Below are 56,926 nucleotides of genomic sequence, written 5' to 3' on the forward strand. Positions count from 1 at the left end.
CAATCCGGGACCTCGACGACCAGCATCTCCTGCTGCTCGGCGGCGCGTGCGGCAGCCGGGTCGGGCTCGGCAAATCCCTCGATGCTGACCAGTTGATCATCCTCGAACCACAGGGTGAGCTGTTTCCTCTCCATCGGGTTGTGTCCGCGGCGGATCGTATAGATGTAATCCCACCGGTTGGTGTGGAACATGTCCGTCAGTAAGGGCGTGCCGAGCACGTAGCGGACCTGCTCGCGATTCATCCCCAGCTCGATCTGGTTGACCATCTGCTCAGTGATGATATTCCCTTGCTGCACCGTCATCTTATAGACGAACGGCAGCTCCGAGAGGACCGAGTCGCTCCTGTAGGGATCATCCTGCTTCTTGTCGCGGGCGCAGCCGGCCGCTGCGAGCACCAACGGCAGAGATACAACCACACTAAGAATGACAAGCCTTCGCATCAATCTGCTATAAAGGGAATATTGAGTCACAGGCAGATGGTACCGCAGATGAACGAAGCGCATCATTCTTCGAGCCACGCGAGCCGCGTCAGGGTCTATGATGGATAAGAGTCAGCCGATCGAGAATCAGCGTCAGATCAAACAGGCGGGGCTGAAGGTTACGGTCCCGCGACTGAAGATCCTGCACATCCTCGAGACCAGCGAGCAGCGTCACCTCAGTGCGGAGGAGGTCTACAAGGAACTGCTTGCGGCAGAAGAGGAGATCGGGCTCGCCACCGTTTATCGGGTGCTAACGCAGTTCGAGAGTGCGGGGCTGGTCATGCGCCATCACTTCGAGGGCGGCCAGTCGGTCTTCGAGCTGAACCGTGGTGGACATCACGACCACCTGGTCTGCGTCAAGTGCGGTGCTGTGATCGAGTTCTATGATGACCTGATCGAGGAGCGTCAGCGCGCTATTGCCCAGGAAAAAGGGTTCAAGATCGTCGATCATGCACTGGTCATCTATGGCGATTGCCTCGAGGGTGAGGCCTGTCCACGGCGGACGAATGCCACCAAGCGGCACGGCTGACCGGAGATCGGGAACCGCCGTAGCCGACGCTTCGATCGAGCACTCGCAGGAGGCGCTCGCGCCAGCTCGTGCGCGGATCGAGATCAGCCTCGCCCATCAGCAGCTGCGGCTGCGCGATGGGGGGCTCCTTCTGGCACAGTTTCCGGTCTCGACCGGCGCGCATGGACCCGGTGAGCGCAACGGTAGCGGTGGGACGCCGCGCGGGCATCATCGTATCCGCGTCAAGGTCGGTGGCGGCTGCCCGACTGGCGCCGTGTTTCGCGGCCGCCGCTGGACCGGCGAGGTCTACTCCGAGCGCCTCGGACGGATGCAGCCCGGGCGTGATTGGATACTGAGCCGCCTCCTGTGGCTGTCCGGACTCGAGCCCGGGCGTAATCGCTATGGCTGCGTCGATACCTTGCGGCGCTACATCTATATCCACGGCTGTCCTGACAGTGAGCCGATGGGCGTTCCGCGTTCGCACGGCTGTGTACGGATGCGCAATGCCGACGTGATGTGGCTCTTCGATCGGGTCCCGGTCGGCTGCCGGGTGATCATCGACTGACAGGTGTCGAATGCTGCAACAGTTCGGCATTCGCGCTGCGGCTGCGTTGTTGGTGATCTGGGGTGCCTGCACCCTGGTGTTCCTGCTGATCCACCTGGTCCCTGGTGATCCGGTCGAGGCGATGCTTGGGGAGACCGCGCGCGCCGCAGATCGCGAGGCGATGCGCGCGGCGCTCGGGCTCGATGCGCCGTTGTGGCGGCAGTATCTCGACTACCTCGATGGCTTGATACGTCTGGATCTGGGTGAGTCGCTGCGTGAGCAGCGACCCGTGACCCGAATCCTGGCTGAACGCCTCCCGGCAACGTTGCTGCTCGCCGTCGCGTCCCTGACCCTGGCGATGCTGATCGCGGTGCCATTGGGCGTCGTCGCGGCTCGCTTTCACGGACAGGCGTTGGACGGCCTCGCGATGGGGTTCTCACTGCTTGGGATCGCGATACCGAACTTCTGGCTTGGCCCGCTGTTGATTCTGGTGTTCTCGCTCTGGTTGGGCTGGACGCCCGTCAGCGGTATGGAGCAGCCGCTGAGCCTGGTCCTGCCAGCTCTGACCCTGGGCACGGGGCTGGCTGCGGTGCTGGCGCGCATGGTTCGCAACGCGGTGCTCGAGGTGTTGGCTGAAGACTACGTGCGCACGGCGCGTGCAAAAGGCCTGTCCGAGCAGGCCGTGCTGCGCCGTCATGCACTGCGCAACGCCTGGTTACCGGTGTTCACTCTACTGGGCCTGCAGCTCGGCGCGTTGCTCGGCGGGGCGGTGATCACCGAGACCGTGTTCGCGTGGCCGGGGATCGGGAGCCTGTTGGTCGAGGCGATTCAGAGTCGCGACTTTCCGTTGGTGCAGGGCAGCGTGCTGCTGATCGCTGCGCTCTATGTGCTGATCAACATGCTGACCGACCTGGCCTACGCCTATGTCGACCCCCGCGTGCGACTGGATTGAATGCTGCCCAAGCTCCTGCCGCTGACGATCCTGCTGCTTTGGCTGATGGCCGCGCTCCTAGGACCACTCCTGCCGCTGGCCCCGAATGCGATCGATCTGCCAAATATCCTCGATGGTCCATCACCGAGCCGGCCGCTTGGGACCGACGATCTCGGTCGGCCCGTGTTGGACAGGCTGATCGTCGGTTCCCGCACCTCGTTCCTGGTCGCGGTCAGTGTGGTCGCCCTCTCGCTCCTGCTCGGCGTCCTGATCGGGGGGGCTGCCGGTCTTGTTGGTGGTTGGCTGGACCTGACCATTGTGCGCATCATCGATATCTTCCTCGCATTCCCGGGCATCCTGCTGGCCATCGCGCTCGCGGGGGTGCTCGGGCCGGGCCTGATGAATCTGGTTGTTGCCTTGGCCGCGGTTAGCTGGGTCGGCTATGCACGGCTGACGCGCGCGCAGGTCCTCTCGTTGCGGTATCGCGATCACGTGCTGGCCGCGCGGGCATTGGCGGTGCCCGGGCATCGCATCCTGATCCGTCATCTGCTGCCACTGGCGTCGGCGCCGCTCATCGTCGAGGCGACCTTTGGGATCGCCTCGGTCGTGGTCGCAGAAGCCGGTCTTTCGTTCCTGGGTCTCGGCGTCCAGCCGCCGGCGGCCTCCTGGGGCAGCATGATTCGCGATGGCGTGGACTACATGCTGGTGTCGCCTCATCTGGTGCTTGCGCCGGGCCTGGCGTTGCTCTGCGTCGTGTTGGCTGTGAATCTCGCTGGTGATCAGCTGCGCGATCGGCTCGACGTGCGCTCCTGTCGCCGTTGATCGAACCTCAGGCGCGCACGCATCGGAGGAGAGCCTTCCAGACAATGGCCTGAGGCTGTGTTACAACCGCGCCGGTCGGCGCCGCTGTGCGTCCAGCCTGAGGGGCAAATTGTGGGCATCAATCGTAATTGGAGTCATCAAGGTCGAGGGGAGCGACCTCTCGGGCCGGTCATGCTCGACCTCATGGGCACCGAGCTGACGGAGGAGGAGCGCGAGCTGTTGCAGCACCCTGCCGTCGGTGGTGTGATCCTGTTTACGCGTAATTTTGCAGAGCCTCGGCAAATGGTTGCGCTGACCGAGTCGATCAGGGCAGCCGATGCGCGAAGCTTGCTGATCGCCGTTGATCAGGAGGGAGGGGCTGTACAGCGTTTTCGCAACGGCCTGACCAGACTGCCCCCAGCGGCCGCCTTCGGGGCGCTTCATGCGCTCGATGCCCGGGCGGCGGCCGAAGCGGCACGCGCACTGGGCTGGCTGATGGCGGCAGAGCTGCGCGCGCTCGGGGTGGACTTCAGCTTTGCACCCGTGCTCGATGTCGACCAAGGGGTGAGTCGGGTCATCGGTGACCGCGCCTTCGCGACGGAGCCCGATGTGGTTGCCGCTCTTGCGGGCGCCTGGCTCGATGGCGTTCGAAGCGCCGGAATGACCGGATGCGGAAAACACTTCCCGGGGCACGGCGGTGTCGTCGCGGACTCGCATCGAGAGCTGCCGGAAGACCCCCGGCCCTTTGCTGCGCTCGAGCGCTTCGATCTGCTTCCGTTCCGGCGTCTTATGGGGGCCGGGCTCGAGGCGGTGATGCCAGCCCATGTGCGCTATCCCGCGATTGCCCCGGAGCCAGCTGGCTTCTCGTCGTTCTGGCTGCGCGACCTGCTGCGGGGCCGACTCCGCTTCGAGGGCGCGATCCTCAGTGATGATCTCAATATGACGGCGGCCGATGCGGCCGGTGCCCCCGCTGAGCGCGCGCTGGCCGCATTACAGGCCGGCTGCGACATGGTGCTGATCTGCAATAATCGGCCCGCCGCTCTGGCCATCTGTGATGCGGTAGCCGATTGGTGCGACCCTGAGACGGACCTGCGCCTCAGTCGGTTACGCGGGCGGCAGGGGGTCGCCCTGACGGATGCGGCCCGCCGTGAGGCGGCAGAAGAATCCCTTGCCGCATTGGCGGGCTATCTCTGAAGCGGCTGTGTCTGCTCCATGCTGGGAGATGGGCATCGAATGGCCGGCCGGGGTGACTCGGTGCAGACGCAGCCGTTGCCAAACTCCGGCTGCGCAACAGCTGTGCTCAAGATGGGGTTTTTCGCTCTGTGGGCCTGAGTGACTCGGCTTTGAGCCACCGCTTCGCCTCTAGCGATTGCGCGGAGCTCGAGGTCCTAAACCCTGCTGTGATGGCTGTCGAGTCTGATCGAGTGCCTCTCGAAGCCTGTCTCGCCCGATCAGCGCAGAGCGCTGCAAGAGTTCGCAAGAGCACCCGACTAACCGGACTGGGTCAGACGACGAAGGCCCGAGGAGACGAAGCATGAACAAGATGACCGACGAAGAATACCGAGCGATTGCGGCGCGCAGCGAGCGCCTGGTGTCCGGTGGCGAGGTTGAGGCTGCACTCGGGCGCATGAGCGAATCGATCGATGCGCTCCTGGGCGGCAAGGACCCGGTCGTGCTGAGCGTGATGACTGGCGGGATCGTCGTGACCGGGTTGTTGCTGCCCCGGTTGGATTTCGCGTTGCGTCTCGACTACGTGCACGCGACCCGCTACCGCGGTGCAACGAGCGGCGGCCAAATCGAATGGCGCCATCGACCCACGGAGGCTGTCCGCGGCGAGCATGTGCTCGTGGTCGATGACATCTTCGACGAAGGCCTGACGATGGAGGCAATCGTGAATGCCTGCTACGAGGACGGGGCCGCGTCGGTCGTCAGTGCCGTGCTGGTCGAGAAGACGCGGCAGCGGCAATGTGACTACCGCCCCGATGTGATTGGCCTCCAGGTGCCGGATCGTTATGTGATGGGATACGGCCTCGACTACAAGAGCTACTTCCGGAACGCTGACGGCATCCTCGCGGCGAGCGATCAAGACGTTTGAGACGAGCGGCGCGTCTGCGCGAACAGCCGCCGAGCCGTGCTCGGATCACCGTATGGCGGTCTTGGCCAAGCAAGCGTTCAGCTCTGCAAAAAGCTAATATAATGAAGGGCTTGTTGACAATCTTCCGGCAATGGGCTACACAAGCATTAGGCGGACGAGGGCGCCATTTAACGCTTCGCTAGGACGCGCCGCCCGATCAAGAAGACGCCCGCGCTCGCCTGGCATGATGCAGTAGCCTGGACAGGCGCGCTTCCGGGCGTTCCCACGAGAACGAGGAGGATTGTTATGCAGACGCTGGACGGCTACCGCAGTAGTCATGCAGAGCTGCGCCAGATGATCGACGATCTGCGCCAGCTTATCGTGCCCGAGCAGCTGAGGATTCGGCCCAATGCGAAGACGGCTTATCAGCTGCTCTGTGATCTGGCGCAAAAGGTCAAGCTTCATCTCGCCGAGGAGGACAAGCAGCTCTACCCAAACCTGCTGATCCATGAAGACCCTAAGGTCAAGTCGATCGCATGGGGCTTCATCAGCGGTGAAAAGCCACTAAGGCGCAGCTTCGACGAATACTACAAGCGCTGGCTGAAGAACTGCGATTTCAACTTCACCGACGAGTTCCTCGAAGAGACGCACGAGATCTTCGATATGCTCAGTTATCGAATCGATCGCGAAGAGCAGGTCCTGTTCCCAAAGCTGCTCGAGATCGGGATCTTTGCCGAGCAACGGTTCTAAGAAGCCCTAACAGAATGCGCTCTACGGCCTAGCAAATAGCAGCTTGTGCAGGCTAGCCAGGCATTTTGCTAGGGCGCCTAAGGCGATTTCTGTCAAAGCTCATACCGCCTTGCTGGTCTTTTCGCTCGCCTTCTTCGTCGCGCCGCCGGTCACATAGCCCGGCTATGCTCCCGGCGACGCTCCTCGAAGGCAAACGAAAATCCTGCGTAATTCGGTACGAGCTTTTCCGGCAATCGCCTAAGCAGTTCGCGCCGCCCAATCCTGGCCCGGTTCGCCGCGTCGCGAGCAACCGGCAAGGCCGGTTGCTAGGCCGGCCGGTGCAGGCATGAGTGTTCAAGCCTCGCTTCGCTCCAGTACAATGCAGTCCTTGCATTCGAGGAGCGGTATCCATGTCAGCGTTGGCCATCATTGGAGGTTCCGGCTTCGGCGCCTTACCGGAGCTCGAGGAGCGTGAGCGTCATCAGGTCGAAACGCGGTACGGCCTGACCTCAGCGCCCTTGATCGAGGGCGTGTTGGCTGGCCTGCCGGTCTGGTTCCTGGCGCGCCATGGGGCTGAGCACCAAGTGCCGCCTCACCGGATCAATTATCGGGCGAATATCCAGGCCCTGGCCGACGCCGGCTGCAGATCGATTGTTGCCCTGGGCGCCGTTGGCGGATTGCACCCTTCCTGCGCACCCGGGACGCTTTGCGTTCCGGACCAACTCGTCGACTACACCTGGGGTCGCGCTCAGACCTTCTTCGATGGCGAGCTCGACGGCGTGGACCATGTCGATTTCTCGTCCCCCTACAGCGAGCCGCTAAGGCAGGAGCTCCTTGCTGCCGCGCGAGCCAATGATCAGCCGCTCCGCGATGGCGGTATCTACGGGGTGACCCAGGGCCCCCGTCTCGAGACGGCCGCCGAGATCCGACGAATGGGTCGTGACGGTTGCGATATCGTTGGTATGACGGCCATGCCCGAGGCGGGGCTCGCCCGTGAACGCGGTATCGCTTACGCCACGCTTGCCTTCGTCGTCAACTGGGGTGCAGGCCTGTCCGAGCAGGCGCTGACGATGCAGGCAATCAACGCGCAGATTGCACGTTGCGCCGAAGACATCCAGCGTCTGCTGCTAGCCGTTGCCCAGAAACGAGCCGAGCGGCGCTAGATTCCGATATTCTCTCTACACCAAGCCCAGCGAAACCAAGCCCAACGAAGAACGACCCGCGGAGAATCGACCATGGCTGACGACCAGGAGCAAACGAACACCAGGATGGGCTTCCTCCCCAAGCTCGTCCTCTGGAGCCTCGTGCTCCTTTTTGGATTTCTTTACCTGGGCTCGCTCGAACGCGAGAGCGGCGACCCCCTGGTGCCCTTCACGATGGGCGGTAATCAGGGGTCCCAGGGGCCTGCAGAAGCATCGGCGCCTGCAGAAGCATCCAGCAGCGCTGGGGCCGCCTCTAGTGCCCAGCCGGGGGAACAGGCTGCAAGCGTCCCGAGTGTCCCGAGCGTCCCGGCGAAGGCGGCAAGTGCTGAGGCTGATACGGCGCAGCAGTCGTCGGCCAAGATCGCCGATGCATCGACAGCTGATGCATCGAAAGCCGATGCATCGATACAGGCCGCTGCACAGTCGTCATCCGGAAGCGCTGTTGGCCAAGAACAAGACAGCGATGTCAGCAAAGAGGAGGCTGAGGCCTTCGCCCAGGCGGTGATGAAGAAGCAGTCTGGCGGCGGGGCGTCGACCCAGACCGCGACCACTTCCGTCGAAGGCGGGGCGCCAGTGGCAGAGGCAGCAGCGGCAGAAGAGGATGCGCCGGCCTCGGCAGACTCCTCCGCAGCGACCGCTCAGGCTTCAGCTGCCAAACAGGCCGCTGACAGCCAGGACTGGGTCACGCAGCGCCGCGCAGAGATGGAAGCCTATTATGCGCAACGACGTCGTCAGGCCGAGGCGTTTGCGCGCGAGCGCTGGCAGGCCATGCAGCGCATGATTCCCGGCGGGGTTCCCGGCGGCGGACCCATGGCCGGACCAGGTATGTTGCCACCGCCGTCGCCTTATGCGGCCCGTCGCCCTTGGTCTGCGCCGGCTATGCCTAGCTACCCGGTTGCTCCAACGGCTGTGCCGGGGACGCGTTAGGTCGGCGTAAGGCGATTGCCGGAAAGGCTCGTACCGAATGACGCTAGATCTTCGTTTGCCTTCGAGGGGCATCGTCGGGTTCTGTTACCGGCGGCGCAACAAAGAAGGCGAGCGAAAAGGCTAGCAACGCCGGTATGAGCGTTGACAGAAATCGCCTCAGCTCAAAGCGGCCTCGAGCCAGGGCGGCTGTTGCCGCCCTGTTTGCCTGTCGCGAATTTACTCCCAGCGAAACAGTCGGGCTGCAATAAGGGTCAAGATTGCGGCGATGGTCAGGAGCAGCGTCAGCTGCGGCAGGACGTCGAGTAGGCCGGCGCCGTCGATCATCACCGCGCGTGCGCCCTGCACCAGATAGCTCAGCGGCATCAGATAGGACATCGCCTGGGCGGCGGCACTGGCTCCCTCCATCGAAAACCAGACGCCCGAGAGTAATAGCATCGGCCAAGACAGCATGTTCAGCAGGCCATCGGCGAGCTCTTCGGTGCGAAGCCGCGATGCGACGATGAGTCCGAGGCTGATCATGCAGAGCGCGCCAGCCGCATAGATCAGTGCCAGCGCGAGGTATGAGCCGCGCATCGGAAAATCGAGCAGTAATGCGGCCCCTGCATAGACGGCCAGGCTGGATGCGGCCACGACGAGCAGCCTGGACAGGATCTGGGCGATCAGGAACTCGAGTGCAGTCAAAGGGGTCGCCTTTAGGCGCCGCAGCACGCCGTTCTTGCGATAGCGCACCACGACCCAGCCGACACCCCAGAGGCTAGAGAACATCAGGTTCATCGCGAGCACGCCCGGTACCGCCCAGTCCGCATAGCTGAGGGCCTCGCCTTTTGCCGTCTTGCGCTCGATGTCGGTGGGCTTGGGCTTGTCTGCAAGCGCCATCGATCCCAGCAGGAGGCGCTCGGCGATCTCGCCGTTCGGCGATTTGGGGTTGACCCAGTAGGTCCCGGCGCTCGGCATTTGCAGCAGCAGGTCCAGCTGGTGGCGCGCGACCTTAGCGATGCCGGCATCCAGGTCGGCCACCGGAATGAGCTGAACAGCCGCAATGCCAACGAGACCGTCGAGGTGCGCTGCCTCTGATGCTGACGCTGAGTCTGGGATGTCGACTAGCCCGATCTTCAAGAGTGGCTGCCCGCCGGAGCCGAAGATGAAGGCGAAGGCGACGATCATCAGCACCGGCATCAGGATGTTCCAGATCAAGCCGGCGGTGTCGCGATAGAATTCCCGGTTCCGTGCGGCGAAGATCGCTGCGATACGCTGCCAACTCAGGGTGGCGCGCGGCGCCCCCGGTGCATGGGCCCCAGGTGCATGGGCCCCAGGTGCATGGTCAGGCGCTTCGGCAGCGGCCCCTCGGGTTCGCATTGTGCGTCAGGCTCGCAGGTGGTGACCGGTGAGTTTCAGGAAGAGGTCCTCGAGGCTTGGCCGGTCGACCCGCAGATCGATCAGGGACGTCCCTTGTCGCTCGAGCTGTTCGAGGGCATTGGCGACATCGTCGACGTAGAGCTCGATCATCGTATCACGACGCTCGGCGTTGTCTGGTAGGGGGTGGTCTTTCGGCCAGGCGTGAACAGGCAGACGCAGTATCGCGGCTGGAAACTCTTCCTGGATCAACGTTCTCGGGTCGCCTTGAGTCAGGATACGGCCCTGATCGACGATCGCGATCTCATCGCAGAGCCGTTCGGCCTCTTCCATATAGTGTGTGGTGAGCAGGATCGTCGTCCCGCGTTCCCGGACCCGGTCGATCAGGGCCCAGAAGTTGCGTCGCGCCTGGGGGTCGAGCCCGGTGGTCGGCTCGTCGAGGAAGACCAACACCGGCTCATTGACCAGCGCGATGGCGAGCAGCAGGCGCTGGCGTTGTCCTCCCGAGAGCTTGCGGGTGTCGCGATTCAGGATCGCGCGAAGATGGCAGAGCTCGATCAGCTCTTCGAGGTCCGCATGGCGCCGATAGAGGCGGGCGAACATCGTCAAGGCCTCGTGTACCCGTTGAAAGTCCTGTAATGCGGTGGCCTGAAACTGGATGCCGACCTGCTCACGGAAATCGCGATCGAGCGGTCGGCCGCGAAACAGGATCTGTCCGGCCGTTGGCGTTTGGATGCCTTCGAGCATCTCCAGTGTGGTGGTCTTGCCTGCGCCGTTGGGGCCGAGCAGGCCGAAGCATTGTCCTGGGCGGACACCGAGGCTGATGCCGTCGACGGCCCTGACGCCCGGGAATTGCTTCTCCAAGCCCTCTGCAGCGAGCAGGAACGGGGCCATTATCCGCTGAGTATAGAGGTGCGGCTAGCGCTGCTTCGGGACTGTCCAGAAATCACTGCCCGATTTCGGAGCCACCAGTCGCGGCAGCATCGGGATGCAGATGATGGACCATTCCTTCGCGGAGCGACCATGGAGGCGGGTGCGCACCGAAGGCGACGAATACCGGTGCGGCGGGGTGACTTGCGCCGCTGCGACGGCTTCTGCCCGTCGCAGCGGCCTGACGACATTTACTTCTTGTCGTTCTCGGTCGTATTGATACCCAGCGGCAGATAGGCAGCGCAAGTACCGAAGTAGGCGGTGCCGAGTAGGATCAGCCCGATCAGTGCCGGCCACCAGGTACCGGTGATGATGGCAAAGAGGACGAGGACGCCTGCCGCAGCGTAGCGGATGTTGCGGTCCTTCTGGCCAACATTCTTGACGAGATTCATGGATGCGCTCCGTAGTGGATTGAGTTGCGATAAGTAGCACTTGCAGTGTAAGCCGATAGCGCAGGATGTGCCACGGCTGTCGGTGCATGGCTGGGGTGGCGGACGGGGATGCTGGCTCAGGCTCTCCCGCATCTGGACCGATGCCGAATGCCATGCCGATGGCGATGCAGTCCTTCCCCATAAAGGCTGACTGCTGACAGCAGAGTATAGGCCGAAGCGCAGTCAGGTGACCTTGCGTTTGGACAATCCGCGAGCCTGTGTTTCTCCGTTAGAGTCGGTATGCTGACAAGCCATTGCTGTCGTCGTAAACCCGCAAGCGCTTGGTCTTGGTCTCATGCACGGATTTCAGCTCTCGCGCGCCTTGTTCTGGGCGGTCATTGCCTTTCTGGCCGTGCTGGCCTTCCGGCCTTGGCTCGAGGTCTGGCTGATCGAGCGCCAGGCTGAGCCAAGGCCGGTGCTCGCGCGGGGGGAACTGGCGGCCGACGAGCGGTCTACGATCGAGATCTTCGAGTCGGTGAGCCCTTCGGTCGTCTACATCACAACGACTGAACAGCTCGTGAACCCTTGGACGCGCAACCTGACCGAGGTGCGGCGGGGGACGGGCTCCGGCTTCGTCTGGGACAATCAGCGACATATCGTTACGAATTGGCACGTTGTCGCTGATGCCAGCGCGGCCTGGGTCCGGCTCGCCGATCAGCGCAGCTACCGCGCTGAGCTCGTTGGCAAGAGCCCGGAGCATGACCTGGCTGTTCTGCGGATCGGGGGGGCTTGGCAACCCCCGAAACCCGTCCCTTTGGGGCGCAGCGCCGATCTGCAGGTCGGGCAGAAGGTGTTTGCGATCGGCAACCCGTTCGGGTTCGATTACAGTCTGACGACGGGGGTCGTCTCGGCGCTGGACCGCACGATCTACAACGAGCGGTCGGGCGAGGTGCGCGGGTTGATTCAGACCGATGCGGCGATCAATCCAGGCAATTCGGGAGGGCCGTTGATCGATAGCGCTGGCCGTTTGATTGGGATCAATACGGCCATCTTCAGCACATCCGGCACCTTCAGTGGGATCGGGTTCGCGGTGCCGGTGGACATCATCAACCGGGTGGTGCCGCAGCTGATCGCGCGCGGTCGCTATGTCCGCCCGCGGATCGGGATCTCAGGTGACGATGCCATCGGTGGTCCGATCCTCAAGCAGCTTGGTGTCGACGAAGGGGTCTTGGTGCTCGGGGTGGGTCCTGGCTCGCCGGCCGAGGCCGCCGGCCTCGTCGGCACCCGGGTCAATGCCGCGGGCGAGGTCATTCCAGGGGACGTCATCCTGAGTGTGGACGACCACCGGGTGGCCGATATGGGCGACCTGATCGACGTGCTGGAGCGCTACCAGATTGGCGATCAGGTCAGGCTGACACTGCTGCGCAACGGCCGCCGTGCTGAAGTTCAGCTCAGTCTTGGCGGCGAAGCGGTGCGGTTGGACTGAGCGTCGCAACCGCGGGCCCATGCCGACCTGGCCGCTGCTGCCCCGATTGGGGCAAGGCTAGAGCGGCAAAGGCGGCGGCAAAGGCGGCCTTATCTAGTCGAGGCCGCAGACACCGGTTGGGCAGCAGCCACCCGTGCCGCAGGCCGGCGCTGGAGCGGCGCCGCTGCCGAGGGCGTTGCTGGAGATCAGGTTGCCCCCGGTGGCCATTCGCGTGACCGGACTAGAGGCCGGGGTGTCACCGCAAGGCATCTGGGCGCGCTCGCAAAGCTCCCCCCAGGTGCTGATGGTCTCGCTCATTCGGTGATTCACCTCGACGACGCGGCCGTTGGCATCGCAGCGATAATCGTAGGTAGGCATCGGTGCTTCTCCTTATATCGATGGTTACTGATATCGGCGCAATTATAGCAACTAAGGTCCCGTCCTCGGGCCACTACCAACCCTGCTCGGCAAGCCAGAGCCGAATGCGCAGGCCGATCCCCGATGTATAGCCAACCGTCCGATGCCGAATCTGGCCGTCGCGATCAACGATGAAGTTGGCCGGAACCGCCCGCACACCCCAACGTCTCGCGATCTTGCCGTTTGGGTCGGCAATGGTGGGGAGGTCGAGCTCACGGTCGGCGAGATAGCTCCTGATCTCGGTTGCGGAGCCGGACTGCATCGCGATCGTGATGACCTCGTGATCGCGGCTCAGCGCGGCGATGCTGCCCTGCTCGAGTCTGCAGACCGGACACCAGGTCGCCCAGAAATGGATCAGTCTGGGCCCGGTGGCCGGCGTGTGCTGAGCGATCGGTTCCTGGGTATCGATCAGCCCAGCGGTGAGCGGCGGTGCGGGGCCCTCGACCAGCGGCCTGGTCCGATACCAGTGCACCGCGGCGAGGATGGCAGCTAGGATCAACAGCTGGAATCCCCACCGTCTGAGCTTGGGAACTACCCTTTTGAGAAACCGAGATGCCATTGCCTATCCTGCCCCCAATCGCGCTTCTGCTCAGCCTTGCACTGCCTGCTCAGGCGGCTGATCCGAGCGCGGGGCTCTTTGATCTCGACGCCCTTGAGGTCAAGATTACCCCGACGCTGCCCTATGTCGAGGTCCCGCATGGCGAGCAGAGCGTCTTGCTGATGCGCCACCAGGACCCGGCGCACACCATCGTCTCGCCTTACCAGAAGACGGCGCGGCCCTGTCCGCCCTACTGTGTTCAGCCGATGCAGATCGCGCCCGGGGTCGAGACCCTGGGCGAGCTCGAGCTGATCACGTATCTGCAGGAAGCGGCGGCAGCGCCGAGCGAGGTCCTCGTGATCGACTCGCGCACCAGCGAGTGGGTACAGCGCGGAACCATACCAGGCTCGGTCAATATCCCCTATACGCGCTTGGACCCGGCCTATGCGAATCCCCAGCAAATCGCCGAGATCCTGCAGTTGGAATTCGGGGCGGTGGCGATCGACGGCCTCTGGGACTTCGCCAATGTCAAGACGCTGGTGTTCTTCTGCAACGGCGCCTGGTGCGGGCAATCGCCAACCAACATCAAGGCGCTGCTCGGCCTCGGCTATCCGGCGCACAAGCTCAAATGGTACCGCGGGGGCTTGCAGGCCTGGGAGCAGCTTGGACTGACCACGGTTGCACCAGTCGATTCCGGTCCCTGATCGGCTATCCAACCCGGATCTGGACCGGTACCCATCGGCCGATCAGCCTTTTCAGCCGTCCTGAACGGTGCCATTCGGCGAGGATGCGATCGATCTCGTGCTTTAGGTGACGATCCTCGCTGCGGAGCACCACCCGCAGCCGGGTGTGGGTGAGCGGTCGGTAGAGAGCGGTAAGCTCGGTTTCTCGCGGATCGGCGGCCAGCCGCCAGGCCGTCGTCGCGTCGTGGATGAAGAGGTCGATCTGGCCTGCTCGCAATGCGGCGAGTCCTTCTTTGGGCCCAGCCAGTGGAACCCGCTCCGCGCGCGCGAACCGCGCCTGAACCAGCCGAGCGCCCAAGCTGCCGCGCTCGTAACCGATCCGAGCGGTGGAAAGCTCGAGATCGAGCAAGCGTGGGAACCGGTTGAGGTCGTCGCTGCGGAGGAGGGCCATTTGGCCAGTCGCGAGCACGGGCGTGCTGGTTGTGAGGCCAAAGGCGTTCAGCTCAGCGGGCGGCAGCCGGGAGAACATCAGATCGATGCGACCGCCGCGAAGGGCGTCGATGAGCCGGCCCTCGGGCAGGCGCTGGAGCCGAAGCTCGCGCTCGAGCGCTGTGGCCAGGGCGCGCGCTAGATCGATCTCCAGGCCCATGAGAACGCCGGCCCGGGTGAAGGCATAGGGGGCGCCGTCGGCGCTGATCCCGATCGCGAGCGTTGCGTGGTGCGGCCTGTTCTCGGCGGCGATACTGGTTGAGGCCAGCATGAGGAGCCCTGAGCACAGTAAGAAGAGCGCTGTGCCCGAAGACCGTGCCAGCCTTGCGGTGACAGGCTCAGTCGCCGGGCAGGATCGGTGTGGTTGCGCCTTGCTCCGGGTCACGCTCGATACTGAACCAGGCCAGCTTATCCCGAAGTCGCACCACTTCACCGACGATGATCAGGGTCGGCGGCTCCGGGGGGTCTGTTTCGACCTCGTCGATGATCGTCGCCAGTGTTCCAGCGTAGACCTTCTGCATGTGGGTGGTCCCCTGTTGCACCAACGCGACCGGCATCTCCGGTGAGACGCCGTGCGTGATGAGCTGCTCGACGATCTTGGGCAAGCCGACCAACCCCATGTAGAACACGACGGTCTGGTTCGGTTGCGCGAGCTGCGGCCAATTCAGATCGATACTGTGATCCTTGAGGTGGCCGGTGACGAAGGTCACAGACTGGGCGTAGTCGCGGTGCGTGAGCGGAATACCGCCATAGCAGGCGCAGCCGTTGGCTGCAGTGATGCCGGGCACGACCTGAAATGGCACGCCCTCTGCGGCCAGGGTGTCGATCTCCTCGCCGCCGCGGCCGAAGATGAATGGATCGCCACCCTTGAGCCGGAGCACCCGGTGCCCCTCTTTGGCGAGCCGTGCAAGCAGGCGGTTGATCTCCTCCTGGCGCATCGTATGCTGATTGCGCTGCTTGCCGACATAGATGTGCTCGGCATCCCGGCGCACCATGTCGATGATCGGCTTGGCCACGAGCCGGTCGTAGACCACGACATCGGCCTGCTGCATTAGCCGCAGTGCGCGGAAGGTCAGCAGGTCCGGATCGCCGGGACCGGCGCCGACGAGGTACACCTCCCCAACGCTCGACTGCGTTCCGGCTGCGAGCTCCTTCTCCATCGCCACATGTGCCTCGGCGAGATGGCCGGAGAAGATTCGCTCGGCGACCCCGCCTTGGAGCACCCGGTCCCAGAAGCGGCGGCGGTCGCGCTGTTGCTCGAAGCGGGCCTTGACCTTATCGCGGTAATCGGCGCAGAGCTCGGCGAGCCGCCCGTAACCGGCCGGCACTAGTGATTCGAGGCGCGCGCGGATCATGCGAGCGAGCACCGGCGAAGCGCTGCCGGTCGAGACCGCGACCACGACCGGCGAGCGGTCGATGATCGAGGGCATGATGAAGCTGCAGTCCTCGGGCTGATCGGCGACGTTGACCGGGATCTGGCGGGCATTGGCCAGCTCGCCGATGTGGCGGTTGACGGCACGGTCATCGGTGGCCGCGATGACCAAGCGCATGCCCTCGAGGTCTCCGTCCTCGAACGGCCGCGCCCGATAGTGGATCTCGGATTCATCGACTCGGGCGCGGAATTCGGCCGTCAGCTCCGGGGCGACGATGGTGATGGCGGCGCCGGCCCGGCGCAGGTTCTCAAGCTTGCGGAGCGCGATCGGGCCGCCCCCGATGACGAGGCAGGGCTTGGCTTTGATATCGAGAAAGATGGGTAGATGTTCCATCGTTGGCGATGTCTCTTCCGACGGGATGCTGTTGAGCAGGATGCCGCGGTCTCGGGCTCGCCCGATCCATATCGGTCGCAGCGCTGTCCATCACGGCGGCCAGCGATCATGCTGGCGACGCTGACGACTGGAATACCGCGGCGATCAGACCAATGATCATACGCCGAGCGCGGCCCGTTTGGTGCTCGGCCGTGTCCCCTCCAGGGGAGACGAAAGCATACTGACATGTTAATATACTGAAATACTTGGTGATTGGGTAGCGTAACCGTGGTCACAGAGATCGATTCCGAAGGCTTACAAGCACGGCTGACGAGCGGCGACGACATCCTGCTGGTGGATGTCCGCACCGCGTCGGAGGTCGCGCAAGGGGCGTTGCCGAACGCCATCCACATACCCATGGCGGTGATTCCGGTGCGGTCGAACGAGCTGCCGCGCGATCGCGATGTCGTGGTCTATTGCCGCAGCGGCGCGCGCTCCTACCACACCTGCCAGTTCCTCGCCCAGCAGGGCTTCGAGAACGCCATCAATCTGCGCGGCGGCATCATCGCCTGGGCGCGGCACGGGTACGAGATCGCGCCGCTTGAGTCCGGCTGAGCACTCGGATCGGCCCCGGTCCCAGCTCGGTTGCTGCTCGTCGATGTTGCCTTTTTGGCCGGTTTCGGCTAAAAATCAGAAGCTTCGTTTGTGCTGAAATACTTAAGCAGAAACGTGGGTCTTAGGTAGAAACAGTTTGCTGATTTGCAAACGTAAATAGAGGTTTAAGCGATGGCAGACTTTGATCAAGAACTCGACGCAAGCGGCCTCAACTGCCCGCTGCCGATCCTGCGTGCGAAGAAGACGCTCAACAGTATGGACGCGGGTCAGGTGCTGCATGTGATTGCGACCGATCCGGGCTCGGTGAAGGATTTCGACGCCTTCTCCAAGCAGACCGGTAACGAGCTGATGGAATCGAAAGAGGACGGCGGTAAGTTCCACTTCATGATCAAGAAGGCCTGATCCGCGCTCGATCTCCTTAAATAACATGAGCAGGGGCTCGGCGAACGGGCTCCAACGGGAGGAAACGATGGACGAAAAGAAACTGGCCATCATCGCCACCAAGGGCTCGCTCGATTGGGCCTACCCACCCTTCATCCTGGCGTCGACCGCTGCTGCGCTCGGCTACGAGTCCCAGATCTTCTTCACCTTCTATGGCCTGCAGTTATTGAAGAAGAAGCTGGACCTCCAGGTCACCCCGCTCGGTAACCCCGGGATGCCGATGCCCATGGGCATGGATAAGTGGTTTCCAGTGCTGGGCATGACCCTGCCGGGCATGCAGGGCATGATGACCGGGATGATGAAGAAGAAGATGAAGGACAAAGGGGTCGCCAGCATCGAAGACCTGCGCGATCTATGCCAAGAGGCTGACGTCAAGCTGATCGCCTGTCAGATGACCGTGGATCTGTTCGATATGGATTCATCCGAGTTCATCGACGGTATCGAATACGCCGGCGCAGCGGCGTTCTTCGAGTTCGCTGGCGAGAGCGATATCTGTCTCTATATCTGATCCGGCATTGTTGGCCTGCTTCCGCCTCGGATTGCCGTCAACGGGGCCTTAGAGGTGAGCAGCAGCGAAGAGAAAGCCGCTCCTCTGGAGCGGCCGTCAACGTCCTACGGCGGCATGGCCGCGCTTTGGAGAACGATAGCGGTGTTGGATGCCTAGGCTGAGGGTGTCCCTGTGTCAGAGTCCGTCGAACGATCGGCTGATCTCCAACCCGATCAGATGGGCATGAGCGTCGTAATCACCGTCGATAGCGTCGGTGCCATTGATCTCGCCGCCGAGGGTATAGGGCGTCCTGCTCCGATAGTCGCGCTCCTCGAATAACACATACATATAGCCAGCCTCTACCTGCCAGCCGTTGCCGAGGTCGTGGCCCACGCCGACACCGAATAGATGGCGATCACTGTCGGGGACCCTGGCGCTGAAGTGCCCGTCGCCTTGTGGCGTCTCGTCATACGAATAACCGAATCGGAGTTGGGTCCGGTCTTGCAGCTGGTATGTCAGGCCTAGCCGATAGGCATTCGCATCGTCCCACTCGTTTCGGTCCCGAAGGATCGTTGATCCGTCCAGGTCGCCTATCACCTTGATCTCGTCGAAGCTGCTCCATCCGTTGCGCGTCCAGTCGAACTCGACAGCGAGCGCCGGTGTGAACTCGTAGCGGACGCCGAGCTGCAGACGCCAGGGGATCTCCAGATCGAGCTCCGCGGTCTGGCTCGGTGGCAAGACGCCGGCTATGACCATGGTCGGTTCGAGCGCGCTATAGGTCCCGTCGACTCGGGCGGTCGCGCTGGAGTGAAGGTTGATTCCGGCGCTGAACGGTCCGGTCACGTAGAGCGCGCCCAGGTTGAAGCCCCAGCCGGTGCCGTCGCCCTCGAGTGCGGTGATCGATGAGTCCAGCTCGGCCGACTTGACCCAGTAGATGTCCGCACCGGCAGAGACCGCAAGCGCATCGGAGACCGCGTAGGTGACCGTCGGCGTGAAAGCCAGGATCTCGAGGTTGCTCCGTGTTGGTTCCGGGCCCGGCAGTGCGGCGCTGCCTGCAAGTGCTGGAAAGGTGCCAGTGCTCCAGCGGGTCTCCAGGCCGAAAGGGGCGTTGATGCTGAGCCCGGCCCACCAGCGCTCGTCCAGCCGGATTGCGGCCTGGATCATCGGTGCCGCGAGCCAATCGGCCCCCTCGCTGTCATGGCTGCCGCTCGCGGTCTCGACCGAGAAGCTCGGTCCGATCAGCAGGCTGCCGATGCTCAGCCAGCTGCCTTGATGGAAGGCCATGGCGGCCGGATTGTACGGAACGGCACCTCGGTCGCGTGGGTTGGCGACCAGAGCATTCGCCATTCCAACGCCTGCCGTCGAGATCTCGGGGACCGCGAAGCCCGATCCAAACGCCTGCGGGGCAATGCAAAGACTCATGATCAGCCCTGCGACCCTTGGGTGCGACCGGGCGGCTTGGTGATTCTCGAACATGCAGTGACCTCCTCAGGCCCCGGTGAGCGCTTTATTGCGTTTCTCTTACCGATCTGGATGCTGTGGTGAATCTACACCAGGGTGTTGTAGAAAGCCAGCCCTGTTGCGATTTCGTTCTTTATGCGGAGCAGACCGGCCCCATCATTCCGCTAGGCGGGCGACAAATCACGCCGCTTACCCTGTTGAGCCAGGCTGGATTAGAAGGGCTTATGCTATAAATCAGTAGGGTGGGCTCGGCATTGAGGAGACCATGGCAGACCGCAGACTGCAGGTGTTTCACACCGTTGCCCGGCTGATGAGCTTTACGAAAGCGGCTGAAGCGCTGCATATGACGCAGCCGGCGGTGACCTTTCAGGTCCGACAGCTGGAAGAGCAGTTCAACACGCGGCTGTTCGATCGGGGGCGCAACCGCATCAGCTTGACCGATGCCGGTAAGCGGGTATTCGAATATGCGGATCGTATCTTCGCGCTCTACGCCGAGATGGAGCAGGGCGTGCGCGAGCTCACCGGCGACATCAGCGGCTCGTTGACGATCGGTGCCAGTACGACGATCGCCGAGTACATGCTTCCGACCCTGCTCGGCGACTTCAAGAAGCGCTATCCCGAGATCGCGATCCACCTGAAGGTCTCCAATAGTGAGGGTATCGTCTCCCTGGTCGAGCGCAACGCGATCGATCTCGGCGTGGTCGAGTCGCCGGTGTCCAACCGCAACCTCGTGGTCGAGACCTGCAAGCAGGACGAACTGGTCGCGATCGTGCCGCCGGCCCACGACCTGGCGCCCCTGGGGCCCGTCGCCTGTCGGCGCGTGCTCGACTACCCCTTCATCTGTCGCGAGGAAGGGTCGGGGACGCGCGAGGTCATCAATGATTATCTCGACGGGATGTTCGGCGGGGCGGGTGTGCTCAAGGTGGCGATGGAGCTGGGCAGCCCGGAGGCCGTTAAGGGTGCTGTCGAGGCTGGCATGGGGGTGTCGATCGTCTCCAAGGCAACGGTTCAGAAGGAGCTCAAGCTCGGGACCCTCGTCGCATTGAGGCTCGAGCCGCCGCTGTTCCGGCCGTTCTCGTTCGTCCATCAAAAGCAGAAGTTCAAGATCCGTGTGATGGAGGAGCTGCTTGAATTCGCTAGGACCTACTGCAAGGGCCGTATGCTCAAATAGAACGCCGGGCCGCATTGACCGGAGATGGCCGCAATGATCCCGATGGAGCGCGCCTCGCCGGAAGAGCGCCGGTTGCTGAAGCTCTTCCGCGCACTGGAGCCGCAGGATCGGGCGACGCTGCTCGCCTTCGCGCAATTCCTGATGGCTGGCGGTGCAGCGAACGACACGCGACCGTCGAACCAGAAGGACGAGACTGATGCGCTGGCGCAGCAGCCTCGTCCCGAGCCGCGGCCTCAGGACGAGAGCGTTATCGCTGCGATCAAACGACTGCGGCGCGTCTACCCAATGCTCGACCCGGGGGAGATGCTGCACGAGACCTCGTCGCTGATGGCAGCGCATGTGCTGCAGGGACGCGATGCCGGGGCGGTGATCGATGAGCTGGAGTACCTGTTCAGCGCCCACTACGAGGCCCTCTCCAAATCAGACGCCCAAGAGCCGTGAGGCATGAGGCCTTACAATCGGACGTGCGCTGGCGCCTCGACTCCCCCCATCCGCGGCTGACCTATCTCGACCAAAGCAATCGATGCAGGCCCTGAACCGCTGGCTTCAACGCTACTTCTCCGACCCGCAGATCATCTTCCTGGTCTCAGCGCTGCTGATCCTGTTCGCGGTGCTGTTGTTCCTGGGTCGGATGCTGACCCCAGTGCTGGCGAGCATCGTGATCGCCTATCTATTGGAGGGTGTGGTCGGCATGCTGATCCGCCACGGCTGGCCGCGCTGGCTCTCGGTGCTGGTGGTGTTCGTGCTGTTCATGCTGTTCGTCCTGTCGATGCTGTTCGGCGTCCTGCCGGCGGTCTCGCGCCAGATCAGTGATCTGGTGCAGCAACTGCCGGGCATGCTCGCGCATGGCCAGCAGTTGTTGATGCAGCTGCCGGAGCGCTACCCGGACCTGCTGACCGAGGCTCAGATCGCCGAGCTGATCGACAGCCTGCGCCGCGAGCTCGCCGGGCTGGGCCAGCAGCTGCTCTCGCAATCGGTCTCGTCGGTGGTCAGCGTGATCACGCTGCTCATCTACCTGATCCTGATGCCGCTGCTGGTGTTTTTCTTCCTCAAGGACAAGGACCTGATCCTGAGCTGGTTTCACCGTTGGCTGCCGCGCCATCGCGCCATCGCCGGCAATGTCTGGCACAAGGTGGACCAGCAGTTTTCCAACTATGTCCGGGGCAAGGTCTGGGAGATCCTGATCGTCTGGGCGGTGAGCTTCGCGACCTTTAGCCTGTTCGGGCTCAACTACGCGATGCTGCTCTCGGTGCTGGTCGGCCTGTCGGTGATCATCCCGTACATCGGCGCCTTGGTGGTGACCGTGCCGGTGATGCTGATCGCCTGGTTCCAGTGGGGTTGGGGGCCGGAGTTCGTCTGGCTGACGGTGGCCTACTTCGTGATCCAAGCCCTCGATGGCAATGTCCTGGTGCCCTTGTTGTTCTCGGAGGTCGTGGATCTACACCCGGTTGCGATCATCGTCGCGATTCTGGTGTTCGGCGGCATTTGGGGCTTCTGGGGGGTGTTCTTCGCGATCCCGCTTGCGACCATGGTGCAGGCGATCCTCGCGGCTTTCCCGCAGCATGGCGAGCCTTCGCCGGAGCGGGCGGGGTCATCGGGCGATGATCCGCACGCGCCTGACTGAGCAGCGCTCGATGCTCTGCGAACGCGATCCTCTTTGACGCGCACGGCAGGTCCGTGCTCGAGGCTCAGCGCCGGCTCGTTCGGGTGGCGTCTCAGTCGAGCGTCCACTCGTGGACTGGCTTGCCGGTCGCCTGCCAGGCCAGGTAGGCCTCGGTGAGCGCGGCCATGTCGGCCCCGTGACGGGCGATCCAGGCCCGCTGCCAGGCGGCGCCGGTGCGGCGGGTGCGGGCGCGCGCCTCGATGACCCCGAGCCAGTCATCGATCTCGTCGGCGTCGATCCCGAGGGCGGCGAGCCCGGCGCGCGCTTTGGGCAGCACCCGGTCGAGGATCAGTTGGTCGATGGGCAGCGGTTGTGCCACGTCGTACCAAGGGATCTCGGCGCTCAGGCCATGATGAGCGGCGAGGTAGAAATTGATCCGGGCCTGGTTGAACGGGACCCTGAGCTCCGGCGGCTCTGGTTCGGTGGCGAGTGCGTGCACAGCGCCGAAATAGAGCGCGGCGTTGGCGATGTTGTCGATCGACGAGGGGCCGGCCGCGGTGACGCGATGCTCCATGCGCAGATGCGGCCGCAGCGACGCAGTGGTGCCGCTAGGACGGTTGCCAGGCGAGCCTTCGGCAAGGCTGCCTGGCACCTCGCGATCGAACCCAATCAACGGACGGTTCCAGCGCCAGATCGTGCCGTTGTGCAGGCGCAGATGGGCGAGTGCCTCGATCGGCTCGTCCATCAAGTGGGGAAGCAGTACCGGATAGCGTTCGATGTTCGACCGAAAGCACTCCATCACCGACTGCTTCGCATAGCGGATACCGAACCCGACCCGCTCGCGCAGCGGGCTGTCGCCGACCGAGACCGCTTGCTCGAACAACGGTATCCGGCTTTCGAGCCAGAGCTCGCGGCCGAACAGATAGGGCGAGTTGGCGCCGATCGCGACCGTGATCGGCGCCAGCAGCTTGGAGGCGTTGAACACGCGTGCGGATTCGGCGGCGCTGATCTTCAGATGGATCTGGAACGAGGTGGCTGCCGACTCGAGCATCACGTCCGGCTGCTCGATGTTCACCGGGCGCTCGCCCTCGATCTCGAGCTGGATGGGCCTGCCGTCGCGCAGGCGCAGGATCTGCTCGTTCAGGGCCTGATAGCGCGGGCGCGGCGTCATCTGTGCGGCGACCAGGTGATCCGGGCGCACCGTTGGCAGGATGCCGATGGTGCCGACCTGGGCGTCGAGCGTTGCGGCGGCACGGCGGCAGCGCGTGAGTGTGCAGACCAGCTCATCGTGCAGGCGCTGCAGCGCGGTGCCGGCGAGCGGCTCCGGTGTGCTGTTGATCTCGAGATTGAAGCGGGCCAGCTCCGGGACGACCAGCGGGTGGTCGACGCGCTCGAGAAAGGGCTCGATCAGCGGGGCAGGCGCCTGATGGCGCCGGTCGACCAGCCAGGCCTCGAGCTCGAAGCCGCCCGAATGGACGTCGTCCTCGAAGCACCCTTCGTCGAACCAGCTCGCGAGCAGTCGGGTTTCGGCCTCGAGCCGGGCCTCGAACTCGCGAAAGTCGGCCGCTGTGAAGGTCTTGTCGCCGATATCCTGGCCCATCGGGTTTGCTGCCTCCAGTCCGGCGCGTGGGGGATAGCGTCCAGATTGGTCGCCGATCTACCGCTTCCTTAACATCGTATCGAGCCCCTGTAAACGCTCCGGCGTGCCGATGTCAAGCCAATGCCCGCGATGATGGAGTCCGCCGCAGCGTCCTGCGGCGATGGCGGCTCGCAGCAATGGGGCCAACGGGAAGGCCCCGGGCGCGCAAGCGCCAAAGAGCGCCGGCCGATAGACCCCGATCCCGGCAAAGGTCAGCCGAGGGCTGCCTGCATCGGTGACGCGGCCGTCCTGCAACGCGAAATCCCCGTCCGGGTGATGGCTCGGGTTGTCGACCAGGACGATCTGAGCCAGGTCCGTAGGTGTGATGCGAAGCGCGCGATAGTCGAGATCGCACCAGATATCGCCATTGACCACCAGGAACGGCCCGTCACCGAGCAGCGGCAGGGCGTGATGGATGCCGCCGCCGGTCTCCAGTGCTCGGCCTTCGCCTTCCGGGGAATACCGGATCGCGACGCCGAGCGCGCGGCCATCGCCGAGCGCCTGCTCGATCTGGCCACCGAGATGGGCATGGTTGATCACCAGCTCGCTGAACCCAGCCGCGCGCAGGCGCTCGATCTGGTGGATGATCAGCGGCTTGCCGCCGGCCTCGAGCAGCGGTTTCGGGCGCTGGTCGGTCAGCGGGCGCATGCGCTCGCCACGGCCGGCGGCGAGGATCATCGCCTTCATCGTTTGCTCCTCGGCGTTGGCGCCCGGGCTTCGAGCAGGGAGGAGAGCACCAGGCTGGCGAGCACAAAGGCCAAGAACAGGAAGAAGCCCAGCTGCAGCTGGGTGCCGTTCGTGCTGAGCAGGGTGACGCGCTCCCCGGCCGCCCCGCCGAGCTCGGCCAGCTGACTTGCGATCAGCCCATCGAAGCCGATGTAGGCCATGAAGATCGCCACGACCAGCACATCGGCCATCGACCACTTACCCGAGCGCAGGGCGAAGAAGCGCACCCAGCCGTGCCCTCTGGCGTTGCCGAAATCGCCGTAGTACGCGACGCCCGCTAGGACCTTCGCGGCCGGGAAGATCAGGCTGAACAGGACGACCAGCACCGCGACCAGGAGCATATCGGCCGCCCCGGTCGCAGCCAGCACCTGCACGACATCGAGGATGCTCTTGCTCTGGAAATAGAGCACCTGATCGGTGAAGGTGACCGGCTCGCCGAGCAGGGTCAGGCTGAGCTGATCGATCCGAGCCTCGATCTCGATCATCGGCGTCATCACCCCGGCGCCGAGCAGCAGCAGGGTCGCGCCGGTCAGTAGGGCGAGTGTCTCCGGGGCCATGGCGAGCGGATGCGGCTCCGGGTCGGCGGCGGCCTGGACGGCGCTCCGGGCAACCGTCTGGGTATCGGTTTGGGCGCCGGTCTGGATGCCGGTCTGGATGCCGGTCTGGGCGCCCGTCTGGGCATTGGATGCCGAGCGCCAGGCCGGCAGGTTGATCAGGAACAACAGCGCGCTGCAGCTGAGCGTCACGAGGGCGGCGATCTGCGCCTGTCGCCGACGGTCATCGGCCTTGCTCGCGAGCTCGCCGGCACAGGCCTCGGCCTGCGGACAGCCGTGCGCTTCCACGATCTGCTCGATCGGGGTGCGATCGATGCGGGAGAAGGTCGCGCCAGCGGCCTGCTCGAGCGCCTGCGTCAGGCTGCGCTGGATCTCGGCGCGCGTCTGCGGGCGGTCGAGCTCGTCGAGCACCGCGTCGGCATAGAGCGGGACGCGCGCGCGCAGACGGTCGAAGTCGACGAGCCAGTCCTGTACGCCCTGGCGCAGGCTGCCCTGGAGTCGGTCAAGCCAGCCCGAGCCTTCGGCGTTGCGGCGGCGCAGGACCTGCTCGATCTCCTGCAGCAGCCGATCCAGCACGATCTCAATGTTGCGCTTGATCTGCGGCCGATTGGTCTCGTTCAGCTCGAACTGCTCGATCCGCTCGGCCAGGATCAATGAGACCTGATCGACCCAGACCTCGGCGTTGAACAGGCCGTACTGGACGTGCATGAGCTCGGCCCGCTGCGCTTGCAGCGACTGCAGCGTGCGCAGCTCGACGATCAACCGATAGGTCGAGACCGCAGCCGCGCTCAGCAGCAACGTCGAGATGATCCCGATGAGCAGGCGTCTGGCCGGCGCTGACAACACGTCGCTACCCGTCTCTGCTGCTGAGCGGATGAACGGCCGCTGAAACGAGTCGGTCCGACCTATCGCGACCAGGCCTCAACATGGGCCATCCAGGGGCATCAATGGCGAGGGTGCGCGGAATTGGGCGGGGCTGGCGACGGCCAAGGTTCCAGTCTTGGCGTGCGTCGCGCCAGCTCCGCACGGCGCAGTCGGATAGCCTCCCAGCCGTGCGCGAACGGCTGGGACCGGCGGCGGTCGGTGCCGCCAGCACGCTCAGCCCTTCATCGAGTCAAAGAACTCGTGATTGGTCTTGGTCGTCTTGAGCTTGTCGATCAAGAACTCGATCGCGGCCAGCTCGTCCATCGGATGGAGGATCTTGCGCAGGATCCAGGTCTTCTGTAGCTCGGCGGCCGGCATCAACAGCTCCTCGCGCCGGGTGCCGGAACGGTTGATGTTGATCGCCGGGAAGATGCGCTTCTCCGAGATGCGTCGGTCGAGATGGAGCTCCATGTTGCCGGTGCCCTTGAACTCCTCGTAGATCACATCGTCCATCCGCGAGCCGGTGTCGATCAGCGCGGTGGCGAGGATGGTCAGCGAGCCGCCTTCCTCGACGTTGCGGGCGGCGCCGAAGAACCGCTTCGGCCGCTGCAGCGCATTGGCATCGACGCCGCCGGTGAGCACCTTGCCGGAGGAGGGCACCACGGTGTTGTAGGCGCGTGCGAGCCGGGTGATGGAGTCGAGCAGGATGACCACATCGCGCTTGTGCTCGACCAGGCGTTTGGCGCGCTCGATGACCATCTCGGCGACCTGGACGTGCCGGGTCGCCGGCTCGTCGAAGGTCGATGAGATCACCTCGCCACGCACCGAGCGCTCCATCTCGGTGACCTCCTCGGGCCGCTCGTCGATCAGCAGCACGATCAGGAAGACCTCAGGATGGTTGTGCGCGATCGACTGAGCGATGTTCTGCAGGATCATTGTCTTACCGGCCTTCGGCGGTGAGACAATGAGCCCGCGCTGGCCCTTGCCAATCGGTGCGACCAGGTCGACCGTACGGGCGGTCAGGTCCTCGGTGCTGCCGTTGCCGACCTCAAGCCCGAGCCGCTCCTGGGCGAACAGCGGCGTGAAGTTCTCGAACAGGATCTTGGTCTTGGCGTTCTCGGGCCGGTCGAAGTTGATGTCGCCGACCTTGAGCAGGGCAAAGTAGCGCTCGCCGTCCTTCGGCGGGCGGATCTTGCCGGTGATGTTGTCGCCGGTGCGCAGCGCGAAGCGTCGGATCTGGCTCGGCGAGACGTAGATGTCATCCGGGCCGGCGAGGAACGAGGCGGCGGCTGAGCGCAGAAAACCGAAGCCGTCCGAGAGGATCTCGAGCACGCCATCGCCGTAGATGTCCTCGCCGCGCTTGGCCTTGGCCTTGAGGATGGCGAAGATCAGGTCCTGCTTGCGAGACCGACCAACGCCTTCGAGCTCCATCGACTGCGCCAGCTCGACCAGCGCAGGGACGGGCATCTGTTTTAGCTCGGTGAGATTCATGGATGGCTTATTCGACGACGGTCGGGGGCGTTCCCCGCGCGGTGATCGTGATGGGCTGGGCGGGTCTGAAGCGGACTCGGCGGGGTCGGCGGGATCGGACTCGAGCTGGTTTCCTGTCTCGGCAGCGGCCAAGTCGCTCTGACCAGATCGATTCCGCGCGCTGTTCCCGGGCCGGCGCCGGGGGCGAGTGCGTGGTTGATTCAAAGGTTACTATCGATGAAGACGGTGAGTTGGGACTTGGAGACGGCGCCGACCTTGATTGCTTCGGCCTCGCCATTCTTGAACAGGATCAGTGTTGGGATGCCGCGCACATTGAAACGTTCGGTCACGGCGCGGTTCTCGTCGATGTCGAGCTTGGCCACCTTGATGCGGCCCTCGTACTCCTCGGCGATCTCCTCCAGAACTGGGGCGATCATCTTGCAGGGCGCGCACCAGTTGGCCCAGTAGTCGACGAGGACGGGCTGATCCGACTGCAGCACGTCCTGCTCGAAGGTGTCGTCGGTCACATGGACGATGCGGTCGCTCACTTGGCTGTCTCTCCAGGTTTGGGGTTGCTCGGCGGCTCGTTGCGTGAACAGGATGTAATGACGGTGAGGCGCCGAGAGGTCTTATTCTTGGTCAGTGGGTTGCTTGGCTCACCCGTTGGTGAGCCCATCGCGAGTCTGCCCCGTCCGGCTCAACTGCGCTGATGATGAGGGGAAGCGGTTCGCCCACATCGCGGCCCTGGACCCGCTCTCGGCGGTGCCTTACAGGCCTACTAAGGGTGATTGCGCCGCGATGGCGTTGCTCGCTGAGCTTGCTCTCGCCTGCTGCATCTTGGCGACGGATCGAGACAGGATGGGGCGGGCTGGTTGGCTGGCGCAGATGCCGCCGCCAGCGTTAGGATGCTATTTGAGCTAAAGATATCAAGTTTTGCAAGTCCCGCGCATCGCGCTCATCGTGCGCGTGCCGTTCCGTCAGGCACTCCGTTCATCTATGCCCCAGACACATCTTACCGATACCCGCTTCGATCAATTCGACCTGCACCCGAAGATCCTGGCCGGCCTGAACGCGGCCGGTTTCCAGTTCTGCACCCCGATTCAGGCAGAGACCTTGCCGATTGCACTGGCTGGGCAGGATGTCGCGGGGCAGGCGCAGACCGGTACCGGGAAGACCGCCGCGTTCCTGGTGGTCGCCCTGCAACGCTTGCTGCGCCAAGACGAGGTCAGTGCCACCGCAGCGCCGGCACTCGAGGCACCGCACTCGTCGGGGCCGTCGGTCGACGTGCCCGAGGGTCAGCCGGAGCCGGCAGGGGCTGCTGCGCTCGAGCGGCCTGTCGCCGCCGAGGAACCTGCTGCAGCAGAGGACCCCGCTGCCGCCAAGGCCAGGGCTGGCGAACGGGCGCGCCGCCTCAGGCAGCCGCGCGCGCTGATCCTCGCCCCGACCCGCGAGCTCGCGGTTCAGATCCATCAGGAGGCGAAGGTCCTTGCTGCCGAGACCGATTTTCGGCTCGGGGTGGTCTACGGCGGCACCGGCTATCAGTCCCAACGCGATGCCTTGGCTGCAGGGGTCGATGTGCTGATCGGGACCCCCGGACGGCTGATCGACTACCTGAAGCAGCGGGTATTCGACCTGCGCCAGGTCGAGGTCGTGATCCTCGATGAGGCCGATCGGATGTTTGACCTCGGCTTCATCAAGGATATTCGCTTCATTCTGCGGCGGTTGCCGGAACCGACCAAGCGGCTTGGGATGCTATTCTCCGCCACGCTCTCCTACCGCGTCATGGAGCTCGCCTATGAGCACATGAACGATCCGAAGATGATCGAGGTGATGCCGGAGCGGGTAACGGCCGACCGGGTCACCCAGCGGGGGTACATGGTCGCCAACGAGGAGAAGGTCCCGTTGCTGATCGGGCTGCTGCGCGGATTCGAAGGTGCCCGCAGCATGGTCTTCGTCAATACCAAGCGGGAAGGTGAGCGCGTTTGGGGTTACCTCGAGGGGAATGGGCTCAAGGCCGCGATGCTCTCTGGCGATGTGCCCCAGAAGAAGCGGCTCAGCCTGTTGAAACGGTTTCAGGAGGGCGAGCTGCCGATCATGGTCGCCACCGATGTGGCGGCCCGTGGACTCCACATCCCCGGTGTCACCCATGTGATCAACTACGATCTGCCGGATGATCCGGAGGACTATGTGCATCGGATCGGGCGGACGGCGCGCGCCGGCGCGGCTGGCGATGCGATCAGCTTCGTCTGCGAGAGCTACGCGATGGGCTGGCCCGACATCGAGGCCTTTGTCGGTGCGCGGATACCGGTCACCACGGCCGAGGAAGAGTGCCTGGCGGATATCGATCCGGGTAGCCGTGTCCGTGTCGAGCGCCGCCCGCGCAGCGATAGGGGCCCTGGCGGCACTCGGCGCCAAAGCAGTGGGCGTGGCGGGCGCCGCGGGGCAGGGAAGGGCTCGCGAGCTGCGAACGGCTCGCGAGCTGCGAACGGCGCCCAGAGGGCTTCTGATAGCGCAGCATCTGGCGCGGCGTCTGGCTCCGGGAAGTCCAGCCAATCGGCGGCAGGAAACGGTGCGACTGGCTCGGCGTCCAATGCTGATGAGCGACCAAAACGGCGGCGCCGCAGCCGCAAGCGCTCGAGCCTGCCTAAGGAGCCCGCGCCCCAGACATGACCGCATCCACTAAGCGTTCTATCATCGCGCGCTCGGCGCTTGTCGGAGGTGTCTTGACTCGATGACTCGTTCCAATACCGCCCTTCGCCCGCTCGCCGAATGGCTGCAGCGCTTGCTGCTGTGCGTGCTCACCTCCGTCAGTCTTGCGGTCGCAGCCAGCCCCGACGCTGCCGATGATCGCCTCTACGACTTCGATGACAGTCCCCGCGCGGAGGTGTTGCGCTATCCGGATTGGTTCAATGATCCCTTCTTGGATCTCCCGGCCGACCTGGCCGCGGCCCGCGAGGCGGGTAAAAAGCTGATCATCTACTTCGGACAAAAGCGCTGCGCTTACTGCCACCAGCTGATGGACGTCAACTTCGGCAGTGAGGAGGACATCGTGGAGTACACGCGGCGCCACTTCGAGGTCACGCCAATCGACATCTGGGGTGTCGCTGAGGTCACCGATCTCGCCGGGCGCACCATGACCGAGCGCGGGTTCGCGCTGCGCAATGGGGCCGATTTCACGCCGACCCTGATCTTCTATGACGAGCTCGGCACCGAGGTGCTGCGGCTGCGCGGTTATTATCCGCCCTACCAGTTCCGGGCAGCGCTCGAATACGTTGCAGACGCCCATTATCAGCGCGAATCGTTTCGCGACTATCTCGCGCGCGGCGAGAACCGGATGGTCTTCGATGAGACGGACCTGAACGATCAACCGTTCTTCCAGCAGCCCCCCTTCAACCTCGACCGCAGCCAGGTGCCGGGCGAGCGGCCGTTGGCGGTCTTCTTTGAGCAAGGCGATTGCCATCCTTGCGACGTCTTGCACGGCCAGGCCCTGCGTGAGCCGGCGATCGCGAGGGCCTTTGCGGGATTCGACAGCGTGCAGCTGAACATGTGGTCGCAGACACCGGTGGTGACGCCGGCCGGCGAGCGCACCACGGCGCAACGCTGGGCCGAGGACCTCGGCCTCTATTACGCCCCGGCGGTGATCTTTTTCGACGAGCAGGGCGATGAGATCCTGCGTCTCGACTCGGTCGTCGGCTTTTATCGCTTGCGCAATGTGTTGAACTACATCTCGAGCAGGGCCTATCTGCAGGAGCCGAGCTATCAGCGCTGGCGCATGCAGCGCGCCTTCTGACTCGGCGATGCGCAGCGGTCCCGTTACCGGGCGTTGGGGCCGTCACGCCTGAACGAGTCGCGCCGCTGTTTGCTGATCCAATCCTCGTCGGCTGTGCTCATTTGCTGCTGCCTGGGCAGCCGGTGTCCGGCAGCAGACGCTTTCCGGCGGCTTGAGTCAGTCCAAATGCCAAGCTGGCCGGCAAGTGCGCACGAAGCTTGCTTGCTGGATCGAGCGGCTGAGCCAGTTCAACAGGGAGCCAGCGGTGCTGCGCGACGCTGTCAAGCCGTCGTAACCCGCGTCGGCAGCTGGTCCGGCATCATTTGAGCGTGAATCAATACCGGGAGGGGCCCGTGCGTGCCTGCCCGATGGGAGACTGTCCGTAATGCAGAGTATCTATATCGCCGGTGCCGGTTCAGGCAGCGGCAAATCTGTCGTCGTGCTCGGGTTCATGGAGATGCTGTCTGCGGTCAACCGCCGCGTCGGCTTCTTCCGGCCGGTGGTCAGCGGCTCGGTTCAGGATGACAACCTGACCAGCCTGATCCGGGAGCGCTACGATCTGCCGTTCCCACCCGAGATGCTCTACGGCTGCACGGCGCAGATGGCGAGCGAGCTCGCAGCAGCTGGTCACTACGACGAGCTGCTGAAGCTCATCCTGAACAAGTTCATGGTGCTCGACGAGCAGTGCGATCTGGTGCTCTGCGCTGGCACCGACTACGACGGGCTGGTGCCGTCGTTGGAGTTCGACTTCAACGCCGACCTCGCGAACAACTTCGGTTGCAGTATCGTCGTCGTCGTCAAGGGCTTCCAGCGTACCTCGGAAGAGACCCTGCACGCGGTGCACATGGCGCACGAGTCGATGCTCGACCGTGGCGGGGACCTGCTCGCGACCGTGGTCAACGGCGTCAATCCGGATCATGTGGAGACGGTCAAGCGCCGTGCGCGGGCGGTGCTCCCGGAGAACGAGACGCTCCATGTGCTGCCCGAGGTCGAGGCACTGGCCAAGCCAACCGTCGGCGAGATCCATAAGATGCTGAGCACCGATCTGGTCTGCGGCGAGAGCGATGCGCTGAATCAGGTCGTCACCAACTACAAGGTCGCGGCGATGGAGGTGCCGGACTTCCTGAACTACGTCGAGGACGGCTGTCTGATCATCACCGCCGGTGATCGCAGTGACATCATCCTCGCCAGCCTGGCCGCCGATGTCGCCGATTCGTTTCCCCGCGTGGCCGGGCTGCTGCTGACCGGCGGGCTCAAGCCGGCCGAGAATGTCAAGCGGCTGCTGTTCGGGCTGCGCCGCAGCAAGGTCGCCGTGCTCTGCACCAGTCGCGATACCTTCAAGACCGCATTGGCGGTCGACAAGGTCGAGTCGGTGATCCTGCCGGGCGATCAGCGCAAGATCGCCGCGGCACTCGGCGTGTTCGAGAGCTCGGTCGACATCAAGGGCCTGCAGCAGAGCATCGCGCTGCATCAATCGCAGCGGGTCACGCCGCTGATGTTCGAGTATGAGCTGATCCAGCGTGCCAAGTCGCAGCGCAAGCGGATCGTGCTGCCGGAAGGCCAGGACGAACGCATCCTCCGCGCTGCCGAGATCCTGACGCTGCGTGGGGTCGCGGAGCTCGTGCTGCTCGGCAATCCCGACAAGATCAAGCGTCGCATCGGCGAGCTCGGCCTGAAGCTCGATGAGATCGAGATCATCGATCCAGTCAACTCCCCGAAGCGTTCCGAGTACGCGGCAGTCTATTACTCGCTCCGAGCCCACAAAGGGATCTCGCAGCAGATCGCCTATGACGCGCTCGAGGACGTCAGTTACTTCGGCACGCTGATGGTCTACACCGGTGATGCCGACGGGATGGTCTCGGGCGCGCTGCACACGACCCAGCACACCATCCGGCCCTCGTTCGAGACCATCAAGACCAAGCCGCACACCAAGCTGGTCTCGAGCGTGTTCTTCATGTGCATGCCCGACCGGGTGCTGGTCTACGGCGATTGCGCGGTCAATCCGAATCCCGATGCCGAGCAGCTCGCCGATATCGCGATCGAATCGGCCGGGACAGCCGCCGCCTTCGGGGTCGAGCCGCGGGTGGCGATGCTGTCATACTCGACTGGCGCTTCGGGCAAGGGCGCCGATGTCGAGCGGGTGCGCGAGGCGGTTGCGATCGCGCGCGAGCGCCGGCCCGATCTGAAGCTGGAAGGGCCGATCCAGTACGACGCTGCGGTCGATGCGAGTGTTGCGCGGTCGAAGCTGCCCGATAGCGAGGTCGCCGGTAATGCCACGGTCTTAATCTTTCCGGACCTCAATACCGGCAACAACACCTACAAGGCGGTGCAGCGCAGCGCCGGCGCCGTCGCCATCGGCCCGGTGCTTCAGGGTCTGAACAAGCCGGTCAACGACCTGAGCCGTGGCTGCACCGTCACCGACATCGTCAACACGGTCGCGATCACGGCCATCCAGTCGCAGACCTTGGAGGAGGCGTCATGAAGGTACTGGTGCTGAACTCGGGCAGCTCGTCGATCAAGTTCCAGCTGTTCGATCGTGACGGCTGGGGCGTGCTGGCATCGGGCTCGGTCTCGCGCATCGGCGAGGCCGAGGCCCGGCTGCGCTGTCTGTGGGAGGATGATCAAGGCCAGCCGCAGGTGCGCGAAGAGCAGGGCGCGATGCCGGATCATCACGCCGGCTTGCAGCGCATTGCGCAGGTGCTAGAGCGGACAGGGACACTGGCCGACCCGTCCGAGCTGCTCGCAGTCGGGCACCGGGTTGTCCATGGCGGTGAGGCATTCCATGCGCCGACCCTCGTCGATGACGACGTCATCGAGGCGATCCGGCAGGTGATCCCGCTTGCGCCGTTGCACAATCCGGCCAATCTCGACGGCATCCTGGTCGCGCGTGCGCTGTTTCCGAGCATCTCCCAGGTGGCCGTGTTCGATACCGCCTTCCATCAGACGATGCCGCGCACGGCCTACCGCTACGCGATACCGGACAATCTCTACCGCGAGCATGGCGTGCGCCGTTACGGGTTCCATGGCACCTCGCATCATTATGTCGGGGCTCGTGCCGCTGAGCTGCTCGGCAAGCCGTTCGAGCAGGTGAACCTGATCACCCTCCATCTCGGCAACGGGGCGAGCGCAACCGCCATCCGCGAAGGCACCAGTATCGATACCTCGATGGGCATGACCCCGCTCGAGGGCCTGGTGATGGGGACGCGCTGCGGCGATATCGATCCGGCGGTGCCGTTCTATCTGGCCAAGCATCTCGGCGTCGACGTCACGACCCTGGAGACCCTGCTGAACCGCCAGAGCGGGCTGCTCGGTCTCTGCGGCGATAATGATCTGCGCGAGATCCAACGGCGGGCAGAAGAGGGCGACGAGACGGCCGAGCTCGCACTCGGCGTTACCGCTCACCGGCTGAAGAAATATATCGGCGCCTATCTGGCCGAGCTCGGAACGGTCGACGCGATCGTCTTCACCGGAGGGATCGGCGAGAATTCGTCCGAGCTGCGCGCGCGGGCCTGCGCTGGCCTCGAGCCGCTCGGGGTCATGCTCGACCCCGCTTCCAACACGGCGGGCTCCAATCAGGAGCGGGTGCTCTCGGCAGCCAAGAGCCCGATCAAGATCATGGTGGTCCCGACCAATGAAGAGCTGCAGATCGCGCGAGAGGCTGTGCAGGCGGTGAGCTAGAGCATGGCGCTGGCTTCCATTGCTTTGCTTGGTGCGGATCAAGGCCAACTGAGGCAGGAGGGTTATCATTGACGGTCTGAACAAAGAACGCCTTCGTCCGATGCAAGACCCCGTCTCTACCCAGCCAACTGGCGCCGCGTTGTTCTTCGACACCCTCGCGAAGCTTGGGGTCGAGGTGATCTTCGGCCACACCGGCGGTGCGGTGATCCCGCTGCACGTGGAGCTGAACAAACGCATGCGCCGCGGTCACCCAACCCCACGCTTCGTGCTCTGCCGCCAGGAAGGCGGGGCCGGCCATGCTGCGGAGGGCTATGCGCGGGCAAGCGGCCGCGTCGGTGTCGCGTTGGCGACCTCCGGCCCCGGCTCGACGAACCTCGCGACCCCGATCGCTGACGCGCACAAGGACTCGGTACCGACCCTGTTCATCACTGGGCAGGTGCCCAGCTCCGCGATCGGCAGCGATGCCTTCCAGGAGGTCGATACGGTCGGCTTCACCCGGCCGATCTCGAAGCACAATTACCTGGTGCGTGATGTGGGCGACCTCGAATGGGTCTTGCGCGAGGCCTTCGCGCTGACCCAGAGTGGGCGTCCGGGTCCGGTGGTGGTCGATATCTGCAAGGATGTACAGCTCGCGACCCGCATCGCACCGCGCCCGCCCCGACGCCGCCACCGTCCGTCCGTGCCGTTCGCGCCGGAGCGCGCCGATGCGATCATCGAGGCGTTGATCGATGCCGAGCGGCCGGTGATCAAGGCCGGCGGCGGCGTGATCCATGCCGGCGCCGCGGCGGCGCTCTGTCGTTTCGCTGAGCGCTTAGAGGCCCCGGTCACGACCACCTTCAACGCGCTCGGTGCGGTGCCGTTCGACGCCCCGTACTACCTCGGCATGCCCGGGATGCACGGCAGCGTGCCCGCCAACTATGCGCTGCGCGATGCGGACCTGATCCTGACCCTCGGCGGGCGCTTCGACGATCGGGTCGCGGTCAAGGACTTCGCACTCGGCAAGCGCATCGCCCATGTCGACATCGATCCCTCCGAGATCGATAAGACGGTCAAGACCGACCTGCATCTCGTCGCGCCTTTAAACGACTTCTTCGACCATGCGCTGGCTGGCGCACGCCATGGGCGCCACCCGGCGTGGCTGTCGACCGTGGCCGAATGGCGGGCGCAACTCCCGCTGCCCTACTCAGAGGGCGACTACATCAAGCCGCAGGCCGTGGTCGAGACCCTGTCCGAGCTGACCGACGGCGATGCCACGCTGGTGACCGGGGTCGGCCAGCATCAGATGTGGTCGGCGCAGTACTATCGCTTCCAGCGCCCGCGTCAGTGGATCAGCTCGGGTGGGCTCGGCACCATGGGCTTCGGCCTGCCGGCTGCAATCGGTGCCTGGTACGGGAATTCCGACCATCCCGTGGTGCTGATCGACGGTGACGGGAGCTTCCAGATGAACATCCAGGAGCTCGCGACCGTAGTCGCCAACGCGATCCCGCTGAAGATGTTCGTGCTCAACAACAGCTTCCTCGGCATGGTCCGCCAGTGGGAAGACATGATGGACGGCGGCCATCACTACGAGACCTGCCTGGCCCGGCGCGAGGATTGCGACCCGCATTGCACCGAGATCGATCAGAATTGCCGGCGCCAGTTTCCAAACCTGCTGGGCCTCAATGCCGTCTATCCGCGGCTCGAGACCCTGCGCGTGAAACATCCAGCGGATCTGCGGGATAGCTTGGCGCAGGCCCTTGCGATGCCGGGGCCCGTGCTCGTCGATTGCTGGATCGACAAGGCCGAGGATGTATTGCCGATGGTGCTTCCGGGTGGGCGCCTCGACACGATGATCGAGTCTTGATCCTGGGTCGCGTGAGCGTAGCCCCGGCCCTCTCTGCGACGTTCTTGTGTCTTTTGGACTGCTATGCTAGTTCTAAGCAATAAAAGCAAGAAGACACCGACCACCCGGAGCCGGACTATTCTTGATATGGAGGATGACTGCCCATGACTGCCTTTTCTCAACTACACGCCCAGAACCATAAGATCACTGAGCTCTCCAATGTCTTTCTGTATCTGATCCAGAGCCGGGAGATGTGCGACACCGAGACCGCCTGTGATGTGTTCTTCGAATACACCGCGAAGGTCCGGGAGCATATCGAGCTGGTCGACCGTGAGCTCTGCGGTCGCCTGATCTCGTATCCCGACCAATCCGTGAAGAACACCGCCAATCGCTTCCTGTCCGGCTCGACTGAGATCAAGCGTATCTTCAACAAGTATCTGAAGGACTGGTGCTCGGAGCCGCACCGGCGGTTGCAGATCCGGGATTACGGCGAGTTCCTGAACGAGACCGAGCAGATGTTCAGGTTGGTGCTCGATCGAATCCAGCGCGAGACCGAGCATCTCTACCCGCTGATCCGTAAGCTCGAAGAGAAGGACAAGGCGGCGGCCTGATCGCCTGATCGGCGCTGTCGCTCCAGAGCGGTCGTCTGAGAGCAGGGGTCCATAGCCTGTTGCGTAGTCGTACGGGGTTGAACCGCGGCGCTGATGGTCCGACGTCGTCCCGACCCTATTCCCAATACGCGATCGGAGGCCGATCATGCATCGAACCAAGCTCGACGACACCGCTATTGCGAGCTCGCTGCAATCCCTGAACGGGGGCGCAGCCGAGCCCTGGAGCATCGAGAACGGCAAGCTTCATAAGACCTTTAGGTTTAGCGACTTCAGCGAGGCCTTCGGTTTCATGGCCCGGGTCGCGCTCGTGGCCGAATCGATGGACCATCACCCCGAATGGTTCAATGTCTACAAGACCGTGCGTGTCGATCTCGCGACGCACGAGGCCGATGGCATCACTGAGGCCGACTTCGAGCTCGCCGGTCGCATGGAGGCGATTGCGCACTGATCCTGTCGCACCCTGGCAGCCCGAGGGGGGGCAGCCGGGGGCGATTCGATCGTCCCGGCTGTCGACGGCTGCGGATTCTGCCGGCGATGTTGGCGGCCCTGGTCGTACAGAACCAGCCCGCATCGAACCCGGCCGCATAGGGCGGCGAACCGAAAACCCCGCGGTCCCTTGGCTGCAGTGGCTGCCCAGGCCGGGCCAATGAGAGGGGCGACTAGAGGCTATTTGCGAGTCGGTGCTCGAAATGGCTCAGTAACCGCGAGCGCAGATTCTTCTCCTTGTGCTTGGCAGCCGCTGAAAGGCGCTTCTCAGCGACCCCCATCAGGGTCTCTTGGGTGCCCTTGGCGTTCTCGTCATCGGGCTGCCGCTGCAGGTAGCTGCCGTCGGGCTGCATCTCCCAGGCGGAGCGCTGGTCGGCGAGCTGCACGTCCAGGATCAACCGCAGCTCTTGACGCAGCTCGCTGTTCTCGACCGGGGCATGGACCTCGACGCGGCTCTCGAGGTTGCGCCGCATCATATCGGCTGAGCCGATCAAGTACTCCTCGTTGCCGCCGTTGCGGAAGTAGAGGATGCGGCCGTGCTCGAGGAAACGGCCTACGATGCTGACGACCCGTGCGTTCTCGCTCAGGCCGGGAACGCCGGGGCGGAAGCGGCAGGTGTCGCGGACGATCAGGTCGACCCTGACCCCGGCGCGGCTCGCCTTGTAGAGCGCGCGAGCGATATCCGGGTCCTCTAGCGCGTTCATCTTCATCTGGATCAGCCCGTCCCCGCCTCCTTGTTCCACCGGGCGCTCGTGGACCCGGATCTCGCGCTCGATCTTTTCGAGGATACCGCGCTTGAGCGTATAGGGCGCAGCCAGGATCTTGCGGTAGCTTGGTGGTGGCGAGTAGCCGGTCAGGTAGTTGAACAACTCGGTCAGGTCCTGGCCGATCTCTTCGTCACAGCCGAGCATGCCGAGGTCGGTATAGAGCTTTGCGGTGCCACCGTGGTAGTTCCCGGTGCCGATGTGGTAGTAGCGGCGCAGCTGGGAATAGTCGCGCCGCACCACGAAGATCAGCTTGCAGTGGGTCTTGAGCCCGAGCACCCCATAGGTCACATGGATGCCCTCGGCCTCGAGCCGGCGCGCCCAGCCGATATTGGCGGCCTCGTCGAAGCGTGCCTTGAGCTCGACCATCACCGCGACCTGCTTACCATTGCGCGCCGCCTTGATCAGGGCGTCCAGGATGGCGCCGCCCGAGGTCCGGTACAGCGTCATCTTGATCGCCAAGACCTTCGGGTCCTTGGCGGCGGTGGTCAGGAAGCGCTCGACCGTCGTCGAGAACGATTCGTATGGGTGCTGCAGCAGCAGCGGACCGTTCTCGCGGATGATGTGGAAGATGTTGCGGCGGTCATTGCCCAGCACCGGGTGGTCGCCGGAGCGATGCGGCTTGTCGCGCAGTTCCGGGATCTCCAGCCCGGCGATCTCGAACAGATCGCGACGGCCCATCAGACCGCCGACCTCGTAGACGTCATCGGCCTCGTTCAGTCCAAGCTCGGCGGCGAGCATCCCGCGGTGCACCGGCTCCATCCCGGCCTGCACCTCGAGCCGGACGATCGGTGCGAAGTGGCGCTCGCGCAATTCGGTCTCGATCATCTCGAGCAGATCGGAGGCGGCCTCCTCCTCCGGCTCGACGATCGCATTCCGGGTCACGCGGAACAGCTCGCAGCTCTCGATCTCCATGCCCGGGAACAGCATGTCCAGGTTGTTCACGATGAGATCGTCGAGCGTGACGAAGGTGTTGAGGCCATCGACCTGGATCAGCCGCTTCGAGACATCCTTGCTCACCGGGACCTTGACCCGCGCCATGTAGGTCTCGCTGCCACCGGGGAAACGGAGTCGGACCAACAGGTTCAACGCCAGGTTCGAGATGAACGGGAAGGGATGCGCTGGGTCCATCGCCAGCGGCGTGATCATCGGGAAGATGTTGGTTCGGAAGTGCTCGCGCAGGCGCTCGCGCACATCCTTCGGCAAGGAATCGACCTTGACCAGGCGGATGTCGTGCTCCTCCAGCGCTGCCATCACCTCGCGGTAGATGCGTTCCTGGTCGGTCTGGATCGCGGCGATCTCGGCGCGGCACTCATCGAGCTGCTGCATCGGCGTGCGGCCATCGACGGTTGGGCTGTGCACGCCGGCAGCGACCTGCTGCTTGAGCCCACCGATGCGCTTCATGAAGAACTCGTCGAGGTTGTTGCTGACGATCGCCAGGAACTTGACGCGCTCGAGCAGCGGCGTGCGTGGATCATCGGCCTCGTGCAGCACACGCCGGTTGAACGCGAGCCACGTCAGCTCGCGGTTCAGGTACAGTGACGGGTCATCGAGGTCCGGCTCGGGGTTGCTGGCCGGTGGGTTGGTCACGACCGATTCGATGTCGGCCTCGTCCTCATCGACCATCGATTCTGCATTGGCATCGTTAATCATGGTTTCCCCGGCTTGCGCGGCTCGTCCGAAACGCTAGATTATCCTACCAGCGTCTGCTCCACGCCGCGTTTTGCTCTCTTTCGCCGCAAGTCGTTCTGTGGCCATTGTGGAAGACAAGCGTCGCTGCCGGATGTGGTTATGCCTGATCCCGCCCTATGTCTGATTCCCCCTACGATCGCCTCTATGCCGGCCATGAGGCCCCGCGCGGTGATTTCGTCTTCGACGAGCGCGTCGTGCGGGTGTTCAGTGACATGCTGTCCCGCTCGGTTCCGGGCTGGGCGGAGCTGATTCGGCTGATCGGGCTGATCGGGGCGCGGCTGGCGCAGCCGGGCTCTCGGATCTACGACCTCGGTTGTTCGCTCGGCGCGAGCAGCGCCAGCATCCTGGCGCGCCTGCCGAGCTCAGGCGATGACGACAGTGTCTGCATCGTGGCGGTCGACAATGCGCCGGCGATGCTGCGCGAGCTCGAGAGGCGACTGGTCGAGGCGATCGCGGCCGGCCGGCTGCGGCCGCTCTGTGCCGACGTCGGGGAGGTCGTGATCGAGGACGCCAGCGTCGTCCTGTTGAATCTGACGCTGCAGTTCATCGCACCGGGGCAGCGGCTGGCGCTGCTCCGGCGCATCCAGGCGGGGCTGCGGCCGGGGGGCGGGCTGATCCTGGTCGAGAAGGTTGCGCTGTCCGAACCCGATCCGCTGCTCGCCGAGCTGCATCAGGACTTCAAGGCGGCCCAAGGCTATAGCGTGCTCGAGATCGCCCGCAAGCGCGCGGCGCTGGAACAGGTCCTGATCCCGGATGATGAGCCGACACAGATCGCGCGGTTGCATGAGGCCGGTTTCGAGCGGGTCGAGCGTTTCTTCCAGTGCCTGAACTTCGTTGGTTGGATTGCGCGGTGAGGTCGGGGTCGACACGCGAATGCGCGGGCGCTGAGGCCGGCGCGAATGCTCGACACGCGCTTTGGGAAGGTTTCGCTCCCTTTTTCGAGTGCCTGCGCACGACACCGGCGGCGGGCTGGGCGGGACCGCTGAGTCGGTTGACCCAGGAACGGCTGCAGCCCGCACGGCATGGCGATCTGCCCGGCTGGATCGCTGCGCTCGAGCGGCTGCCGCGGCTGGCGGCCGATCATCTGATGCTGGAAACGCCTTGCGTCGGCGTTGCTGCCGATACAGCGCCCTCCTCGGCTCAGGCCGCACAGCTGCGCGAAGCACTCGAAGCCTTACACCCTTGGCGGAAGGGCCCGTTCTGTCTGCATGGTATCGAGATCGACGCCGAATGGCGCTCGGATCGCAAATGGGACCGGCTCGCCGACGCGGTGGCACCCCTGACCGGGCGGCGGGTGCTCGATGTCGGCTGCGGTAACGGCTACTATGGCTTTCGCGCCCTCGGTGCCGGGGCGAAGCTGGTGCTCGGGATCGACCCGACCCCGCGCTTCGTGCTGCAGTTCCTGGCCGTCAATCGACTGATCGGTGCTGAATGCTGTGCGGTATTGCCCTTGGCTGATGATGATCTGCCGGCACTGACCGACTTGGCCGGTCATTGTTTCGATACCCTGTTCTCGATGGGCGTCCTCTATCACCGGCGCGACGCGCTGGCGCACCTGGAACGGTTGCGCCGCTGCTTGCGGCACGACGGTGAGCTGGTGCTTGAGACATTGGTGCTCGAGGGCACGCAGGAGCAGCTGCTGATCCCGAAAGACCGTTACGCGCGCATGCGCAACGTTCATGCGATCCCGACCATTGCGCTGCTGACGCGTTGGCTCCAGACCGCCGGCTTTTCAAACATCCGCGTGGTTGACATCGCCCGCACCACGACTGAGGAACAGCGCGCCACGCCCTGGATGCGATTCCAGTCGCTGGCCGATTTCCTCGATCCACAGGACCCGCTGCGCACGGTCGAGGGCTATCCGGCCCCGCGACGGGCGATCCTGATCGGGACACGCAGCGGTTAGACCTGCTGATGGCGGCGCCAACGCACGCCTGCAGCTCGGCGAACTACTCGGGAAACGGCACGCCGTCATCATCGAACGCCGCCGCGCCGACAGAACGCCCATGCGTGAGCGCATGCCCATGGCCGTTTTTTGGGGGCTAGCCATCGAGCGGCCCTCTTAGGCGATTGCCGGAAAAGCTCGTACCGAATTGCGCAGGATGTTCGTTTGCCTTCGAGGAGCGTCGCCGGGAGCATCGCCGGGCTATGTGACCGGCGGCGCGACGAAGAAGGCGAGCGAAAAGACCAGCAAGGCGGTATGAGCTTTGACAGAAATCGCCTTAGAGTCAGTCTTGATCCTTGGGTCAGGTTGGCGTTCGAGCGAAGTGGGACGATTTACCTTTATCACTGAGGATGAGCGCTCGCACCATGAGGCCGATCACTACGTGCCGTCGGGGCTTGTTGATGAGTGATTTCGTCGAGAAGATGCGCCTGAAAGGCCAGGCGGAGGAGGACAGCTACTTCGCCCGGCGCGATCGGGAGCTGATCGAGCAGCGGCGACGAGCGCAGAAGCGGTTGCCGCTGCGACGGGTCTTGAGCGGCGGTCAGACCGGTGTCGACCGGGCCGCGCTCAATGTCGCTCTGGAGCGAGCAGCTCGGATCGGCCTGGAGGTCGGCGGCTGGTGTCCGCGCGGCCGCTGGGCCGAGGATGGCCCGATCCGGTTGCGCTATCCGTTACAGGAGACGCCGAAGGCCGATCCAGCGCAACGGACGGAATGGAATCTGCGCGACAGCGACGCGACGCTGGTGCTCACACGCGGCGAGCTCGCTGGTGGCACGGCGCTGACGGTCGCGCTCGCGCGCGACCGCGGGCATCCGCTGCGCATCGTCGATCTGAACCTGGAGGCACCCCAGGCTCCGATCCGTGACTGGCTCCATGCGGCGGGCATCGGTGTGTTGAACGTTGCCGGCCCGCGGGAGTCAGAGTCTCCCGGCATCGGGCGTGATGCGGCCGCTTGGCTGCGTGCACTCCTCGATGGTGCGAGCAGCTGACCCGGCGGCGGCCGGCGCCATGCTCAGTCGTGACGCGATCCGGCATCTCGCTGAGCTGTCCATGGCCGCTTGCGGCGACTGTCCTGCCGCGTGTCGCTGCGGACCCAGGTGATGCGCTTCGTCGTTGTGATTCGCGCTGCTCACCACGACACTAAGCGGCGCAATGGGGCTTGTGACGGCATCTGGCTCCATCTCATCCGTGGTTCAGTGGATTATTCCGGCTGGCCTTCACCTGCTGGTGGGGTTGCCCGCTCGTCCTGGTGCCTACCTTGAGCGAATGCGCTCTCGCGCTGCGAGCGCGGGCCATCACCGCCCGAGCAGCCGGTCCGTGCGGCCCCAAACCGGGTCGCGCTCCTGCCGTTACCCCGATTTCCCTATGACGCTACCTTGGTATCTCGAGTGAAACGCCTGCTCAAAGTCCTGCTGCCTATCTTGCTCCTGGCGATCGGTTTCGGTGTCTTCCAGATGCTCAAGGCGACCAAACCCGAGAAACAGTCGCCAACGGTGCAGGAACGGGTCTGGCGCGTCGAGGTCGAGCCGGTGGAGCTGGTGCGCGCCTCGCCGGAGCTCGAGCTCTACGGCCAGGTGGAGACGCCGGATCTGCTGCGCGCGACCGCCTCGGCCGCGGCCTGGGTCACCGAGGTACAGGTGCAGGATGGTGACCTGGTCGAGAAGGGGCAGGTGCTGCTGCGCCTCGATGAGCGTGACTTCCTGCCGCGCATTGCGCAGGTCGAGGCCGAGATCGCCGATCTGCAGGCGCAGATCGAGAGCGAGCAGAACCGTTTCGAGACCGACAAACTGGCCCTCGAGCAGGAGCGGCGGCTGCTGGAGCTGGCCCGCCAAGGGGTCGCCCGGCAGCAGCGGCTCAAGACGCAGAAGGTCGGGGCCGAGCAGGCGCTCGACGAGGCCGAGCAGGCGGAGGCGCAGCAGCAGCTCGCGGTCAGTCAGCGCGAGATGAACATCGCCGATCACCCGAGCCGGCTGCGGGCGCTGCAGGCGCGGCTCGCCAGTGCCGAGGCGCGCCTGCTCGAGCTCGAGCTCGAGTACGAGCGCGCCACGGTACGCGCCCCCTATGACGGGATCATCAGCCGCGTCGCGGTCACCGAGGGGGATCAGGTCAGCAAGGGCGAGGCCCTCGCGCGGCTCTATGCGATCGACAGCCTCGAGATCCGGGCGCGGGTGCCGGCTCCATACCAGGATGAGCTGATCGCCGCGCTGCGGCAGGGCGAACCGCTGACAGCGAGCACGACCATCGGCGGCGAGCGCCTTGCGCTGACCCTGGATCGGCTGGCGGGCGAGGCCGATCCAAGCGGCGTCGATGCCTTGTTCCAGGTGCAGGGCGATCCGGCGGTGCTGCGGCTCGGGCAATTGCTGACCGTGCAGCTCGAACGCCCAGCGCGTGAGGCAGTGGTCGCCGTGCCCTTCCGCGCCGTCTACGGCGGCGGTCGGCTCTATGTCGTCGAGGACGGTCGGATGCGGGGCATCGACGTCGAGAGCCTCGGTACCCGTGAAGGCGATGGCGACGAAGAGCGCTTATTGGTGCAGTCGGACGCGCTCGCCCCCGGGGATGCGCTGGTGACGACGCATATGCCGAACGCGATCGAGGGGCTGCGCGTCGAGATCATCAACGACGAGGCGCTGGAGGGAACCGCTGGTGGCGCGTCCGAGGCGGTATCGGATCGCACGCTCGGCCCGGCCGCGGATGCGGTCCCGGCCGATGCGGCCTCCTCGGGCCTCAGCGCGGCTGGAGGACGCACGCGATGAGCGCGCCGATGCCCCATCGCAGTGACATCATCGGGATCTTCGCGCACCACAAGGTCGCGGCGAATCTGCTGATGGTGATCATGCTGCTGACCGGCGCCTTCGCGCTGGATCGGCTCAATGTGCAGTTCTTCCCGACCTTCGAACTCGACATCGTCACGGTGCGGGTGATCTGGTCTGGCGCGAGCGCTGAGGATATCGAGGACGGGATCACCGACCCGCTCGAGCAGCGCCTGCGCACCGTCGACAACCTGGACAAGATGACCTCGACCTCGAGCCAGGGCATCGCCTCGATCACGCTCGAGTTCGAGGAGGGGGTCGATCCGCTGCTCGCGCTCGATGAGGTCCGGCGCGCGGTCGACGAGTTCCGCAATCTCCCGCAGGATGCCGAGAAGCCCGAGGTCGCGCTCACGACCCGCTACGAGCAGGTCGCGCGCTTCTTGATCACCGGGCTCGAGGACCGCGCCGAGATGCGCCAGCTTGCGCGCCGGTTCGAGTCCGAATTGCTTGAGCGAGGGCTCGATCAGGTGCAGATCAACGGTCTGCCGGAAGAAGAGATCCGCATCCAGGTCGACAACGACGAACTCGAGCAGCTCGGCGTCGGTCTGCAACAGATCGGTCAGCGCGTCGGCGACTTCAGCCTCGATCTGCCGGCCGGCGCGATCGGGCGCGCCGAGGGCGCACGCGAGCTGCGCAGCCTCGATAAGCGCCGCGAGCCGCTCGGCTTCGAGCAGATCCCGGTGCGCGCCGATCAGCAGCTGAGGGTCGAGCTCGGCGATGTCGCCGAGGTCGAGCGGGTGCCGAGCGAGGGCTCGGTGCTGCTGACCGTGAACGGCCAGCCGGCGGTCGAGATGATCCTGCAGCGCAGCGAGAGCGGCGATACCCTGGAGGCTGCGCGCGCCTTTACCGACTGGCTCGCCGAGACCCGGCAGACCTTGCCGCCCGGCGTCGAGCTCGTCACCTATGACGCCTCCTGGGAGCTGGTCAAGGGCCGCATCATGCTGCTGGTCACCAACGGCCTCGGCGGGCTGGTGCTGGTGGTCGCGATCCTCTACCTGTTCCTGACCGGCCGGGTCGCGTTCTGGGTCGCCTGGGGCATCCCGGTCTCGTTCGCGGCGACCCTGTTCATCCTCTACCTGGCCGGCGGCAGCATCAACATGATCAGCCTGTTCGCGCTGATCATGGCGCTCGGCATCATCGTCGACGATGCGATCGTCGTCGGCGAGGATGCGATGGCGCACTATCAGATGGGCGAGGACCCGCTGCTCGCCGCCGAGGGCGGCGCGCGGCGGATGCTGGCGCCGGTGATCGCCTCGTCGCTGACCACCATCGCCGCCTTCCTGCCGCTGATCCTGGTCGGCGGGCGCATCGGCAACATCCTCGGCACCATCCCGCTGGTGATCATCTGCGTGATCCTGGCCTCGCTGGTCGAGAGCTTCCTGGTGCTGCCCGGCCACCTGCGCAACGCCTTCGTCCATACCCACAAGCTCAAGCCCAACTCGCTGCGGGCGCGGCTCGACCGCGGCTTCGAGGCGTTCCGCGACCGCGTCTTCCGGCCCATCGCGACGGCCGCGATCGGCAACCGCTTCACGACCCTGGCAGCGGCGATCGCGATGCTGACGATCGCGGTCGGCCTGCTCGCCGGCGGTCGGCTCGGCTTCGTGTTCTTCCCGACGCCGGAGTCGCAGATCATCAATGCCAACGTGACCTTCGCGGCCGGTACGCCGCGGGCGCGGGTCGACGGGTTCCTGGACCACCTGGAGGAGACCCTCTACGAGACCGAGCAGGCGTTCGATCAGGGCGATCTGATCAATGTCGTGATCGCCTTCCAAGGCTCCAAGAGCGGTGGCCGCGGCGGCGGATCATCGGCCGATCAGCTCGGCTCGTTGCAGATCGAGCTGGTCGAGCCGGATGCGCGCGCGGTGCGCAACAATGAGCTGATCCGTGCCTGGCGCGAGCGCATCCGGATGCCGGCCGGGCTTGAGAGCCTGAACATCACCGCGCGCCGCGTCGGTCCGCCGGGCCGGGATCTGACCGTGCGCCTGACCGGCGCCTCGGCCGAGACACTGAAGGCGGCGGCATTGGCGCTGACCGAGACCCTCTCCGGGATCGACGGCGTGCTCGAGGTCGAGGACGACATGGCCTATGGCCGCGAGCAACTGATCTACGAGCTGACCCCGGTCGGCGAGGCGCTGGGCCTGACCGTCGCCGATCTCGGCCGGCAATTGCGCACCGCGTTCGACGGCCAACTGGTGCAGATCCTCCAGGACGGGCCGGACGAGGTCGAGGTCCGGGTGACCCTGCCGGCGGCCGAGCGTGGCACCCTGGCGAGCCTCTATCGGCTGAACGTGCGCACCCCAAACGGCGAGTCGGTGCCCTTGACCGCGGTCGCGGACTGGCGCTCGCGGCGCGGCTTCGAGGTCTTGCGCCATGCCGACGGCAAGCTCGCGGTCGAGGTCACCGCCGATGTCGATACCAATGTGACCACCGCAGGGGAGGTGATCGCCGGGCTCGAGGATGGCACCCTGAGCGAATTGCAGCGCGACTACGGGATCGACTATTCGTTCGAGGGGCGCTCGGCCGATCAGCGCGACACGCTGTCCGATATGCGCAAGGGGCTGATGCTGGGGCTGGTCCTGATCTACCTGATCCTGGCCTGGGTGTTCGCGTCCTATGGCTGGCCGCTGGTGGTGATGGCGGTGATCCCGTTCGGGCTGACCGGCGCCCTACTCGGGCACTGGATCATGGGGATCGACCTGACCATCCTGTCATTGTTCGGGATGTTCGGGCTGTCTGGGATCGTGGTCAACGACTCGATCATCCTGGTCACCTTCTACAAGCAGCTGCGCGCCGAAGGCCATGCGATCCAGTCGGCGCTGATCGAGGCTGCCTGCCAGCGCCTGCGTGCGGTGCTGTTGACCTCGATGACGACCGTGGCTGGGCTGATGCCGCTGCTGTTCGAGACCTCGTACCAGGCCCAGTTCCTGATCCCGATGGCGACCTCGATCGCGTTCGGGCTCGCGTTCGCGACCGTGCTGGTGTTATTGGTGATCCCGTCGCTGCTGTCGATCCACGAGAGCATCCATGGGCGGGTTCAGCGTTGGCTCGGGCGTCCGGGAAGTCAGCCGGCGCCACCCACGCGCACGCCCACGCCGGCACCAGAGTCCGGCTAGTATTGCTCGACTGCGACCCGTCGCCCGCCGTGGCCTTGCGGCCTTCGTTCTGGCCCAGTTCCCGGTCCCGATGGCGAGCTCGACGGATGGAGCAAGGGGACGCCAACGGTCTTGAGCAAGGAGGCTGCCGCTTGACGCTTGCACCGCCGCGCTCTAGCGTTTCTCGACGATGATCCGCTCCACACCCAAGGGGTGTCGACATGCCAGCTACTGCTAAGGCCTTGCCCACCACCGACGCGCTCCGGCCCAGCGAGGACGAGCTGATGAACGCGGACGGGCGGCAGGTCTCCGAGACCGAGTACTGGGCCTATTACTACGCATTCCCGGACAAGCACTACGAGTGGAACAACGGTCGCCTGCAGGAGAAGCCAGTGTCGGACAACCTGACCTACTGGATCTACAGCTGGCTCCGCGCGCTGCTCGATGAGTTCCTCAAGCAGCATCCGATCGCCAAGTGCACGGGCCTCGAGCATGGCTTCCGCCTGGCGTTGTCCGATCGCGTCGTCATTCGCAAACCGGACCTCGGCGTTGTGCGCAACGACAATCCCGTCCCCTTAGGTGACTTCGAGCGTTCCTATCGCGGCATCTTCGACCTCTGCATTGAGGCCCTGTCCGACAGCGACCGCGCCGCGCGTGAGCGCGATGAGGTGGAGAAGCGCCACGACTATGCGCAAGGCGGCGTGCGCGAGTACTACATCATTCATCATAATCCCGAGCGCCTGGCCTTTCTGTCGCGGGGTAGTGACGGCGGTTTCCAGTCGGTGCTCGGCCCTGATGGCCTCGTTCGCTCCGAGATCCTGCCTGGCTTCCAATTCCACATTCGCGACCTGCTCGGGCACAGGCCGTTGGCGGCGCTGCGGCACGATCCCGTCTACCGGTCCTTCGTCTATCCACAGTGGCAGCAGGAAGAACAGGCGAGGCAACTGGCCGAGGCGGAGCGCGACGCCACCCGTATCGCCGCCGTCACCAAGCTGCACGCGCTGGGTCTCGACCCGATGCAGATCGCCGATGCGCTCGATATTGATCGAGCGTTGGTTTCTGCCATCCTGGAAATCTGCTGAGGGGCATAAGGGAGATGACCAGCGGCCCCGCGCGATCTCGCATGGGCGGTTGCAGCAGTGGCTCGGGCGACCATCGAGCCCGCCGGCGGCCCCGCTACGACGGCTGATTCCGGTTAGGCGATTGCCGGAAAAGCTCGTACCGAATTGCGCAGGATTGTCGTTTGCCTTCGAGGAGCGTCGCCGGGAGCATAGCCGGGCTATGTGACCGGCGGCGCGACGAAGAAGGCGAGCGAAAAGGCCAGCAAGGCGGTATGAGCTTTGACAGAAATCGCCTTAGAGCGCGGTGGGTCGCTTACACGGTATCGGAGGCAAGGCGTCGAAGTCCGTGCTGCAGCCTATTCTGATGCGGTATCGTAACCATGGCGATCGAATGACTGGACGCTTTCTTGGCAGCATCCCCAGAGGTACCCGATGATCAAGATTTGCGGGCTGCCCGCCGCCCTCGTCGCTGGACTCTTCCTGGTCTTGGCCGGCGCCGGGGCCACAGTGCTGGCCCAAACAGTGCTGGCCCAAACAGCGCTGGCCCAAACAGCGCTGGCCCAAGAGGATGGCGCTCCCGCAACCCCGCTTCCGGTCGAGGGCACCGCCCCTGAGACGGAGCAGACCGAGGCGGCTGAGGTGCGCCCACCAGAGGAGGTCCCGGCTGCTGGCACCTCGCAGAGCGGGGGGCAGAGCGGGGGCTCCGCGTTTTCCGAGCCTGACGACGGTGAAGAGACCGCTGCTGCCAAGCCTGCCGAGGGCGAGGAGACCGCCTCTGCCGAGCCGCTGGGCCCAATCAATGCAACATCGTCGGCACCTGCTACTGACGGGCCCTCGGCCGGTCTCGATGCCGGTCTTGATGCTGGTCTCGATGCTGGTCTTGATGCCGGGCCTGATGGACCAATCGATCCCTCGACGCTGCAATCCCTTGACGCGCTGCATCAGGCGTTGGCGAGCAAGGAGCAGCAGGTCGCCAAGGTTCAGCAGCAGCTCGTCGAGGCCCAGGACTCGGTGACTCGCGAGGAGCTGGCCAACCGCCTCCGCGAGCTCCGCGCGGAGCTGGCCGAGAACCGCCGCCAGTTCGATCGCTTTGCACTCGAGATCGACCTCAGCCCCTTCGTGGAGGAGCAAGAGCAGCCGTTCGACTGGCAGCAGGAGCTGAGCAAGCTGCTGCAGCCGATCCTGGCCGAGTTGAAGAGCGCGACCGCCGAATCGCGCGCTATCGCCGAGCTGCGCGGCCAGATCGAGACGGTCGGCGAGCGTAAGGAGTTGGCCGAGCAGGCCGTGGAACGGCTGCAGTGGCTGCTCGAACAGGAGCCCCAGGATTCCCTCCGTGGACATCTTGCTGAGCGTCTGGAGCATTGGCAACGGATCGCCAACGAGGCGAGTAACCGCTACACCGCGCTTGATCTGCAATTGCAGAATAAGCTCGAGCAGCGCCAGTCGCTACTCGATGAAACCACCTCCTATGCACGCAGCTTCTTCCAGACCCGCGGTCTGAACCTGCTGCTCGCCATCGCAGCCTTTAGCCTGGTCTTCTTCGGCGTGCGCTGGGTCGCCGGCCGGATCATGCGGGTGCGCAAGCCCAATGCCGAGCAGCAGTTCGGCAGCCGGCTGACGTTGCTGCTGTTGCATGCGTTCAGCATTCTCGGCGGCCTGCTCGCGATGATGGCGGTATTCAATGCGGCCGGTGATTGGTTCATGCTCGGCCTCATCCTGATCTTCCTAATCGGCGTTGGCTGGGCCAGCATCAAGACCCTACCGAGCCAGGTCGAGTCGGTGAAGCTGATCCTGAATGTCGGCACCGTGCGCGAGGGCGAGCGGGTCGTCTTCAACGATGTGCCCTACCGGGTCGACTCGCTCGCTTTTCGGGCGCAGCTGAGCAATCCCGAGCTCGAGGGCGGGGTGCAGCAGTTGCCGGTGCGTGACCTCGTGGGCTATCACTCGCGTCCGGCCGGCGGGGGCGAGCCCTGGTTCCCGACCCGCTGCGGGGACTGGGTCGAGCTCGAGGACGGGCTGCTCGGCCAGGTCGCGCATCAGAGCCCAAGCACGGTCCGCCTGACCGACCTCGGCGGCGCCGAGATCGTCTACCCAACCAGCCGCTTCCTGAATCAGCATCCGCGCCGGCTCTCGGAGCGGTTCCGCATCGTCGAGCGCTTCGGTATCGACTACCGTCATCGGGCTGTCGCCACCAGTGAGGTGCCGCGCTTGATGCAAGAGGCCCTTGATGCAGCACTGCCGACGCTTCTTGATGCGGGCCAGCTGCTGGCCGTCAGCGTGATCTTCGAATCGGTGGGCACCTCGTCGTTGGATTACCGTATCGAGGTCCAGCTCGATGGCGCGGCCGCGCCGCGTAGCGAGCGCGTTCGCGCCGCTATTCAGCGCATCTTGGTCGATGCCTGCAACCGCCACGACTGGACCATCCCATTCACCCAGATCACCCTGCACCAGGCGACGGCTTGAGGCGGAACCGCTGCGACGCGTTCGTATCGCTTGACCTGCGCTCAGACGGCCAAGCCGGCGCATCGGGTCAGTGGAATGCCCTCTGTCGCGCTCGAGTTGACCCTGAATCTCCCGGGGTCTATCGGCCGGAGCGATAGCGTGCCATGAACGTCAGCGAGGTCTTTCGGGCTACCCGATCGTTTCGATCGCGCCCCTGGATTCGGAGTCGGATGCCGGATATGTTTGATGCGGCCGGCTAGGGCCAGGGCGGCCTGTGCGCCGCGCTGAGCAACAGCGCGGCAGCCAAGCCCAAGGCCACGGCCATCAGAAGGAGCGGCAGCTGGCGGCGCAGCCAGTCCTCGGCGCCGATCAGCGTATCCAGGCCGCGCAAGCCATCGCGCTCGCGCGCATTCCACCAGGTGATCCAGGCTGCTTGCCCGGCCCCGAGCCACCGCAACAATCGGCGTCCGAGACGCCATAGCCAATGGCTACAGGCCGTCAAGGGCCACCAGAGATCACCCGCCGGCAGCCAGGAGCTCAGCCGCGGCGCGAAGCGACGCAGACCCCAGCCGAAGATGACCGCCAACAGCAGCCCGAGCCCGACCGGCCAGAGCAGGGCGGGGAGCGCGCTGAGCGGCGGCCAAGCAAAGCCACTCGCACATTGGCCCGAGTGCATCCCCTCAAGGTCGCCGGACAGGCCGCCGGACAATCCGGCGGAGGCTTCCGACGGCGGCTCGCTCACCAGTCCATCTTCAAGTCCGTCGCTCAGGTCGTCACCGAGTTTGTCATCGGCCTCATCTGCGAGATCAAGGGGCAGCCCATCGGTGAGTCCGGCCGGGAAGTCGCCCGTCAGCCAGCCGCCCCAACACGGCAGGCTGAGCGCCGCAATCATGGTCAGTAGCCAGGCTAGCGGCATCGGCGCGAGCAAGCGCTGATCATCAGCGCCTGTTAGCGCAAGCCGGTGGCTCCGGTTCTGGTTCCAGTTCTGGCTCTGGCTCTGGCTCTGGCTAATGCTTGAGCTCAGATCCGTTTGCAGCTTGAGGCTCGCGTGGGGTGGCTTGAATGCGCTCATGTTCAACGCATCGCTCGCCCGGGCGGCGGGGTTTGGCTCACTGCTCGCAATCGGCCTCTGGCTGGCGCGGGGCTCGCGGCTCGAGGTCAGGCCCATCTTGCCCGTCTCGCGCCATCGCTTCCATTGGAGCCATAGCGTCCGTGCCATCAGCAGCGTGGTGCCGACCGCCGCCAGGCTCAGCCAGAACGCCAGGGTCTTCTCGTTTGCGGCCTCGAGCAGCGTCTTCGCGCCCCATTTGGTGATCAGCCCCGACCCCAGGGCACCGGCGAGTGATAGCGCCGGCAGCGTCAGCAGGGTCCAGAGCAGCCAGGCCGGCCACCGCGGTGCCTGCTCGCTGATGCCGACGCCGAGGAACAGCGCGCCCTTGCTCAGGCCATGGTGGGCGGCGAAGAACAGCGCCAGGGCGCTGAGCGCGGGCCAATGGCTCGGTTGCAACAGTCCGAGCGCGACCAGGACCGCGATCAGGCCCATCTGGCTGACGCTGGAATAGGCCAGCACCGCCTTCGGTTGACGCTGCGCGACGCCCAAGAGGGCTGCGGCGAAGGCGCCGATCAGACCGGCCGCCAGCATCACCAGGCCCAGCCCCTCAAAGCGCCCATCGACAGCGCTCATGCCCAGCGGCAGCGTGCTCAGCCAGCCCACCAGGCCGGCCTTGATCATCGCGCCGCTGAGCACTGCACTGGCGGGGGTCGGCGCCACCGGGTGCGCCAACGGTAGCCACAGATGCAGGCCGATCACGCCAGCCTTGACGCCGAAGCCGAGCCACAGCAGCAGCCCCATCCAGAGGCCCATCTCCGCCGTCGCCAGGGTCGCGCGCAGCTGCGAGAGGGTGAGTGCCGAGCCCGTCCCGGCGCCCCACAGCAGGCCGGCCAGGATCATCCCTTCCCCGAGCACGGCCAAGACCAGATAGGCCAGGCCGCCGATGCGCGCCTCGCGGCGGCCGCTGTGGATCACCAGCGGGTAGGCGGCGAAGGTCATCAACGCAAAGCCGAGGTAGAAACTGGCGATGTCCTCGGCCAACAGCAACAGCAAATTGCCGCAGAGGGTCAGTAGCCAGAACAGCGCAAAGCGCAGCAGCCGCCCGCGCGCGTCCCGGTCGCCGGCCGCGGCCCAGGCCTGCTCGGCAGCCAGGTAGCCGCGCGCATACCCGCCCGCGAGCCCCCAAAGGAGGGCGGTAAAGGCCAATAGCAACCGGCGTTGGGCATCGAGCTCCCAGTGTCCGCCCAACAGCCAGGCATCCAGCCGCAGGCTGCCGTCAGCGCCCAACACGGCAAGCGCGAGCGCGGGCCAGGGCGCACTGATCCACAACCAATCCAAGAGCCAAACGGGGCTCAAGCGCGGCCTCACCGGCGCGATCAGCGCCTGCAGCAGGGTGCGCAATCCCAGCAGCAGCGGCCACAGCAAGGTGGCGATGAGCAGAGGCGCGAGGGGGAGTGGCGCGAGCGAAAAGGGCGCGAGGGACAGCTCGGTCATAGCGCGAGATAGGTCTGATCCACCACCCGAGTCGCCCACTGCAGCGGGCTGAACGGCAGCCCCGCGAACATCCCGGCGAGCAGGCTCAGCAGCGCCGTCGCCAGCGCCGGCAGCAGCAGCCAGGCGCTGGTCTCGAGGCGGCTCGGCGCGCGCGCCGCCGGCCAGGCGCCGATCCCCTGGCCCGGTCCAGGCCGGAACCAGAGGCGGTTGAGGATGGGCAGGAAATAGGCCGCGTTGAGCAGGGTGCTGGCCACCAGCACCGCGATCACCCAGGGCCGCTCGGCTTGCACCGCACCCATCCCGAGCATCCATTTGCTGATGAAGCCGACCACCGGCGGCATGCCGATCATGCCGAGCGCGCCGATGGTGAAGGCCAGGCTGCTCAGCGGCATGCGTCGGCCGACGCCGTCGAGCTCATCGATGCGGTGAATCCCTAGCTCCTCGGCATAATTGCCGGCACAGAAGAACAGGGTCACCTTCATCAGCCCCTGATGCAGCAGATGGGCGAGCGCGGCGATGGTGCCGAGCGGCCCGAACAGCCCGATCCCAAGCACGATATAGGAGACCTGGCTAACCGTGGAGAAGGCCAGGCGGGGTTTGAGCTCCTGCTGGGTCAGCGCGCGCAGCGAGCCGTAGACGATGGTCACGCAGGCGATCAGCACCAGCCCGTCGAGCAACCCGAGCGCGGCGCTGAAGCCGATGCCATAGACATCGTAGACCAGTCGGATGATGCCGAAGGCACCGGCCTTGACCACCGCCACCGCATGCAGCAGGGCGCTGACCGGCGCCGGCGCCACCATCGCCCGCGGCAGCCAGCCGTGCAGCGGCACCAGCGCCGCCTTGACGCCGAAGCCGAGGAGCAGCAGCCAGAACAGGGCGACGAGCACGGCCTCATGCTCAGCGCCGAGCGCGGCCAAGACCTCGCGCTGGCCGAAGCGCAGATCCCCGGCCAAGACCTGCAACGCGACCAGGCCGATCATCAGCGCTAGCCCGGCGCTGAGCGTATAGCGCAGATAGACCGTCGCCGCCGCCAATGCTTGCGGCGTGCCGCGATGTGCGACCAGCGGGTAGGTCGAGAGCGTCAGCAGCTCGTAGAAGATCAGCAGGGTGAACAGGTTGCCGGCCAGGCTGATGCCCAGCGTGCTGGCGACGCAGAGGCTGAAGAAGCCGAAGAAGCGCCGGCGATTGGGCGAGCCCTCGAGGTAGCCGATCGCATAGATGGTGGTGAACAGCCACAGCAGTGACGACAGCCCGGCGAAGGTCAGCCCGAGGGCGTCCACCTGCAGCACCATGCTCAGGCCCTCGACGACCGGGAGCTCGAACGCGTAGACCTGCCCCCGGGTCAACCCCCAGGCCATCCCGATCACCAGCACCAGCTTGATGAGCGCGGCGGCGAGGTTGAGCGCGGTGCGGGTGCGAACGGCCAGCTCCGGCAGCAGGAAGATCACCACCGCGGTCAGCAGCGAGCTGGCCAGGGTCGCCAGCGGCAGCAGGGCGCTCATCGCACCCCCGCCGGTGGCGAGGCCACCGCCGGCAGCAGCGCCAGCGGCCAGGCCGCGGCGAGCCCGAGCGCGAGCGCGGCGAGCGCCAGCGCCAAGGCGACCAGCTCCATCCCCAGCGGCGGCCGGCGCGGCTCGAGCGCCGGCTTCTGCCCTGACGCTGGCCTCAACTCCGGTGCGGGCTTCGGCCCCGGCTTCAGCTCCGGCTTCGGCCCCGGCTTCAGCTCCGGCCCCGGCTTCAGCTCCGGCTTCGGCCGCGGCTCCTGCTTCAGCGCTGGCCCCAGCCCTGGTTCCGGCTTCAGCGCTGGCTTCAACGCCGGCTCCGGGTCCCCTTCTGGCCCTGTCTCGACGAACGCGCAGCGCAGCACCCGGAACACATAGATGGCGCTGAGCAGCGTGCCGAGCGCCAGCACCACCACCCAGGGCCACTGGCCGGCCGTCAGCGCCGCCTGCAGCCACAGCCACTTGGCGGTGAAGCCGGCGCTCGGCGGCAGCCCCATCAGGGTCACTGCCGCCAGCCCAAAGGTCATCCACGCCAGCGGCAGCCGGCGGCTGGTGCCGGTCAGCGCGGTCAGCCGGTCCGCGCCGGTCGCGAGCACTAGGTTGCCGGCGGCCATGAACAGGGCCGCCTTGGCCAACGCGTGGCCGCCGAGCTGGAGCCAGGTCGCCTGCCAGGCCATCGTGGCGACGTCGGCGCCGGTGCCGGCCAGCAACGGGAAGGCCAGCATCAGATAGCCCAGCTGACCGACGGTGGACCAGGCCACCAGCTGCTTGAGCCCGGCCGCGCGCGCGGCCTGCAGCCCGCCCCAGAGCACCGCCAGGCTGCCGAGCGCACCGAGCGCCCAGGCGCCGGCGATGGCCTTCGGCAGCAACGCGCGCCACAGCAGCAGCAGGATGAAGAACGCGGCCTTGACCACCAGCGCGCCGTGGATCGCGCTCACCGGCGTCCAGGCGCTGCCATGCACTGGCGCCAGCCAGCTATGCAGCGGGAAGATCGCCGCCTTCAGCAATAGCCCGCTGGTCAGCAGCGCGAGCGCGATCCGGATCACCGGCTCGGGCTCGGTGAGCGCCGCTAGTCCGGCCAGGTCGAGCCGGCCCCCGGCGCCGAGCAGCAGGGCGATGCCGAGCAGCCAGGCCAGCGAGCCAACCAGCGCGAACAGCAGATAGCGCAGGCCCGCGCTCAGGGCCGCGTTGCTGCCCGGCAGCAGCATCAGGCCTACCGCGCAGAGCCCCATCAGCTCCAGCCCGGCGTAGAGCAGCAGCAGGTCGGCGGCGATCCAGATCAGTCCCAACCCCAGCGCCAGACCGCCGAGCAGCGGCCAGAGGCCGGCATAGGCGTGCCTGCCGAGCCGGGTGGCGCGGGCATAGTCGGTGGCATAGAGGGCGCTGGCCAGCAGCAACAGCTGCGTCAGCAGCAGCAACAGTGCCGCCAAGCCGTCGAAGCGCCAGTGCAGCATCAAGGGGCCGAGCGCCAGCCGGCCCGCCATCGGTCC

49 protein-coding genes (2 of these 49 cut by a window edge) are annotated in these 56,926 nt (G+C 65.2%); 31 read left to right on the forward strand and 18 right to left on the reverse strand.

Going from position 1 to position 56,926, the window contains the following annotated elements; genetic code table 11:
- A protein-coding gene (locus CKO40_RS02795) for an outer membrane protein assembly factor BamE (RefSeq protein WP_338074103.1) crosses the window boundary here: on the reverse strand, positions 1-416 show its 5' portion. Its footprint begins 67 nt before the window's first position; 416 of the gene's 483 nt are visible here — the first part of the coding sequence; it begins with the start codon at positions 414-416; its stop codon lies off the left edge, out of view.
- Positions 417-540: 124 nt separating this feature from the next.
- Here CKO40_RS02795 and fur point away from each other — a divergent pair, with 124 nt between their 5' ends.
- The 9 genes from fur (at position 541) to CKO40_RS02840 (ending at position 8,195) form a co-directional block, all read left to right on the forward strand.
- Complete coding sequence (gene fur, locus CKO40_RS02800) at positions 541-1,008, forward strand: ferric iron uptake transcriptional regulator (protein WP_200344523.1); 468 nt, start codon at positions 541-543, stop codon at positions 1,006-1,008.
- A complete protein-coding gene (locus CKO40_RS02805; RefSeq protein WP_200344525.1) occupies positions 986-1,552 on the forward strand; it encodes a L,D-transpeptidase family protein in 567 nt (188 codons plus the stop codon). Before fur ends, CKO40_RS02805 begins: the two co-directional genes overlap by 23 nt.
- 10 nt (positions 1,553-1,562) lie before the next feature.
- Positions 1,563-2,483, forward strand: a complete 921-nt coding sequence (nikB, locus tag CKO40_RS02810; RefSeq protein WP_200344527.1) for a nickel ABC transporter permease — start codon at positions 1,563-1,565, stop codon at positions 2,481-2,483.
- Complete coding sequence (locus CKO40_RS02815; RefSeq protein ID WP_200344529.1) at positions 2,484-3,284, forward strand: ABC transporter permease; 801 nt, start codon at positions 2,484-2,486, stop codon at positions 3,282-3,284.
- Positions 3,285-3,455: 171 nt separating this feature from the next.
- A complete protein-coding gene (nagZ, locus tag CKO40_RS02820) occupies positions 3,456-4,457 on the forward strand; it encodes a beta-N-acetylhexosaminidase (protein ID WP_200344531.1) in 1,002 nt (333 codons plus the stop codon).
- Between the two features lie 340 nt (positions 4,458-4,797).
- Positions 4,798-5,358: a hypoxanthine-guanine phosphoribosyltransferase gene (locus CKO40_RS02825; protein ID WP_200344533.1), complete on the forward strand. Its 561-nt coding sequence runs from the start codon at positions 4,798-4,800 to the stop codon at positions 5,356-5,358.
- A gap of 285 nt (positions 5,359-5,643) precedes the next feature.
- Positions 5,644-6,087: a hemerythrin domain-containing protein gene (locus tag CKO40_RS02830; RefSeq protein ID WP_200344535.1), complete on the forward strand. Its 444-nt coding sequence runs from the start codon at positions 5,644-5,646 to the stop codon at positions 6,085-6,087.
- Positions 6,088-6,476: 389 nt separating this feature from the next.
- The gene (locus CKO40_RS02835) at positions 6,477-7,229 is read left to right on the forward strand and encodes an S-methyl-5'-thioinosine phosphorylase (RefSeq protein WP_200344537.1); all 753 of its coding nucleotides are present in this window, start codon (positions 6,477-6,479) and stop codon (positions 7,227-7,229) included.
- A 72-nt stretch (positions 7,230-7,301) separates the two neighbouring features.
- Positions 7,302-8,195, forward strand: coding sequence for a hypothetical protein (locus CKO40_RS02840; RefSeq protein ID WP_200344539.1), 894 nt, complete (start codon positions 7,302-7,304; stop codon positions 8,193-8,195).
- A gap of 216 nt (positions 8,196-8,411) precedes the next feature.
- On the opposite strand, the gene CKO40_RS02845 is transcribed toward CKO40_RS02840, so the two are convergent.
- The 3 genes from CKO40_RS02845 to CKO40_RS02855 all read right to left on the reverse strand — a co-directional run bounded on the left by CKO40_RS02845 (position 8,412) and on the right by CKO40_RS02855 (position 10,870).
- Positions 8,412-9,551, reverse strand: a complete 1,140-nt coding sequence (locus CKO40_RS02845; RefSeq protein ID WP_200344540.1) for an ABC transporter permease — start codon at positions 9,549-9,551, stop codon at positions 8,412-8,414.
- A 6-nt stretch (positions 9,552-9,557) separates the two neighbouring features.
- On the reverse strand, positions 9,558-10,442 hold the full coding sequence (locus tag CKO40_RS02850) for an ABC transporter ATP-binding protein (protein ID WP_200344542.1): 885 nt from the start codon (positions 10,440-10,442) through the stop codon (positions 9,558-9,560).
- Positions 10,443-10,669: 227 nt separating this feature from the next.
- Positions 10,670-10,870, reverse strand: a complete 201-nt coding sequence (locus CKO40_RS02855) for a YgaP family membrane protein (RefSeq protein ID WP_200344544.1) — start codon at positions 10,868-10,870, stop codon at positions 10,670-10,672.
- A gap of 334 nt (positions 10,871-11,204) precedes the next feature.
- On the opposite strand from CKO40_RS02855, the gene CKO40_RS02860 reads away from it, so the two are divergent.
- Entirely contained in the window at positions 11,205-12,335 is a 1,131-nt protein-coding gene (locus CKO40_RS02860; protein WP_200344546.1) for a S1C family serine protease, read from the forward strand.
- 93 nt (positions 12,336-12,428) lie between these two features.
- Here the strand turns inward: CKO40_RS02860 and CKO40_RS02865 are convergent, their stop codons facing one another.
- Together CKO40_RS02865 and CKO40_RS02870 are read right to left on the reverse strand one after the other, a co-directional pair.
- A complete protein-coding gene (locus tag CKO40_RS02865) occupies positions 12,429-12,692 on the reverse strand; it encodes an FmdB family zinc ribbon protein (protein ID WP_200344548.1) in 264 nt (87 codons plus the stop codon).
- Positions 12,693-12,765: 73 nt separating this feature from the next.
- Entirely contained in the window at positions 12,766-13,230 is a 465-nt protein-coding gene (locus CKO40_RS02870) for a protein disulfide oxidoreductase (protein WP_200344550.1), read from the reverse strand.
- 53 nt (positions 13,231-13,283) lie between these two features.
- On the opposite strand from CKO40_RS02870, the gene CKO40_RS02875 reads away from it, so the two are divergent.
- Positions 13,284-13,973 carry a rhodanese-like domain-containing protein gene (locus tag CKO40_RS02875; RefSeq protein ID WP_200344552.1) on the forward strand — a complete coding sequence of 230 codons (690 nt, stop codon included), beginning with the start codon at positions 13,284-13,286 and terminating at the stop codon, positions 13,971-13,973.
- Positions 13,974-13,977: 4 nt separating this feature from the next.
- Here the strand turns inward: CKO40_RS02875 and CKO40_RS02880 are convergent, their stop codons facing one another.
- Complete coding sequence (locus CKO40_RS02880) at positions 13,978-14,712, reverse strand: substrate-binding periplasmic protein (RefSeq protein ID WP_200344554.1); 735 nt, start codon at positions 14,710-14,712, stop codon at positions 13,978-13,980.
- Between the two features lie 67 nt (positions 14,713-14,779).
- Positions 14,780-16,207 carry a siroheme synthase CysG gene (gene cysG, locus CKO40_RS02885; RefSeq protein ID WP_200344556.1) on the reverse strand — a complete coding sequence of 476 codons (1,428 nt, stop codon included), beginning with the start codon at positions 16,205-16,207 and terminating at the stop codon, positions 14,780-14,782.
- 267 nt (positions 16,208-16,474) lie between these two features.
- Here cysG and CKO40_RS02890 point away from each other — a divergent pair, with 267 nt between their 5' ends.
- The 3 genes from CKO40_RS02890 to dsrE2 all read left to right on the forward strand — a co-directional run bounded on the left by CKO40_RS02890 (position 16,475) and on the right by dsrE2 (position 17,750).
- Positions 16,475-16,801 carry a rhodanese-like domain-containing protein gene (locus CKO40_RS02890; protein ID WP_200344558.1) on the forward strand — a complete coding sequence of 109 codons (327 nt, stop codon included), beginning with the start codon at positions 16,475-16,477 and terminating at the stop codon, positions 16,799-16,801.
- Between the two features lie 171 nt (positions 16,802-16,972).
- Positions 16,973-17,203, forward strand: a complete 231-nt coding sequence (locus CKO40_RS02895; protein WP_200344560.1) for a sulfurtransferase TusA family protein — start codon at positions 16,973-16,975, stop codon at positions 17,201-17,203.
- Positions 17,204-17,270: 67 nt separating this feature from the next.
- Entirely contained in the window at positions 17,271-17,750 is a 480-nt protein-coding gene (gene dsrE2, locus CKO40_RS02900; RefSeq protein ID WP_200344561.1) for a sulfur carrier protein DsrE2, read from the forward strand.
- 174 nt (positions 17,751-17,924) lie between these two features.
- Here the strand turns inward: dsrE2 and CKO40_RS02905 are convergent, their stop codons facing one another.
- Positions 17,925-19,205: an OmpP1/FadL family transporter gene (locus CKO40_RS02905; RefSeq protein ID WP_200344562.1), complete on the reverse strand. Its 1,281-nt coding sequence runs from the start codon at positions 19,203-19,205 to the stop codon at positions 17,925-17,927.
- 250 nt (positions 19,206-19,455) lie between these two features.
- Between CKO40_RS02905 and CKO40_RS02910 the strand changes: the two genes are divergently transcribed.
- From CKO40_RS02910 to CKO40_RS02920, 3 genes are all read left to right on the forward strand, one after another.
- The gene (locus tag CKO40_RS02910; protein ID WP_200344563.1) at positions 19,456-20,361 is read left to right on the forward strand and encodes a LysR family transcriptional regulator; all 906 of its coding nucleotides are present in this window, start codon (positions 19,456-19,458) and stop codon (positions 20,359-20,361) included.
- Positions 20,362-20,385: 24 nt separating this feature from the next.
- Positions 20,386-20,802, forward strand: coding sequence for a hypothetical protein (locus CKO40_RS02915; protein WP_338074104.1), 417 nt, complete (start codon positions 20,386-20,388; stop codon positions 20,800-20,802).
- 82 nt (positions 20,803-20,884) lie between these two features.
- Entirely contained in the window at positions 20,885-21,985 is a 1,101-nt protein-coding gene (locus tag CKO40_RS02920) for an AI-2E family transporter (RefSeq protein WP_200344564.1), read from the forward strand.
- Positions 21,986-22,076: 91 nt separating this feature from the next.
- On the opposite strand, the gene CKO40_RS02925 is transcribed toward CKO40_RS02920, so the two are convergent.
- The 5 genes from CKO40_RS02925 to trxA all read right to left on the reverse strand — a co-directional run bounded on the left by CKO40_RS02925 (position 22,077) and on the right by trxA (position 27,765).
- On the reverse strand, positions 22,077-23,564 hold the full coding sequence (locus CKO40_RS02925; protein WP_200344565.1) for a glutamate-cysteine ligase family protein: 1,488 nt from the start codon (positions 23,562-23,564) through the stop codon (positions 22,077-22,079).
- A 57-nt stretch (positions 23,565-23,621) separates the two neighbouring features.
- Complete coding sequence (murU, locus tag CKO40_RS02930; RefSeq protein WP_200344566.1) at positions 23,622-24,290, reverse strand: N-acetylmuramate alpha-1-phosphate uridylyltransferase MurU; 669 nt, start codon at positions 24,288-24,290, stop codon at positions 23,622-23,624.
- Positions 24,287-25,729 (reverse strand): paraquat-inducible protein A, encoded by a 1,443-nt coding sequence (locus tag CKO40_RS02935; protein ID WP_338074105.1) that lies wholly within the window; start codon positions 25,727-25,729, stop codon positions 24,287-24,289. Before CKO40_RS02935 ends, murU begins: the two co-directional genes overlap by 4 nt.
- A gap of 252 nt (positions 25,730-25,981) precedes the next feature.
- Positions 25,982-27,238, reverse strand: a complete 1,257-nt coding sequence (rho, locus tag CKO40_RS02940) for a transcription termination factor Rho (RefSeq protein WP_200344567.1) — start codon at positions 27,236-27,238, stop codon at positions 25,982-25,984.
- 200 nt (positions 27,239-27,438) lie between these two features.
- Positions 27,439-27,765: a thioredoxin TrxA gene (gene trxA, locus CKO40_RS02945; RefSeq protein WP_200344569.1), complete on the reverse strand. Its 327-nt coding sequence runs from the start codon at positions 27,763-27,765 to the stop codon at positions 27,439-27,441.
- Positions 27,766-28,213: 448 nt separating this feature from the next.
- On the opposite strand from trxA, the gene CKO40_RS02950 reads away from it, so the two are divergent.
- From CKO40_RS02950 to CKO40_RS02980, 7 genes are all read left to right on the forward strand, one after another.
- Positions 28,214-29,887 carry a DEAD/DEAH box helicase gene (locus tag CKO40_RS02950; protein WP_200344571.1) on the forward strand — a complete coding sequence of 558 codons (1,674 nt, stop codon included), beginning with the start codon at positions 28,214-28,216 and terminating at the stop codon, positions 29,885-29,887.
- Between the two features lie 61 nt (positions 29,888-29,948).
- Positions 29,949-31,007, forward strand: coding sequence for a thioredoxin family protein (locus CKO40_RS02955; protein ID WP_200344572.1), 1,059 nt, complete (start codon positions 29,949-29,951; stop codon positions 31,005-31,007).
- A 364-nt stretch (positions 31,008-31,371) separates the two neighbouring features.
- Complete coding sequence (gene pta, locus CKO40_RS02960) at positions 31,372-33,468, forward strand: phosphate acetyltransferase (protein WP_200344573.1); 2,097 nt, start codon at positions 31,372-31,374, stop codon at positions 33,466-33,468.
- Positions 33,465-34,664 (forward strand): acetate/propionate family kinase, encoded by a 1,200-nt coding sequence (locus CKO40_RS02965; protein WP_200344574.1) that lies wholly within the window; start codon positions 33,465-33,467, stop codon positions 34,662-34,664. The genes pta and CKO40_RS02965 overlap by 4 nt, the downstream gene beginning before the upstream one ends.
- Before the next feature lie 100 nt (positions 34,665-34,764).
- Positions 34,765-36,507, forward strand: a complete 1,743-nt coding sequence (ilvB, locus tag CKO40_RS02970; RefSeq protein ID WP_200344575.1) for a biosynthetic-type acetolactate synthase large subunit — start codon at positions 34,765-34,767, stop codon at positions 36,505-36,507.
- Positions 36,508-36,650: 143 nt separating this feature from the next.
- The gene (locus CKO40_RS02975; RefSeq protein WP_200344576.1) at positions 36,651-37,097 is read left to right on the forward strand and encodes a hypothetical protein; all 447 of its coding nucleotides are present in this window, start codon (positions 36,651-36,653) and stop codon (positions 37,095-37,097) included.
- A gap of 145 nt (positions 37,098-37,242) precedes the next feature.
- Positions 37,243-37,545 carry a 4a-hydroxytetrahydrobiopterin dehydratase gene (locus tag CKO40_RS02980; RefSeq protein ID WP_200344577.1) on the forward strand — a complete coding sequence of 101 codons (303 nt, stop codon included), beginning with the start codon at positions 37,243-37,245 and terminating at the stop codon, positions 37,543-37,545.
- A gap of 211 nt (positions 37,546-37,756) precedes the next feature.
- On the opposite strand, the gene ppk1 is transcribed toward CKO40_RS02980, so the two are convergent.
- Entirely contained in the window at positions 37,757-39,973 is a 2,217-nt protein-coding gene (gene ppk1, locus CKO40_RS02985) for a polyphosphate kinase 1 (protein ID WP_420827353.1), read from the reverse strand.
- 182 nt (positions 39,974-40,155) lie between these two features.
- On the opposite strand from ppk1, the gene cmoA reads away from it, so the two are divergent.
- The 7 genes from cmoA (at position 40,156) to CKO40_RS03020 (ending at position 51,410) form a co-directional block, all read left to right on the forward strand.
- The gene (gene cmoA, locus CKO40_RS02990; protein WP_200344580.1) at positions 40,156-40,893 is read left to right on the forward strand and encodes a carboxy-S-adenosyl-L-methionine synthase CmoA; all 738 of its coding nucleotides are present in this window, start codon (positions 40,156-40,158) and stop codon (positions 40,891-40,893) included.
- Positions 40,890-41,945 carry a tRNA 5-methoxyuridine(34)/uridine 5-oxyacetic acid(34) synthase CmoB gene (cmoB, locus tag CKO40_RS02995; protein ID WP_200344582.1) on the forward strand — a complete coding sequence of 352 codons (1,056 nt, stop codon included), beginning with the start codon at positions 40,890-40,892 and terminating at the stop codon, positions 41,943-41,945. Before cmoA ends, cmoB begins: the two co-directional genes overlap by 4 nt.
- Positions 41,946-42,385: 440 nt before the next feature.
- On the forward strand, positions 42,386-42,973 hold the full coding sequence (locus tag CKO40_RS03000) for a putative molybdenum carrier protein (RefSeq protein WP_200344584.1): 588 nt from the start codon (positions 42,386-42,388) through the stop codon (positions 42,971-42,973).
- A gap of 432 nt (positions 42,974-43,405) precedes the next feature.
- Positions 43,406-44,737: an efflux RND transporter periplasmic adaptor subunit gene (locus CKO40_RS03005; RefSeq protein WP_242476753.1), complete on the forward strand. Its 1,332-nt coding sequence runs from the start codon at positions 43,406-43,408 to the stop codon at positions 44,735-44,737.
- Positions 44,734-47,907, forward strand: coding sequence for an efflux RND transporter permease subunit (locus CKO40_RS03010; RefSeq protein ID WP_242476754.1), 3,174 nt, complete (start codon positions 44,734-44,736; stop codon positions 47,905-47,907). The genes CKO40_RS03005 and CKO40_RS03010 overlap by 4 nt, the downstream gene beginning before the upstream one ends.
- 200 nt (positions 47,908-48,107) lie before the next feature.
- Positions 48,108-48,968: a Uma2 family endonuclease gene (locus tag CKO40_RS03015; RefSeq protein WP_200344588.1), complete on the forward strand. Its 861-nt coding sequence runs from the start codon at positions 48,108-48,110 to the stop codon at positions 48,966-48,968.
- A 411-nt stretch (positions 48,969-49,379) separates the two neighbouring features.
- The gene (locus tag CKO40_RS03020) at positions 49,380-51,410 is read left to right on the forward strand and encodes a mechanosensitive ion channel (protein ID WP_200344589.1); all 2,031 of its coding nucleotides are present in this window, start codon (positions 49,380-49,382) and stop codon (positions 51,408-51,410) included.
- 235 nt (positions 51,411-51,645) lie between these two features.
- Here the strand turns inward: CKO40_RS03020 and CKO40_RS03025 are convergent, their stop codons facing one another.
- The 3 genes in view from CKO40_RS03025 to CKO40_RS03035 are tightly spaced (each overlapping or abutting the next) and all read right to left on the reverse strand, a layout consistent with a single transcriptional unit that may run on beyond the window.
- Entirely contained in the window at positions 51,646-53,934 is a 2,289-nt protein-coding gene (locus tag CKO40_RS03025; protein ID WP_200344590.1) for a complex I subunit 5 family protein, read from the reverse strand.
- Positions 53,931-55,436 carry a complex I subunit 5 family protein gene (locus tag CKO40_RS03030; protein ID WP_200344591.1) on the reverse strand — a complete coding sequence of 502 codons (1,506 nt, stop codon included), beginning with the start codon at positions 55,434-55,436 and terminating at the stop codon, positions 53,931-53,933. Before CKO40_RS03030 ends, CKO40_RS03025 begins: the two co-directional genes overlap by 4 nt.
- Positions 55,433-56,926 carry the 3' portion of a complex I subunit 5 family protein gene (locus tag CKO40_RS03035; protein ID WP_200344592.1) on the reverse strand. It continues 159 nt past the right edge of the window, so the window shows 1,494 of its 1,653 coding nt (coding positions 160-1,653); its start codon lies off the right edge, out of view; its stop codon occupies positions 55,433-55,435. Before CKO40_RS03035 ends, CKO40_RS03030 begins: the two co-directional genes overlap by 4 nt.

This window comes from Halochromatium glycolicum, assembly GCF_016584085.1.
In the GTDB taxonomy this organism is placed as follows: domain Bacteria; phylum Pseudomonadota; class Gammaproteobacteria; order Chromatiales; family Chromatiaceae; genus Lamprobacter; species Lamprobacter glycolicus.

What these genes read in the sequence shown, in the direction of transcription:
- fur (WP_200344523.1), top strand. Translation starts at nt 541, where the DNA reads ATGGATAAGAGTCAGCCGATCGAGAATCAGCGTCAGATCAAACAGGCG.
- CKO40_RS02805 (WP_200344525.1), top strand. Translation starts at nt 986, where the DNA reads ATGCCACCAAGCGGCACGGCTGACCGGAGATCGGGAACCGCCGTAGCC.
- nikB (WP_200344527.1), top strand. Translation starts at nt 1,563, where the DNA reads ATGCTGCAACAGTTCGGCATTCGCGCTGCGGCTGCGTTGTTGGTGATC.
- CKO40_RS02815 (WP_200344529.1), top strand. Translation starts at nt 2,484, where the DNA reads ATGCTGCCCAAGCTCCTGCCGCTGACGATCCTGCTGCTTTGGCTGATG.
- nagZ (WP_200344531.1), top strand. Translation starts at nt 3,456, where the DNA reads ATGCTCGACCTCATGGGCACCGAGCTGACGGAGGAGGAGCGCGAGCTG.
- CKO40_RS02825 (WP_200344533.1), top strand. Translation starts at nt 4,798, where the DNA reads ATGAACAAGATGACCGACGAAGAATACCGAGCGATTGCGGCGCGCAGC.
- CKO40_RS02830 (WP_200344535.1), top strand. Translation starts at nt 5,644, where the DNA reads ATGCAGACGCTGGACGGCTACCGCAGTAGTCATGCAGAGCTGCGCCAG.
- CKO40_RS02835 (WP_200344537.1), top strand. Translation starts at nt 6,477, where the DNA reads ATGTCAGCGTTGGCCATCATTGGAGGTTCCGGCTTCGGCGCCTTACCG.
- CKO40_RS02840 (WP_200344539.1), top strand. Translation starts at nt 7,302, where the DNA reads ATGGCTGACGACCAGGAGCAAACGAACACCAGGATGGGCTTCCTCCCC.
- CKO40_RS02845 (WP_200344540.1), bottom strand. Translation starts at nt 9,551, where the DNA reads ATGCGAACCCGAGGGGCCGCTGCCGAAGCGCCTGACCATGCACCTGGG.
- CKO40_RS02850 (WP_200344542.1), bottom strand. Translation starts at nt 10,442, where the DNA reads ATGGCCCCGTTCCTGCTCGCTGCAGAGGGCTTGGAGAAGCAATTCCCG.
- CKO40_RS02855 (WP_200344544.1), bottom strand. Translation starts at nt 10,870, where the DNA reads ATGAATCTCGTCAAGAATGTTGGCCAGAAGGACCGCAACATCCGCTAC.
- CKO40_RS02860 (WP_200344546.1), top strand. Translation starts at nt 11,205, where the DNA reads ATGCACGGATTTCAGCTCTCGCGCGCCTTGTTCTGGGCGGTCATTGCC.
- CKO40_RS02865 (WP_200344548.1), bottom strand. Translation starts at nt 12,692, where the DNA reads ATGCCTACCTACGATTATCGCTGCGATGCCAACGGCCGCGTCGTCGAG.
- CKO40_RS02875 (WP_200344552.1), top strand. Translation starts at nt 13,284, where the DNA reads ATGCCATTGCCTATCCTGCCCCCAATCGCGCTTCTGCTCAGCCTTGCA.
- CKO40_RS02880 (WP_200344554.1), bottom strand. Translation starts at nt 14,712, where the DNA reads ATGCTGGCCTCAACCAGTATCGCCGCCGAGAACAGGCCGCACCACGCA.
- cysG (WP_200344556.1), bottom strand. Translation starts at nt 16,207, where the DNA reads ATGGAACATCTACCCATCTTTCTCGATATCAAAGCCAAGCCCTGCCTC.
- CKO40_RS02895 (WP_200344560.1), top strand. Translation starts at nt 16,973, where the DNA reads ATGGCAGACTTTGATCAAGAACTCGACGCAAGCGGCCTCAACTGCCCG.
- dsrE2 (WP_200344561.1), top strand. Translation starts at nt 17,271, where the DNA reads ATGGACGAAAAGAAACTGGCCATCATCGCCACCAAGGGCTCGCTCGAT.
- CKO40_RS02905 (WP_200344562.1), bottom strand. Translation starts at nt 19,205, where the DNA reads ATGTTCGAGAATCACCAAGCCGCCCGGTCGCACCCAAGGGTCGCAGGG.
- CKO40_RS02910 (WP_200344563.1), top strand. Translation starts at nt 19,456, where the DNA reads ATGGCAGACCGCAGACTGCAGGTGTTTCACACCGTTGCCCGGCTGATG.
- CKO40_RS02915 (WP_338074104.1), top strand. Translation starts at nt 20,386, where the DNA reads ATGGCCGCAATGATCCCGATGGAGCGCGCCTCGCCGGAAGAGCGCCGG.
- CKO40_RS02920 (WP_200344564.1), top strand. Translation starts at nt 20,885, where the DNA reads ATGCAGGCCCTGAACCGCTGGCTTCAACGCTACTTCTCCGACCCGCAG.
- CKO40_RS02925 (WP_200344565.1), bottom strand. Translation starts at nt 23,564, where the DNA reads ATGGGCCAGGATATCGGCGACAAGACCTTCACAGCGGCCGACTTTCGC.
- murU (WP_200344566.1), bottom strand. Translation starts at nt 24,290, where the DNA reads ATGAAGGCGATGATCCTCGCCGCCGGCCGTGGCGAGCGCATGCGCCCG.
- rho (WP_200344567.1), bottom strand. Translation starts at nt 27,238, where the DNA reads ATGAATCTCACCGAGCTAAAACAGATGCCCGTCCCTGCGCTGGTCGAG.
- CKO40_RS02950 (WP_200344571.1), top strand. Translation starts at nt 28,214, where the DNA reads ATGCCCCAGACACATCTTACCGATACCCGCTTCGATCAATTCGACCTG.
- CKO40_RS02955 (WP_200344572.1), top strand. Translation starts at nt 29,949, where the DNA reads ATGACTCGTTCCAATACCGCCCTTCGCCCGCTCGCCGAATGGCTGCAG.
- pta (WP_200344573.1), top strand. Translation starts at nt 31,372, where the DNA reads ATGCAGAGTATCTATATCGCCGGTGCCGGTTCAGGCAGCGGCAAATCT.
- CKO40_RS02965 (WP_200344574.1), top strand. Translation starts at nt 33,465, where the DNA reads ATGAAGGTACTGGTGCTGAACTCGGGCAGCTCGTCGATCAAGTTCCAG.
- ilvB (WP_200344575.1), top strand. Translation starts at nt 34,765, where the DNA reads ATGCAAGACCCCGTCTCTACCCAGCCAACTGGCGCCGCGTTGTTCTTC.
- CKO40_RS02975 (WP_200344576.1), top strand. Translation starts at nt 36,651, where the DNA reads ATGACTGCCTTTTCTCAACTACACGCCCAGAACCATAAGATCACTGAG.
- CKO40_RS02980 (WP_200344577.1), top strand. Translation starts at nt 37,243, where the DNA reads ATGCATCGAACCAAGCTCGACGACACCGCTATTGCGAGCTCGCTGCAA.
- ppk1 (WP_420827353.1), bottom strand. Translation starts at nt 39,973, where the DNA reads ATGGTCGATGAGGACGAGGCCGACATCGAATCGGTCGTGACCAACCCA.
- cmoA (WP_200344580.1), top strand. Translation starts at nt 40,156, where the DNA reads ATGTCTGATTCCCCCTACGATCGCCTCTATGCCGGCCATGAGGCCCCG.
- CKO40_RS03000 (WP_200344584.1), top strand. Translation starts at nt 42,386, where the DNA reads ATGAGTGATTTCGTCGAGAAGATGCGCCTGAAAGGCCAGGCGGAGGAG.
- CKO40_RS03010 (WP_242476754.1), top strand. Translation starts at nt 44,734, where the DNA reads ATGAGCGCGCCGATGCCCCATCGCAGTGACATCATCGGGATCTTCGCG.
- CKO40_RS03015 (WP_200344588.1), top strand. Translation starts at nt 48,108, where the DNA reads ATGCCAGCTACTGCTAAGGCCTTGCCCACCACCGACGCGCTCCGGCCC.
- CKO40_RS03020 (WP_200344589.1), top strand. Translation starts at nt 49,380, where the DNA reads ATGATCAAGATTTGCGGGCTGCCCGCCGCCCTCGTCGCTGGACTCTTC.
- CKO40_RS03025 (WP_200344590.1), bottom strand. Translation starts at nt 53,934, where the DNA reads ATGACCGAGCTGTCCCTCGCGCCCTTTTCGCTCGCGCCACTCCCCCTC.
- CKO40_RS03030 (WP_200344591.1), bottom strand. Translation starts at nt 55,436, where the DNA reads ATGAGCGCCCTGCTGCCGCTGGCGACCCTGGCCAGCTCGCTGCTGACC.